47 protein-coding genes and 1 tRNA gene (1 of these 48 running past the window's edge) are annotated in these 57,671 nt (G+C 60.1%); 40 read left to right on the plus strand and 8 right to left on the minus strand.

Going from position 1 to position 57,671, the window contains the following annotated elements:
* Positions 1-349: 349 nt before the first annotated feature.
* From ACRX4W_RS06125 to ACRX4W_RS06135, 3 genes are all read right to left on the minus strand, one after another.
* Complete coding sequence (locus ACRX4W_RS06125; RefSeq protein WP_147324165.1) at positions 350-529, minus strand: hypothetical protein; 180 nt, start codon at positions 527-529, stop codon at positions 350-352.
* 30 nt (positions 530-559) lie between these two features.
* Positions 560-763 carry a hypothetical protein gene (locus ACRX4W_RS06130; RefSeq protein WP_124785779.1) on the minus strand — a complete coding sequence of 68 codons (204 nt, stop codon included), beginning with the start codon at positions 761-763 and terminating at the stop codon, positions 560-562.
* A 169-nt stretch (positions 764-932) separates the two neighbouring features.
* Positions 933-2,291, minus strand: coding sequence for a radical SAM/SPASM domain-containing protein (locus ACRX4W_RS06135; protein WP_117564922.1), 1,359 nt, complete (start codon positions 2,289-2,291; stop codon positions 933-935).
* Positions 2,292-2,807: 516 nt separating this feature from the next.
* Between ACRX4W_RS06135 and ACRX4W_RS06140 the strand changes: the two genes are divergently transcribed.
* From ACRX4W_RS06140 to arcC, 3 genes are all read left to right on the plus strand, one after another.
* Positions 2,808-3,281, plus strand: a complete 474-nt coding sequence (locus ACRX4W_RS06140) for an FHA domain-containing protein (RefSeq protein WP_432299625.1) — start codon at positions 2,808-2,810, stop codon at positions 3,279-3,281.
* A 479-nt stretch (positions 3,282-3,760) separates the two neighbouring features.
* A complete protein-coding gene (nifJ, locus tag ACRX4W_RS06145; protein WP_432299627.1) occupies positions 3,761-7,300 on the plus strand; it encodes a pyruvate:ferredoxin (flavodoxin) oxidoreductase in 3,540 nt (1,179 codons plus the stop codon).
* 686 nt (positions 7,301-7,986) lie between these two features.
* Positions 7,987-8,949, plus strand: a complete 963-nt coding sequence (arcC, locus tag ACRX4W_RS06150; protein WP_006235166.1) for a carbamate kinase — start codon at positions 7,987-7,989, stop codon at positions 8,947-8,949.
* Between the two features lie 373 nt (positions 8,950-9,322).
* Here the strand turns inward: arcC and ACRX4W_RS06155 are convergent, their stop codons facing one another.
* Positions 9,323-10,153 (minus strand): C39 family peptidase, encoded by an 831-nt coding sequence (locus ACRX4W_RS06155; RefSeq protein WP_241154624.1) that lies wholly within the window; start codon positions 10,151-10,153, stop codon positions 9,323-9,325.
* Between the two features lie 565 nt (positions 10,154-10,718).
* Here ACRX4W_RS06155 and ACRX4W_RS06160 point away from each other — a divergent pair.
* The 23 genes from ACRX4W_RS06160 (at position 10,719) to ACRX4W_RS06270 (ending at position 37,837) form a co-directional block, all read left to right on the plus strand.
* Positions 10,719-12,170, plus strand: a complete 1,452-nt coding sequence (locus ACRX4W_RS06160) for an APC family permease (RefSeq protein WP_124785783.1) — start codon at positions 10,719-10,721, stop codon at positions 12,168-12,170.
* A 131-nt stretch (positions 12,171-12,301) separates the two neighbouring features.
* Positions 12,302-13,579 carry a metal-dependent hydrolase family protein gene (locus tag ACRX4W_RS06165; RefSeq protein WP_124785785.1) on the plus strand — a complete coding sequence of 426 codons (1,278 nt, stop codon included), beginning with the start codon at positions 12,302-12,304 and terminating at the stop codon, positions 13,577-13,579.
* 117 nt (positions 13,580-13,696) lie between these two features.
* A complete protein-coding gene (locus ACRX4W_RS06170; RefSeq protein ID WP_432299631.1) occupies positions 13,697-15,082 on the plus strand; it encodes a histidine kinase in 1,386 nt (461 codons plus the stop codon).
* Positions 15,083-15,122: 40 nt separating this feature from the next.
* A complete protein-coding gene (locus ACRX4W_RS06175; protein ID WP_432299633.1) occupies positions 15,123-15,857 on the plus strand; it encodes a LytR/AlgR family response regulator transcription factor in 735 nt (244 codons plus the stop codon).
* A 92-nt stretch (positions 15,858-15,949) separates the two neighbouring features.
* On the plus strand, positions 15,950-16,894 hold the full coding sequence (locus tag ACRX4W_RS06180; RefSeq protein WP_124785791.1) for a zinc dependent phospholipase C family protein: 945 nt from the start codon (positions 15,950-15,952) through the stop codon (positions 16,892-16,894).
* A 101-nt stretch (positions 16,895-16,995) separates the two neighbouring features.
* Complete coding sequence (locus ACRX4W_RS06185) at positions 16,996-18,255, plus strand: MFS transporter (protein ID WP_124785793.1); 1,260 nt, start codon at positions 16,996-16,998, stop codon at positions 18,253-18,255.
* A 171-nt stretch (positions 18,256-18,426) separates the two neighbouring features.
* Complete coding sequence (locus ACRX4W_RS06190; protein WP_124785795.1) at positions 18,427-19,614, plus strand: glycosyltransferase; 1,188 nt, start codon at positions 18,427-18,429, stop codon at positions 19,612-19,614.
* Positions 19,611-20,954, plus strand: coding sequence for a histidine kinase (locus ACRX4W_RS06195; protein ID WP_006235157.1), 1,344 nt, complete (start codon positions 19,611-19,613; stop codon positions 20,952-20,954). The genes ACRX4W_RS06190 and ACRX4W_RS06195 overlap by 4 nt, the downstream gene beginning before the upstream one ends.
* Before the next feature lie 72 nt (positions 20,955-21,026).
* Complete coding sequence (locus tag ACRX4W_RS06200) at positions 21,027-21,743, plus strand: LytR/AlgR family response regulator transcription factor (protein WP_006235156.1); 717 nt, start codon at positions 21,027-21,029, stop codon at positions 21,741-21,743.
* Positions 21,744-21,839: 96 nt separating this feature from the next.
* Positions 21,840-22,307 (plus strand): YfcE family phosphodiesterase, encoded by a 468-nt coding sequence (locus tag ACRX4W_RS06205; RefSeq protein ID WP_117584170.1) that lies wholly within the window; start codon positions 21,840-21,842, stop codon positions 22,305-22,307.
* A 409-nt stretch (positions 22,308-22,716) separates the two neighbouring features.
* A tRNA-Asp gene (locus ACRX4W_RS06210) sits at positions 22,717-22,794 on the plus strand.
* 359 nt (positions 22,795-23,153) lie between these two features.
* Complete coding sequence (locus ACRX4W_RS06215) at positions 23,154-23,639, plus strand: RrF2 family transcriptional regulator (protein ID WP_432299637.1); 486 nt, start codon at positions 23,154-23,156, stop codon at positions 23,637-23,639.
* Positions 23,640-23,660: 21 nt separating this feature from the next.
* Positions 23,661-24,566: an HhH-GPD family protein gene (locus tag ACRX4W_RS06220; protein ID WP_432299639.1), complete on the plus strand. Its 906-nt coding sequence runs from the start codon at positions 23,661-23,663 to the stop codon at positions 24,564-24,566.
* A 115-nt stretch (positions 24,567-24,681) separates the two neighbouring features.
* On the plus strand, positions 24,682-25,221 hold the full coding sequence (gene rbr / locus ACRX4W_RS06225; RefSeq protein WP_055252097.1) for a rubrerythrin: 540 nt from the start codon (positions 24,682-24,684) through the stop codon (positions 25,219-25,221).
* A gap of 280 nt (positions 25,222-25,501) precedes the next feature.
* A complete protein-coding gene (locus ACRX4W_RS06230) occupies positions 25,502-26,134 on the plus strand; it encodes a hypothetical protein (protein ID WP_432299641.1) in 633 nt (210 codons plus the stop codon).
* Positions 26,135-26,827: 693 nt separating this feature from the next.
* Positions 26,828-27,262: a hypothetical protein gene (locus tag ACRX4W_RS06235; RefSeq protein ID WP_432299643.1), complete on the plus strand. Its 435-nt coding sequence runs from the start codon at positions 26,828-26,830 to the stop codon at positions 27,260-27,262.
* Between the two features lie 123 nt (positions 27,263-27,385).
* On the plus strand, positions 27,386-28,741 hold the full coding sequence (locus ACRX4W_RS06240; RefSeq protein WP_432299645.1) for a DNA recombination protein RmuC: 1,356 nt from the start codon (positions 27,386-27,388) through the stop codon (positions 28,739-28,741).
* 123 nt (positions 28,742-28,864) lie between these two features.
* Entirely contained in the window at positions 28,865-30,667 is a 1,803-nt protein-coding gene (locus tag ACRX4W_RS06245) for an ABC transporter ATP-binding protein (RefSeq protein ID WP_432299647.1), read from the plus strand.
* Between the two features lie 63 nt (positions 30,668-30,730).
* Positions 30,731-31,396 (plus strand): endonuclease III, encoded by a 666-nt coding sequence (nth, locus tag ACRX4W_RS06250; protein ID WP_035136768.1) that lies wholly within the window; start codon positions 30,731-30,733, stop codon positions 31,394-31,396.
* Between the two features lie 158 nt (positions 31,397-31,554).
* Positions 31,555-35,187: a transcription-repair coupling factor gene (gene mfd / locus ACRX4W_RS06255; protein ID WP_432299650.1), complete on the plus strand. Its 3,633-nt coding sequence runs from the start codon at positions 31,555-31,557 to the stop codon at positions 35,185-35,187.
* A gap of 56 nt (positions 35,188-35,243) precedes the next feature.
* A complete protein-coding gene (locus ACRX4W_RS06260; protein WP_432299652.1) occupies positions 35,244-36,107 on the plus strand; it encodes a phosphatase PAP2 family protein in 864 nt (287 codons plus the stop codon).
* Positions 36,108-36,152: 45 nt separating this feature from the next.
* The gene (locus ACRX4W_RS06265) at positions 36,153-37,178 is read left to right on the plus strand and encodes a threonine aldolase family protein (RefSeq protein WP_089573229.1); all 1,026 of its coding nucleotides are present in this window, start codon (positions 36,153-36,155) and stop codon (positions 37,176-37,178) included.
* A 77-nt stretch (positions 37,179-37,255) separates the two neighbouring features.
* Entirely contained in the window at positions 37,256-37,837 is a 582-nt protein-coding gene (locus tag ACRX4W_RS06270; protein WP_118066179.1) for a GNAT family N-acetyltransferase, read from the plus strand.
* A gap of 47 nt (positions 37,838-37,884) precedes the next feature.
* Here ACRX4W_RS06270 and ACRX4W_RS06275 read toward each other — a convergent pair whose 3' ends face one another.
* Entirely contained in the window at positions 37,885-38,607 is a 723-nt protein-coding gene (locus ACRX4W_RS06275; protein ID WP_118066177.1) for a GntR family transcriptional regulator, read from the minus strand.
* A gap of 205 nt (positions 38,608-38,812) precedes the next feature.
* On the opposite strand from ACRX4W_RS06275, the gene ACRX4W_RS06280 reads away from it, so the two are divergent.
* The 12 genes from ACRX4W_RS06280 to ACRX4W_RS06335 all read left to right on the plus strand — a co-directional run bounded on the left by ACRX4W_RS06280 (position 38,813) and on the right by ACRX4W_RS06335 (position 52,430).
* On the plus strand, positions 38,813-39,805 hold the full coding sequence (locus tag ACRX4W_RS06280; RefSeq protein WP_118066175.1) for an SIS domain-containing protein: 993 nt from the start codon (positions 38,813-38,815) through the stop codon (positions 39,803-39,805).
* A gap of 260 nt (positions 39,806-40,065) precedes the next feature.
* Positions 40,066-41,148, plus strand: a complete 1,083-nt coding sequence (locus ACRX4W_RS06285) for a DMT family transporter (protein ID WP_118066174.1) — start codon at positions 40,066-40,068, stop codon at positions 41,146-41,148.
* A 204-nt stretch (positions 41,149-41,352) separates the two neighbouring features.
* On the plus strand, positions 41,353-42,276 hold the full coding sequence (locus tag ACRX4W_RS06290; RefSeq protein WP_117640938.1) for a PTS sugar transporter subunit IIAB: 924 nt from the start codon (positions 41,353-41,355) through the stop codon (positions 42,274-42,276).
* A 36-nt stretch (positions 42,277-42,312) separates the two neighbouring features.
* Positions 42,313-43,107 carry a PTS mannose/fructose/sorbose/N-acetylgalactosamine transporter subunit IIC gene (locus ACRX4W_RS06295; protein ID WP_006235136.1) on the plus strand — a complete coding sequence of 265 codons (795 nt, stop codon included), beginning with the start codon at positions 42,313-42,315 and terminating at the stop codon, positions 43,105-43,107.
* Between the two features lie 13 nt (positions 43,108-43,120).
* Positions 43,121-43,954 carry a PTS system mannose/fructose/sorbose family transporter subunit IID gene (locus tag ACRX4W_RS06300; RefSeq protein ID WP_161115155.1) on the plus strand — a complete coding sequence of 278 codons (834 nt, stop codon included), beginning with the start codon at positions 43,121-43,123 and terminating at the stop codon, positions 43,952-43,954.
* A 199-nt stretch (positions 43,955-44,153) separates the two neighbouring features.
* Positions 44,154-45,137 (plus strand): SIS domain-containing protein, encoded by a 984-nt coding sequence (locus ACRX4W_RS06305; RefSeq protein WP_233504042.1) that lies wholly within the window; start codon positions 44,154-44,156, stop codon positions 45,135-45,137.
* 158 nt (positions 45,138-45,295) lie between these two features.
* Positions 45,296-45,925 (plus strand): HAD family hydrolase, encoded by a 630-nt coding sequence (locus tag ACRX4W_RS06310; protein WP_432299655.1) that lies wholly within the window; start codon positions 45,296-45,298, stop codon positions 45,923-45,925.
* A 352-nt stretch (positions 45,926-46,277) separates the two neighbouring features.
* Positions 46,278-47,285, plus strand: coding sequence for a YitT family protein (locus ACRX4W_RS06315; RefSeq protein WP_432299657.1), 1,008 nt, complete (start codon positions 46,278-46,280; stop codon positions 47,283-47,285).
* A gap of 104 nt (positions 47,286-47,389) precedes the next feature.
* On the plus strand, positions 47,390-48,109 hold the full coding sequence (locus tag ACRX4W_RS06320) for a GntR family transcriptional regulator (RefSeq protein WP_055252132.1): 720 nt from the start codon (positions 47,390-47,392) through the stop codon (positions 48,107-48,109).
* A gap of 476 nt (positions 48,110-48,585) precedes the next feature.
* The gene (locus tag ACRX4W_RS06325; RefSeq protein WP_432299659.1) at positions 48,586-50,559 is read left to right on the plus strand and encodes a RecQ family ATP-dependent DNA helicase; all 1,974 of its coding nucleotides are present in this window, start codon (positions 48,586-48,588) and stop codon (positions 50,557-50,559) included.
* A gap of 2 nt (positions 50,560-50,561) precedes the next feature.
* Positions 50,562-51,317 (plus strand): GntR family transcriptional regulator, encoded by a 756-nt coding sequence (locus tag ACRX4W_RS06330; RefSeq protein WP_432299661.1) that lies wholly within the window; start codon positions 50,562-50,564, stop codon positions 51,315-51,317.
* Positions 51,318-51,461: 144 nt separating this feature from the next.
* Positions 51,462-52,430: an SIS domain-containing protein gene (locus tag ACRX4W_RS06335; RefSeq protein WP_432299663.1), complete on the plus strand. Its 969-nt coding sequence runs from the start codon at positions 51,462-51,464 to the stop codon at positions 52,428-52,430.
* A 366-nt stretch (positions 52,431-52,796) separates the two neighbouring features.
* Here the strand turns inward: ACRX4W_RS06335 and ACRX4W_RS06340 are convergent, their stop codons facing one another.
* On the minus strand, positions 52,797-53,774 hold the full coding sequence (locus ACRX4W_RS06340; RefSeq protein WP_432299664.1) for an L-lactate dehydrogenase: 978 nt from the start codon (positions 53,772-53,774) through the stop codon (positions 52,797-52,799).
* 211 nt (positions 53,775-53,985) lie between these two features.
* On the opposite strand from ACRX4W_RS06340, the gene metA reads away from it, so the two are divergent.
* Positions 53,986-54,912 carry a homoserine O-acetyltransferase MetA gene (gene metA, locus ACRX4W_RS06345; protein ID WP_432299666.1) on the plus strand — a complete coding sequence of 309 codons (927 nt, stop codon included), beginning with the start codon at positions 53,986-53,988 and terminating at the stop codon, positions 54,910-54,912.
* A gap of 438 nt (positions 54,913-55,350) precedes the next feature.
* A complete protein-coding gene (locus ACRX4W_RS06350) occupies positions 55,351-56,313 on the plus strand; it encodes a hypothetical protein (RefSeq protein ID WP_432299668.1) in 963 nt (320 codons plus the stop codon).
* 218 nt (positions 56,314-56,531) lie between these two features.
* On the opposite strand, the gene ACRX4W_RS06355 is transcribed toward ACRX4W_RS06350, so the two are convergent.
* Both ACRX4W_RS06355 and ACRX4W_RS06360 read right to left on the minus strand, forming a co-directional pair.
* Positions 56,532-57,128: a 5-formyltetrahydrofolate cyclo-ligase gene (locus ACRX4W_RS06355; protein ID WP_432299669.1), complete on the minus strand. Its 597-nt coding sequence runs from the start codon at positions 57,126-57,128 to the stop codon at positions 56,532-56,534.
* 123 nt (positions 57,129-57,251) lie between these two features.
* A protein-coding gene (locus ACRX4W_RS06360; protein WP_432299671.1) for an insulinase family protein crosses the window boundary here: on the minus strand, positions 57,252-57,671 show its final stretch. 2,619 nt of this gene lie beyond the right edge of the window; 420 of the gene's 3,039 nt are visible here — the last part of the coding sequence; the start codon falls outside the window, past its right edge; it ends in the stop codon at positions 57,252-57,254.

Below are 57,671 nucleotides of genomic sequence, written 5' to 3' on the forward strand. Positions count from 1 at the left end.
CCCCGGAGGAGTTCCGGAATCAGGCCCTCGCGGCCTAGTCGCTATTTAGGGCGTCCAAGATTTGGGACGCAGTTCAATGTGGCGAACGGTCGGGCTTCTTATTCCACTTGCCAATGCTCGGCTCATATTGGAAGAAAGCTACGCTAATGTTTGCGTGACACTCCTATTTTCTCCGAAGAAAGAGTCGGATAATGAAGAATAGAATTAAAAAAGGTGCCAGATATAACGCAAGTATAAAGGCTAATCCAACGAGACCTTGCAATAATGGCATAACTCCTCCCAGACACGAGATTTTGGTATTTGTTCCCATCTTATTCTGAATTGGACCAAATAGTTCCTAGCCACAAAACTACTCGTCAACTGGATCGCACCAATCTGCTGGCAAAACACAGCTTGATTCTTTATCGACATAGCACCAATCCGCAACAGGGCACTCGGCGATGTCGTAAAAATTGCATATATCAACTCCAAGACAACAAGGCTCAACGGGAGGATGTTCATTTGAACCAACAGGATGGATATGCTTCATAACAGCTCCTCACCTTAATCCAATTAGAGACTACGTTTGATCAATGCCACAGTGATCTACAACGCAGATGCTGCCGCCATCCATGTCATAGTCGCAGTAATCGTATGCACCACAGCCATCTGCTTTATCATAAACAGTACAGATGTCAGTAATGCCCAAGAGGCAGTCAAAAGACATCGGCTTCACGCCTGCCTCGTCGCCACTTCCTGGATTAATCGGATGAATATGCTTCACGACTACCTCCCTTTGAGTGCAGAAAAACCTCAATATTGTGTATAACAAACCAAGATGTCTAGTTCACCATATTTCTAGAATGGTTTCGGCGAACGTAGCAATAAGCTTCGCAGACGGTAATCAGAAGAACGAACACCTCCACAATGGTGACAGCAATGCGCTGAACCGCTTATTCCGATACAGTAGCTTCTCGTTGATTTTTCTCCTGCGAAGATGAGTGGCGGGAAATAAGGTCAAAAGCCATCTCGTAGCACATTTTTCTATATTCACATGATGCAGGGTGTAGACTCTTGGGCAAGTAGCCGTGCTCGCCTGCAGCCTCCCAGCTACAGCCCCCACCACAGAAAGACCGAGCCCAACAGTCCGTACAGTCAATTCTTTTTTCGACACCCTGACTCCAGTTTTCAATATACCTAGTTTCGTCAATTCCGGTGACGATGTTGCCCATTTTGAATCGCATCATCCCGACAAACCTGTGACAGGGGTATACGTCCCCTTCGGGAGTCACGGAAATAAAACGCCTGCCAGCCCCGCATCCGACAAAGGCGATCCTGTTGCTCATAATCAAATCAACTGCAGTTTTCAATGTTCTAAACAAGGGCTTTTCCCCTTGATCAATCTGTTTGAGATATTGATCCGCCAAATCTATTAGGCCCGCCCTGATTTTGTTTAATGAGTGTTCGTCGAGTTTGATATTCTCATCGAATGAGCTCACGGGCGAGAAGTAAATCCTTCTGAAGCCCATCTCTTTAAACTGAAGATAGTCTTCAACAAGGTTACAGTTATTATTTGTTAAGGTCGCTCTTGCGCCGAAGGGGAACGACTCGGAAAAACGACGAACGTTTTTGTCGATATCGGAGAAAGAGCCGCCTCCCGTCTTGTACGGGCGCGATGCATCGTGCTTGCATCCTGTACCATCGAGACTAATCAGAACAGAAAACCCGTGCTCCTTGAAAGAATTCACAGCAGTGTCATTCAAAAGCGTTCCGTTGGTCGTAATAGAATAGGTAAAGTTTCTATTGGGGTATATTCTTTTTGAATAGTCGACCGTTTTCCATATCAGCGGCTCGTTAATCATGGGTTCCCCACCAAAAAAGACGATCGCAAGCGTTTCGTTTTCCGATGAACTTGCGACGAGGTAGTCGACCGCCTTGAAGGCTATCTCGTCTGTCATCAGCAGAGGAGACGTTCCATAATCTCCTTTACCGGCAAAACAGTAACTACAACCAAGGTTGCATGCATGTGAAACGTGGAGTTCGATGGATCTAAGTTTTCGAGGCGTGTCTTTTGTTAAGAAAGTCCGCTCAGACAATCGTTGATACTCATCAATGTCGTCTTCAAGTTCTGCTATGGTCGTTTGGTCGTAGCCTTTCGCAGCAAGTGACTTTGTTAGCAACTTCGAGTTGACCGTTCTTCCCGATGCTTCAAATATGCGAAGCGCATCTTCTGATGCTTGGTCAACCTGAAAGCAATTGCGAGTGACCTCATCGAAGCAGTAACGACGATCACTTACTGAGAAAAAATGCATACGTTCCTCAATTTCATGCTGGACTGGCACTAACCTTGTTTATTGTTGCGCAGCTATAAAAAACCACCAGCGGGGATTCGGTGTGCGGCCCAATCGGACTCCCAAAAGGTTCTATTTGAGACTGGCAAGCTTTGTGTTGTTGGCACTTCGACAGCGCTCTTTATTCCAACATGGAGCCTCGCAGTTTGAGTCGACTTGCCTCTGGAAGGTCCGATCTTAACTTGATTTAGGATGAAAACAGATTACAGGCGCGCTCCTCTAGAAAGAAAGGAAACCAATCGCCGCCTTTCACCAGGAAAGTTTTTATAGCCCACCTCGAGCAAAATGAAAGATGCGAGAGCGATTGGGGAACAACGCGAATCTCCCCTTTTGGGTGGGAGCGAGCCTTCAGCCACCGGCGAACGACTCGCCCTGGTCAGAATCTGGAAGTGGTGCCGGGCCGCTTGGGCCTCCCCGGTGACTTCGTGGGGCTTACCTGCCTGACGTCGAGGAGTACATCCGCAAGATTCGTTCCCTATGCCGTTTGCTCTCACGCCCGCCTTAGTTCCAAGTCGGGCGAGCCGCCGCGCTCATGCGACCCGTGGCGGCGACACGTCGACGCCGCGCTCGCTGAGCACATCTTCGGTCGCGGGCGAGCACGAGGTCGCGCCGGCGCATCCGCTGGGACTGCTGTGCGTGCAAAACGGCTACGTGGTGAGCGTCCCGCGCTGGATTCAGCCGAGTGAGGAAGGCGTTGAGATCGGCGCGCTGGCAACGGGGGAGGGCGGCATCACCGACGACGTCTCGGCCCGCCATGCCCATATCTGGTGCGACGATTCTGGCACATGGTTTGTCGAGGACCTGTCATCCACGAACGGCACCGTGGTGGTAAACGGGGCCACGAGCGTGTGTATTCAAGTAGAGCCCGGTCGCTCCGCCCAGCTCAACCCCGGTGACGAGCTCAGGCTCGGCGAATCCACCACCTACGCCATCCTCCTCGGCGCCCTCTAACTCATCTCCTAAATAGGTTGCGGTGAAATGGGGACTGTTTAAGGCCACGACCGGCAAAAACAGTCCCCATTTCACCGCAACTGCTGCGTGGTCCCCGGGGATTGCGTTCGTTGGCAGCGGCCGTGTGATAGTCACCCGAGGTAAACCTTTACCTCCCACCTATATTTGCCGAAATATGGCTTGGCGGCGGGGTACAATGAACCCGCATGCGGATTTCCGTTGCGGGCGCTTCCCATCGCCGGGGCGTGCCCGGGAGCATCCGGCATGCGGCCTTTGCGGCGCTCGGTCATGTGCAAGACGGGTAGCTGGGCCTGTGGAGCGCGTGCAGCCCTCCTCGCCTCGGCATGCCTTCTCTCCACGCCATGTACCTGCTGCTGAGTCCGCCTGCCAGATGATTGGAAGCAACAACGAAAATCCCATCACGCCAACATCCCGGCGATCGCCGGGGCCTGTATACCTATATGAGAGGAGAGGGGTATATGGCGCGTAAGTTTAAGTCTATGGACGGCAACGAGGCGGCCGCATATGTTTCGTATGCGTACACCGAGGTAGCGGGGATTTATCCCATTACGCCGTCCAGCCCGATGGCCGACCATGTCGACCAGTGGGCGGCCCAGGGTCGCAAGAACATCTTCGGCACCCCGGTCAAGGTCGTCGAGATGGAGTCCGAGGCAGGTGCAGCCGGTACCGTTCACGGTTCGCTGGGCGCCGGTGCTCTGACCACCACCTACACGGCTTCTCAGGGTCTGCTCCTGATGATCCCGAACATGTACAAAATCGCGGGCGAGCAGCTCCCGGGCGTTTTCCACGTCTCCGCGCGTTGCGTCGCTTCCCACGCCCTGAACATCTTCGGTGATCACTCCGACGTCATGGCCTGCCGCCAGACCGGTTTCGCCATGCTCGCCGAGGGCAACGTCCAGGAGGTCATGGACCTCTCGCCGGTGGCTCACCTTGCCGCCATCGAGGGCAAGACCCCGTTCCTTAACTTCTTCGACGGCTTCCGCACCAGCCACGAGATCCAGAAGGTCGCCATGTGGGACTACAAGGATCTTGCCGAGATGTGCGACATGGACGCCGTCCAGGCTTTCCGCGACCACGCGCTCAACCCCGAGCACCCGCACACCCGCGGCAGCCACGAGAACGGCGACATCTTCTTCCAGAACCGCGAGGCCTGCAACAAGGTCTACGACGAGCTCCCTGCCGTCGTCGAGGGCTACATGAAGAAGATCAACGAGAAGCTCGGCACCGATTACGGCCTGTTCAACTACTACGGCGCTCCCGATGCTGATCGCGTCGTCGTGTGCATGGGCTCTTTCTGCGACGTGCTCGAGGAAGTCATCGACTACCTCAACGCTCACGGCGAGAAGGTCGGCCTGGTCAAGGTTCGCCTGTTCCGTCCGTTCTCCATCAAGCACTTCGTCGACGTTCTCCCCGAGACCGTCAAGAAGATTGCCGTCATGGACCGCACCAAGGAGCCGGGTTCCATCGGCGAGCCGCTCTACCAGGACGTCGTCTCCGCTCTCTACGAGGCCGGCAAGACGGGCATCAAGGTCGTCGGCGGCCGTTACGGCCTGGGCAGCAAGGACACGCCTCCCGCGTCCGCGTTCGCTGTCTTCGAGGAGCTTAAGAAGGACGAGCCCAAGCGCGAGTTCACCATCGGCATCGTTGATGACGTGACCAACCTGAGCCTGCCCGAGGCCGAGGATGCGCCCAACACCGCAGCCCCTGGCACCATCGAGTGCAAGTTCTGGGGTCTGGGTGGCGACGGTACCGTCGGCGCCAACAAGAACTCGATCAAGATCATCGGCGACCACACCGACAAGTACGTTCAGGCCTACTTCCAGTACGACTCCAAGAAGACCGGCGGCGTCACCGTCTCGCACCTGCGCTTTGGTGATTCTCCGATTCGCTCGCCGTACTACGTGACCAAGGCCGACTTTGTCGCTTGCCACAACCCCAGCTACATCGTCAAGGGCTTCAAGATGGTCCGCGACGTCAAACCGGGCGGCACCTTCCTGGTCAACTGCCAGTGGAGCGACGAGGAGTTCGCCGAGCACATGCCCGCTGTGGCCAAGCGCTACATCGCGAACAACAACGTCAACGTCTACCTGATCGACGCTATCGATCTAGCTGCCAAGGTCGGCATGGGCAAGCGCACCAACACGGTGCTCCAGTCCGCCTTCTTCACGCTGGCCAAGGTCCTGCCCGCCGAGGATGCCCTGCAGTACATGAAGGACGCGGCTACCAAGTCCTACATGAAGAAGGGCCAGGCCATCGTCGACGCCAACCACAAGGCCATCGATGCCGGCGCTACCGCCTTCCGTAAGTTCGAGGTTCCGGCCGACTGGGCAACTGCCGAGGATGCCGCTCCCGTCGAGCTCTCCGAGGAGACCAAGTCCGCTATCGCCCAGCAGGTCAAGAACCTGCTCGAGCCCATCGATCGCATGGATGGCGACAGCCTGCCCGTTTCCGCCTTCGTCGGTTGCGCTGACGGCCAGTTTGAGCTGGGCGCCTCCGCATACGAGAAGCGCGGCGTCGCCGTGGTCGTTCCTCACTGGGACGAGACCAAGTGCATCCAGTGCAACCAGTGCGCCTATGTGTGCCCGCATGCCACCATCCGTCCGTTCGCGATGACCGAGGACGAGGCTGCCGCCGCGCCCGAGGCTACCCGCACGCTCGACGCCATGGGCCCCAAGGCCAAGGGTATGAAGTTCACCATGGCCGTGTCCCCGCTCGACTGCATGGGCTGCACCAACTGCGTCAAGGTCTGCCCCAAGGGCGCCCTCGAGATGGTTCCCACCGAGCAGGAGATGGATCAGCAGCCCGTTTGGGACTACATGGTCGAGAACGTCTCCGAGAAGAAGGAGCTCATCGCGGCCAACGTCAAGGGCAGCCAGTTCAAGCAGCCCTACCTGGAGTTCTCTGGCTCCTGCGCCGGCTGCGCCGAGACCGCCTATGCACGTCTGGTGACCCAGGTCGCCGGCGACCGCATGTTCATTTCCAACGCCACCGGCTGCTCCTCCATTTGGGGCAACCCCGCTGCCACCGCTCCTTACTGCAAGGACAAGGACGGTCACGGCCCGGCGTGGAACAACTCCCTGTTCGAGGACAATGCCGAGCACGGTCTGGGCATGGCCGTCGGCTACGAGGCCGTTCAGCACAAGCTGATTGCCGCTACCCAGGATATCATCGCTGCCGATGGCCCGTCCGATGAGCTCAAGGCCGCCGGCCAGGCTTGGATCGACTCCGTCAACGACGCCGAGGCCTCCAAGACCGCTGCCGCTGCCTACGTTGCCGAGCTCGAGAAGTGCGGCTGCGACGCTTCCAAGGCGATCCTCGCCGACAAGGCTTACCTCACCAAGAAGTCCTTCTGGATCTTCGGCGGCGACGGTTGGGCCTACGACATCGGCTTCGGTGGCCTGGACCACGTCCTGGCTTCTGGCCACAATGTCAACGTCTTCGTCTTCGACACCGAGGTTTACTCCAACACCGGCGGTCAGGCCTCCAAGGCCTCGAACCTGGGCCAGGTCGCTCAGTTCGCCGCTGCCGGTAAGGTGACCAAGAAGAAGTCCCTGGCCGAGATTGCCATGAGCTACGGCTACGTCTACGTGGCGCAGGTCGCCATGGGCGCCAACCCGGCTCAGACCCTCAAGGCCATCCACGAGGCCGAGGCCTACGACGGCCCGTCCCTCATCATCGGCTACAGCCCCTGCGAGATGCACTCCATCAAGAAGGGCGGCATGCAGAACTGCCAGGCCGAGATGAAGAAGGCTGTCGAGTGCGGTTATTGGAACCTCTTCCGCTTCAACCCCGAGGCTGCTGCCGGCAAGAAGTTCTCGCTCGATTCCAAGGAGCCCGCGGGCGGTTATCAGGAGTTCCTGATGAACGAGGCCCGTTACGCTTCGCTGACGCGTTCCTTCCCCGAGCGCGCCGAGGAGCTCTTCAAGGAGAACGAGCAGGCCGCTATGGATCGCTACGCTCACCTGCTGAAGCTCAAGACGGTGTACAACGAGGCCTAAGTCTCCCACCGCAGGATCTGAGGGCTGACCTTCGCGGACGTCCTCGGACATGACAGAACCCCCGCTGCGCACTTTGTGCGGCGGGGGTTCTGTCGTCCTGCGGAATGTCCGCGAAGGTCAGCCCTCAGATCCTGCTACGACTACGTCCTCGGATTGTGTGGGCGGATGAAAGACGTAGTTGGTCGGGTATTCTGTCCCCTTCGCTGTTTCGCGGCTTTGCCGCGAAACCTCGCGTTACTTTGGGGATGGAATGGGGGATTTTTCTGTTGTCGCCTTCTGTTCCCGTGCTTTGGGGCTGGGTGCCCTTTCGGAGCTCCTCTTTATTCCTATTGCTGGATGAAAAGCCCCTTGTTTTTGCAGGGATGCATACTCGTCCTATAAGTGCATAGAATCTCGTATAGTGCGAGTAAGATATTATGCTGTCCGTTTTGTGTTTAGCAGAGATATAGTTTGTATAATCCGACATAATCCTTGCTGTATTTAAATAAAGTTGCACGTAAATGGCGTAGATATGTCTGAGCTGGGGTTCTGTACGCTGAGCGGATAAAAACGACCGTTCACCGTTCCGCTATTTTCAAAATGAATAAAATGAGCGATAAAGAGAATATAAACCTTAATAAACTCGCGTATCGCACGGACGCGGGTTATTAATGGGTTGTAGGCCTTTTACAGAAGGGATTCCAGCAATGTCTAAGCCTCTTGGCAAGCCCGATCGTATTGTCGTCGCCCTCGGCGGCAACGCCCTCGGCAACAACCCCGTCGAGCAGATCGAGGCCGTGAGCAACACCGCCCACGCTCTCCTCGGCCTCATCGAGCAGGGCAACGAGATCATCATCACCCACGGCAACGGCCCGCAGGTCGGCATGATCCAGAACGCCTTCGCCGCCGCCCACGACGCCATCGGCACCCCCGAGATGCCGCTGCCCGAGTGCGGCGCCATGTCCCAGGGCTACATCGGCTACCACCTGCAGCAGGGCATCGGCCGCGAGATGCACAAGCGCTACAAGCGTTGGCACGCCGCCACCGTCGTCACCCAGATCGAGTGCGACCCCGACGACCCCGCGTTCAAGAACCCGACCAAGCCGATCGGCCCCTTCTACACCGAGGAGCAGGCCAAGGAGTTCATGGCCGAGGACCCCTCCAAGGTCTTCGTCGAGGACTCCGGCCGCGGCTGGCGTCGCGTCGTCGCCTCCCCCGATCCCAAGAAGATCGTCGAGGCCGACTCCATCCTCAACCTGCTCGACAACGAGTTCATCGTCATCGCCTGCGGCGGCGGCGGCATCCCCGTCGTCCGCGACTACGAGAACAAGGGCTGCTACAAGGGCGTTCCCGCCGTCATCGACAAGGACCTGGGCGGCGAGCTGCTGGCCGAGGACTGCGACGCCGACGTCCTGTTCCTGCTGACCGCCGTCGAGCATGTCGCCATCAACTTCGGCAAGCCCAACCAGGAGGAGCTCGAGGACCTCACCGCCGACGAGGCCGAGCGCCTGGCCGACGAGGGCCAGTTCGGCAAGGGTTCCATGGAGCCCAAGGTCCGCGCCGCCATCAAGTTCGCCCGCTCCCGCAAGGGCCGCACCTGCATCATCGGCGCCCTGGACAAGGCCGCCGAGACCATGGCCGGCCTCTCCGGTACCCGCATCCACGAGTAGTCCCTACTCCGTTGCATCTCTCGTGGGCGCCAGGCAAAGCGCCCACAGACTAGCCTCTCTTCATGAGCCCCGCAGTCCGCTCCGACTGCGGGGCTTTTGCTATCGGTAGTCATTGGGGACAGACTTAAATGAGTAGCACCAATCAACTGCGGAAAGTGCATCTCACAATGAGCGTCCAAAATGGGGCACAGTTTCCCCGGGGCCCTCAACCGGAAAATACATCCCGGAATTTGCCCGAAAAATGGCCCCCAGTTTCCCAAACAGGCCGCTAACGGAAAGCGCATCCCGCTATCGAACTTCAAAGCGGGGTGCGCTTTCCGTGCCAGCAGTTCCGGGCATCCAGAGACCACTCATTTAAGTCTGTCCCCAGTGACTAGTAGTAGGCCCACATGGCTTCGACTTCGTTGAGGACCTCTACGACGCCCCAGCGTCGGGCGCTGCGGCTGGCCGAGTTGGGATCGAAGACTTCAATCTGGTCGGCGTCGTCAATACCGTAAAGCACAATGTAGTGGCCCACGTTGGTAAAGGTGCCCGGCCGAACGGCGGCGATGACGGGCGCTCCCGAACGCAGCACCTGAGTCATCGAGTCGCGATCGTTATGAAGCTCCGTTCCGTTAAGGCCCAGCTGCCATGCGCCGCGCGTCATAAATGACCATTCGGTGGCGCCGGTGGGGGCATAGTTGCCCGCCTCGGAAAGGGCGCACATGTCGACCGGTGTCATATCGGTGCGGCCGGTCTTAAAGATATAGACCATGGTGAGGCAAGTGGGACCGCAAGCGTTTTCGCGAATAGTGCCACCGGCATAGGGCAGCTCCGACCACGCAGGGTCGATCTGATAGATATGGGGCATCGTGCCGGCTTGCCATTGCGAGCGCGGAGTCGAAAAGGCGAAAGAATAACCGGGCGCGACGGGGGCCTTGAGCAGCTTGTCCTCGGCGGTGGGCTCGAGACCGGCCGAGCCGTGGGACATACAGGAGCTCATAAGCACAAAGACCAGACAGATGAGGATAGAGCACAGTGCGAGGCAAAGCCGACGAGCCGGCAGGGCGGGGGCATTCACGTACGATGTCGAGCGGTAGGGCTTGCCGTCGCGTCCGCCTTGGGGATGCGAAAAGAAGCGGTTGATATGGATGCCGGGCTGACGTGCGCCGTTGCGGCGCAGTTGCGGAACCTCGGCTTGGCGCTGTCGAGTGCGCGCGCCCAAGCGGCTATCTTGCTGTGCGCTTGTGCCCGTGCTCGGACGGCCGCTCTGCCGTGTTCTGTTTGTCTGCTGCCGAGACGAAGGCCCGGGTTGCTCTTGAGGGCGTTGCGGATTGCTGCTCGTGGCACTTCTGGGCATCGGCGTGGTGCGGCCAGCAAGGCGAACGCTTTGTCGCCGTTGATCACCGTCGTTGTATCCGTATGCCATTCGTACCGCCTTGTCTCATGTATAACCTGTCTATCCTACAAAAAGGATGTGCAACAAATGGGTCCGAGCGTCAAAAGCTCGGTAAACGGTACGAAAGGCGCAAAACACACGGCCTCAAAAACATTTCTATATGCGTCCAATGAGCGTACGCCCGTCGGACGGGCGACAACAATGAGCGGCAAACCGTGCCGTTCGTCCCAAAAACGGCGCCACTCATATGCGAGTTCTGCCTTCGGTCGAGCCATAAGCGGTAGCGCGACGCCGAGGCCGTATCTTAAAGCCACGAAATAAAAGTGCGCGGCAAAACAGACCGCGCAAGGGGTGACGCCAAAGAGGCGTCAATAAGGAAAGGAGGGGAACAATGGCGGACAAGAACGCAGAAGTTGCAGTCGAAGGTAACGGTGGCATGAAGAAAACGCTTTCGCTCTGGAACTTCTTCACCATCGGTTTCGGTGCCATCATCGGTACCGGCTGGGTTCTGCAGGTCGGCGACTGGATGGTCGTGGGCGGCGGTCCCGTTCCCGCTATGATCGCATTCCTCTTGGGCGCGATCTTCCTCGTGCCCGTCGGAGCTGTTTTCGGTGAGCTCACGGCTGCTATCCCCATTTCGGGCGGCATCGTCGAGTATGTCGATCGTAGCTTTGGCCGTACGATGAGCTACATCACTGGCTGGCTCCTGGCCCTGGGCAACGGCATCCTGTGCCCGTGGGAGGCCATCGCCATCTCGACCCTCGTGTCCGAGATGTTCGGCAGCCTGCCCGGCCTTGAGTGGCTGCGCGCCGTCAAGCTCTACACCATCCTGGGCGCCGACGTTTACCTGTTCCCGACGTTGATCGCGCTCGGCTTTGCAGCCTACGTCATCTTCCTCAACTTCCGCGGTGCCAGCTCGGCCGCCAAGCTCCAGGCCTTCCTGACCAAGGCCCTGCTCTGCGGCATGCTGCTTGCCATGGGCGTCTCGCTGTTCACCGGTTCGCCGGAACACGCCATGCCCGTGTTCTCCCAGGTCACCGGTGCTGGCGGCGGCAAGCCCGCTACCGAGGGCACCAGCCTGTTCGCCGGCATCGTGTCGGTCTTGGTTTTGACCCCGTTCTTCTACGCCGGCTTCGATACCATTCCTCAGCAGGCTGAGGAAGCAGCCGAGGGCCTCAACTGGAACAAGTTCGGCAAGATCATCTCCCTGGCCCTGCTGGCCGCCGGCGGCTTCTACATGGTCTGCATCTACTCGTTCGGCACCATCCTCGACTGGCATGAGTTTGTTAAGAGCCCGGTTCCCGCGCTTGCCTGCCTCAAGGGCATCAACATGCTCCTGTACCTGGCCATGCTCGTCATCGCCACGCTTGGACCCATGGGCCCGATGAACTCCTTCTACGGCGCTACGAGCCGCATCATGCTCGCCATGGGCCGCAAGGGCCAGCTGCCCGAGAAGTTCGCCGAGGTCGATCCCAAGTCCGGCGCTCCCAAGCTCGCCTGCGCCGTTCTGGGCGTCATCACCGTCATCGGTCCGTTCCTGGGCAAGAACATGCTCATCCCTCTGACCAACGTGTCGGCTCTCGCCTTCATCTTCTCCTGCGGCATGGTCGCCCTCGCTTGCCTGCGCATGCGCTTCACCGAGCCCGACCTGCCTCGTCCCTACGAGGTGCCCGGCGGCAAGTTTGGCATCAGCCTCGCTGTCGCTGCCTGCGCCGTCATCATTGGCCTGCTCGTGGTCCCGTTCTCTCCCGCCTCCCTCAACATGGTGGAGTGGAGCATCGTGATCGGCTGGCTGGCCGTTGGCCTGGCCCTCATGGCCTTCACCAATTCCCGCAAAAAATAACGCCTAGCCGGGGCGGATCGGGTGCGCGGACCCCTCTCTTCCGCGCACCGAACCCGGCACCACTTGGGTAGCTTTGTGAGGCCATAACCCAACATGGCCTCGCCCACTATATGGATCCATAAGGAGGAACCATGTCCACTAAGTACGCAATCGTTGGCGGTAAGCTCATCGACGGTACCGGTGCCGAGCCGGTCGAGAACTCCCTCGTTCTCGTCGACGACAACGGCAAGATCGAGTATGCCGGTGCTATGCAGGACCTTCCCGAGGGCGTTGAGGTTATCGACGCCACCGGCAAGACCGTCCTTCCCGGCCTGATCGACACCCACCTGCACTTCTCGGGCAACCTGACCGACGATGACACCGACTGGGTCATGCAGCCGCTCCTCGAGAAGCAGGCCGTCGCCGTCAAGCAGGCCTACGACTGCCTCACCCACGGCCTCACCACCGTCTGCGAGATCGGCCGCTTTGGTATCCAGATTCGCGACTGCATCGACAAGGGCGTCTTCAAGGGCCCGCGCGTTCTGGCCACCGGACTCGGCTTCTGCCGTGTTGCCGGCCACGGTGACTCCCACCACTGCACCCAGGAGCTCAACAAGGAATCCCATCCCTGGGGCGACCAGGTCGATGGTCCTTGGGATCTGCGCAAGGCCGTCCGTCGTCGCCTGCGCGAGAACCCCGATGCCATAAAGATCTGGGCTACCGGTGGCGGCATCTGGCGTTGGGATTCCGGTCGCGACCAGCACTATTGCTCCGAGGAGATCCAGGCCGTGGTCGAAGAGGCAAAGATGGTCGGCATCCCCGTGTGGAGTCACTGCTACAACAACCACGCCGCCGCCTACGACTCCGTTCGCTTTGGCTGCGAGCAGCTGATTCACGGCTTCGATATCGATGAGCGCACCATGGACCTCATGGCCGAGCAGGGCACCTTCTTCACCCCGACGATCGCCTTCCTGCCCACCTGGTACGCCACCTATCCGCCCGTCTACGTCCCCGAGCTGCACGACAAGTACGAGGGCACCCTGGTCGAGAAGGAGCTGCAGCGCAACTACGACTGCCTGCGCGAGGCCAAGAAGCGCGGCGTCGTCATGACGATCGGCTCCGACTCCTTCTCCTTCGTCACCCCGTACGGCACCTGCTCCATCGAGGAGATGTACGAGTTCGTCGACAAGATCGGCTTCACTCCGGTCGAGACCATCACCTGCGCCACCCTCAACGGTGCCAAGATGTGCCACATCGAGGACGAGACCGGTTCCATCGAGGCCGGCAAGTGCGCCGACCTGCTGGTTGTCAACGGTGACGTCGCCGCCGACATCCACGTGCTCAACACCGACAACATGGACGTCATCATGAAGGACGGCTGGATCGTCGAGGCTGGCACCTTTGGCGAGGCCAACAAATACAGCGCCTAAGATACCGTTTGTCGATGGCTGGATGTAAAACACAGTTTTTGATTGCATAATGCAATGGAGAGGGTCGCTTGCGGCCCTCTTCATTGCTATGGGTGCTAAGGACAAGAGGGGATGACGGTGGATTTAAACAGGCTGATTCTGGGCAAGAGCTACAACTCTACCAAGGTCTTTCGTACGGCCCAGCATGTGGTTCAGGCCATCCTGCTCGGTATTGTCGTTCCGGCGCTTATCCTGCTGCTTATCTGGGATTTAACCGATAATCCCAATCCCGTTCCGGGCGTTGTCGTTATTGCCGGCCTGGTCATGCTGTGCTTCTTTTTCTCGTATGTCTTTGTGGTCCCCGACGACCTCACATCGAGCGCAACCGACCGTACGCTCGCCATCGCATCAAAAATATTCGCCTACACGTCGCGCGGCCTTACGCCCGAAGCGGCCCTGGGCGCCTCTAAAATTATCCTGTCCGAGACCATCGCCTCTGCCATCTGCTTTACCGATGGCAAACAGGTGTTGGCAAGCTGGGGCGAGGACTCGGCAAAGTGCCCTGCCGGCACCCCGGTTGTGCTCAAGACCACGCTCAACGTGATCGAGTCCGGCGAGCAGAGTGTATTTTCGCGCGACGCCTCCAATGAGACGGGCGGCTATTTTCCCCGCCTGCGCGCCGGCATTGTCGCGCCGCTTACCGTGCGCGGGCATTGCGTGGGTACGCTCGAGCTGTACTATCCCCGCCTGAGCAGCATCGATATGCGCCAGACGGCGTTGGCCTCGGGTTTTGCCGATCTCATCTCCACGCAGCTCGCCAGCTTTGAGCTCGAGCGCCAGGACGAGCTCACAGCCCGCGTGGAGCTTCGGGCCCTGCAGTCGCAGGTCGACCCGCATTTTCTGTTCAACACCATTAGCACGATCGTGTCGCTCGTTCGAACCGAGCCCGACAAGGCGCGATCGCTGCTCATCGATTTTTCCAATTACTATCGTCAGACGCTTTCTGACTCCGATACGCTCACCACGCTCGAGCATGAGGTGGAACAGGGCACCCGTTATATCAATCTTATGCAGGCCCGGTATGGCGACGGCCGTCTGCGCGTCTCGGTCGATATCGACTTTGAGGTGCGCGATTGCATGGTGCCGCCGTTTATCTTGCAGCCGTTGCTCGAAAACTGCATCAAGCATGCGCAGCGCGAGACCGAGCCGCTTTCTATTCGTGTTAGGGCTTTTGAGACCGATGACGGCTTGGAGATCATCGTCGAAGATGACGGCATCGGTATGAGCGAAGAAGTCTGCGCGCATCTGTTTGAGCAGCATCGCCGAGAGGAGCCCGAGAGCATTACCGCCGACGGATCCATCAAGCGAGGTTGCGGCCTGGCGCTCTTCAACGTGCTTCAGCGCATCCATTTCTTTTACGGAGAAGATTCTGGCATGCGCGTGAAGTCCCAGGAAGGCGTGGGAACACAGGTCATCGTCGAGCTGAACGGCGAGCCGCATGAGCCGGCGCCGATGAAGGTGTAGCGCGCGGTTGGATTGAGAGAAAAAAAGAGGGGAAGCGCATATGTCCGAGAGATGGAACATCTTGGTGGTTGATGACGAGCCCCCTATTAGGGCTGAGCTACGTTATCTGTTGGAAAAGGATGCGCGTGTGGGCCAGATTGCCGAGGCGGGCAATGTCACCGAGGCTGTGGAATCGATCCTGTCGAACAAGCCCGACGTCTTGTTTTTGGATATCACGATGCCCGGTCGCTCGGGAATCGAGCTTGCCGAGACGCTGCAGAACCTAAAGACGCCGCCGGTCGTGGTGTTTGTGACGGCATTTGCCGAGTATGCGGCCGATGCCTATAACCTCGATGCCGTCGATTACATCGTCAAGCCGGTCGAGGACGCGCGCCTGTCGAAGGCGCTCGACAAGATCGAAACCGCCCTGGGTGTTCGCCGCGCTGTCCATACCCCGCGCCAGCCCCTTCGCCTGACGGTGGATCGTGGGGGTAAAAAGGTGTTCATTCCCGTGGCGGATGTCTGCTACTTTGAGGCACGCGCCGATTTTTGCAACGCCGTCTGCGCCGAGGGAACATACCTGATCAATGAGTCGATTTCCTCGCTCGAGCGGCGCCTGGCCTCCGAGGGCTTTATCCGTGTCCACCGCAGTTATCTGGTCAATTTGGAAGACGTGCACAATGTCGAGATCGGCTCCACGGGCCTGATGGAGCTCAGGCTCGATCGCGTGACCTCGACGGTGCCCGTGTCCCGCCGTCGCGCCGCCGAGGTTAAGACGCACCTGGGGCTTGCGTAAGCGGTCCGCACGCCACCGTTTACCGCCGCAGGTTTGGCACGGGCGCGCGGTGGGCATAATGGGTGGCATCGAATGAAATCGAAAGGATCATTATGCCTGCGCTCATTACGCATCATCTGTTTGGCGAGGAAAGCATCGACCGTCTTCCGCAGGGCGTTATCACGTCCGACGAGGAGCGTATTGCCTTTATCCTGGGCAACCAGGGCCCCGACCCGTTTTTCTTCCACATTCTGACACCGCGTGTTTCCGACTGTACGCTGCTGGCGCAGGTCATGCATCGCTCGCGCATGTCTCGCCAGTTCGCGTGCCTGCGCGACGGCGTGTCGCATCTGCTGCCGCGCGACGCCAGCTTGGGTCGCGCCTTTGCGCTGGGTCTGCTGTCTCATTACGTGCTCGACCGCAACGCCCACCCCTTTGTCTATGAGCAGCAGTTTGGCATCGTGGAGTCCGATTCAGAGCTTGAGGATTCGAGCAGTCAGGTCCATGCCGTGATCGAGAGCGACCTGGATGTACTGATGCTGCAGCTTAAGCGCGATGGCGCTACGGTCGACGATTACCCGCCGGCGGGCGAGATCGTCACCACCGATCGCATCAGTCGCGTGGCCGGCGTGCTGATGAGCTATGTTGCCGGACGCGTGTACGGCATTGACATTCCGGCGGGGGAGTACGGTGCTGCCGTTGCCAATATGCAGCGACTTTACCGTGCGATTGAGCCGGCCGACTCCGTAAAGACGCGCGCGATCTCGCTGGTTGAGGGGTTGGTGCACGACTACTCGCTGCTCGACGGCCTTGCCCATCGCGTGACGACGGAGCTGCCCGAGCGCACCGGTAACCTGGGCCATCTGACATGGAAGAATCCCTTTACCGATGAGGTCTCGAACGAGAGTTTCCCCGAGGTCTTTGATCGCGCGCTGGTCGATTACGAGTGCACGGTCGCGCGTTTTATCGAGACCGGTGACATGGAGGCCGTGACCGGTCACGTCAACTACAGCGGCCGCGTGCTCGGCACCGACGAGGAGTTCGACCGCGAGGAGTAGGGTCCGCTCCTGTCTCTTTGCCGAATCCTTACCGGCGCCTCCGTGCAATTGGGGTACGATGAACTAGCTGCATATCGGGCGAATACGAAGGGTCCCTGTCCATGAAATACACCAAGCTCGAGCGTAACTGGGTCATGTACGATGTGGGAAACTCGGCCCTCGTGCTGCTCAATACCTCGGTGGTGCCCATCTACTTTAACGCCATCAATACCGGCGCTTCCTCGGCAGACCTGGTGGTCGCTTGGGGCAACGCGCAGACGATTGCCTCGCTGGTCATTGCCATGCTCATGCCCATTCTGGGCGCGCTTGCCGATTACGCCGGCAACAAGATCAAGTTCTTCTTGGGCTTCTTCCTCACGGGCCTGGTTCTTTGCCTGGCGCAGGCTATCCCAATGTCCGCCATGGCATTTTTGACTGTGTACGTGCTGTGCACCATCGGCCTCAACTCTTCTATGACGTTCTACGACGCCATGCTGCCCGACATTACCACCGACGAGCGCATGGACGTCGTGTCCAGCTCGGGCTATGCCTGGGGCTACATCGGTTCCACCGTGCCGTTCATCATCTGCCTGGCGCTTATCATGGGTGGTCCCGCTCTTGGTGTCCCCACCATGCTGGCAACGCGTCTGTCGTTTGTCATCACTGGTGCCTGGTGGCTCATCTTTACCCTGCCGCTCATTCGCACCTATAAGCAAAAGTACGGTCGCGAGCGTGGTCCCGAGGACACCATCGGCCACATCGTGGGCGGCGTGTTCTCCGAGGTCGGACACACCATGCGCGAGATTGCCCACAACAAGACCGTGCTGGTCTACATGATCGCGTTCTTCTTCTACATCGACGGTGTGCACACGGTCATTTCCATGGCAACCAGCTATGGATCGGCTTTGGGCATCGACTCGACCCAACTGGTGCTGGCTCTGCTCGTTACGCAGTTTGTGGCCTTTCCGTCCGCCATCATCTACGGCAAGCTTGCCGGTCGCGTGGGCACACTCAATATGATCTTGGTGGCCGTCGCCGCCTATATGGGCATCGTGCTCTTTGCCGCGTTCTTCCTCAAGACCGCCTTTGAATTCTGGGTGCTTGCCATTATGGTCGGCCTGTTCCAGGGCGGTGTGCAGGCGCTCAGCCGTAGCTACTTCGGCCGCATTATTCCCAAGGAAAAGTCCAACGAGTACTACGGCTTCTTTGATATCTTTGGCCGCTATGCAAGTGTCATGGGCACCTTCTTGGTGTCGGTCGTCACCTCGCTGACCGGCAACCCCTCGCTGGGCGTCCTGTCTATCGGCGTGCTGCTGGTGGTGGGCTTTGTGCTGCTGGTCCGTCTGTCCTGCATGTCTCAGACGGCAGAGCAGGCCGCATAGGAACTTGCCGGTAATTGCGTCCGCCGCGATACTCTTTTGGGGTTATCCGCAATAAACATTCTGACTTTCGAACAATGATTAGCCCAAGTGGGTATGATGGAGTCAGCTAGGTCGCGGGGCGTCGCCTGTGTTTGGCGGCGTCCCGTTTTTGTGTTGCAGGGAGGGTAAGGCATGAACGCCACGGTCGTGATTCCAACGTATTGGGCGGGCGATGACGCTCGCGCAAACGCCCCTGGCACCTATGACCATTCGACACGACTCAACGCCGACAATCCCGAACTCGACCGCTGCCTGGTCTCGCTTGAGCAGGTACGTGACATCCCGCGCATCATCCTTTTGGTGGTCTGTCCCGTTTCTGCCACAGCCGATGTGTCGCTGCGCGTGCACGAGATTGTCGACGCGCATCCCACGCTCAAGGTCACCGTTGTTACCAACACCCAGGCCTCGCGCATCGCAGACCGGGTTGCTCAGATCGCACCCAAGGGTTCGGGCGAGTGCGTGAGTCTGCGAGGCTACGGCGCCATCCGCAACATGGGGCTAGCCTGTGCCGCTGTGCTGGGGCATGACGCGGTTATCTTTTTGGATGACGATGAGACTGTCATCGACGCCGACTTTATGAAGCGCGCGACCTATGCGCTGGGCCAGCAGACGCGTCAGGGCCTGCCGATTTTGGTCAAGAGCGGTTACTTTTACGATCGCGACGGATCCCCGCTGGCGCCCACGGACAAGGTGGGCATCTGCCATCGTTGGTGGACCAAGCGCATCGAGTTCAACCGTTGGATGAAAAAGGCGCTCTCGGGCACCCGCATCTCGCGCTCCAACTACGTGTGCGGCGGCCTGATGGCCCTGCACGCCCGCGCCTTTACGCGTGTGGCCTTTGATCCGTTTATCACCCGTGGCGAGGATCTGGATTACCTCTTTAACATGCGCATGTTTGGCTATGACGTGTGGTTTGACAACGAGTGGGCCGTTCGTCACCTGCCGCCCGAGTCCGAGAAGCGCTCACCGCGCTTTATGCAGGATGTATACCGTTGGTACTACGAACGGGCCAAGTTGACGTTCGCCGCGCATCAAAAGGAGCTCATCCCCGTTACGGCGGCATCGCTCATGCCCTACCCGGGCCCGTGGATTTCGCGCGAGCTCGACGACCGCGTGCGCAAGACCGCTATGGTCCGCAGCGTGTTTACCCGCGAGCATGAGGGCTACCTGCGCATCTGGCGCCATGGTATCGACGAGGCAAAGGCCTATGCGCGCCAAAACGCTGCAAGCTATCTGCGTTTCCAGAGCTTTTGGCCCAAGATCATGGACGGGCTTTGGCGTGACGCACAACTGATCAGTATCCTGGAGGGGGCCGAATGATCGACCGCCGCGCCCAGCGCGATAGTTCAATATCAATCTTTCGCATCATTGCCGTTGCCTGCGCCATTTGCGTGCTGGTGTACTTTATTTTTGCCTTGGTGACCGGTATCGAGCCGATCGCCACGGTGATTGCCTGCGCGCTGCTGTGCATCTTTCTGTGCATCTTTATCTTTTTGACGCTCAATCCCGATTCGGTGCGCTCCCAGTACACCGAGGAGACGCTCTCGGTGGCCTCGGCCATGCTCGAGGACATTAAGGGCGGTCTGACGCAGGAATCGGCGCGTTTGGTGTGCCGGCGCATTTTGCCCGAGACGCGCGCCATGACGGTGGCCATCACCGACGAGGACAACGTGCTTGCCTGCGCGGGCGAGTTTGAGGAAAAACTGCTGCCCGATACTCCCATCCACACGCTTGCCACGCGCTACGTTATCGAACATGGCATCGTGCAGTCGTTCAACCGTATGGTGGATGTCGTGGGTTCGGACGGCTCGCACAACCAAGTCCCCGCCGGCATTATCGCTCCCATCAAGGTGGGCGATCGTACCGTCGGCACGCTCAAGTTCTACTACAAGACCCCGCGCGCCGTCGACCGTACCCAGTACGCGCTTGCCTCGGGCTTTGCCGAGATCTTGTCCACGCAGCTCGCCATCCACGAGCTCGAGGTGCAAAAGGAACTCACGGCGCGCGCTGAGGTGCGTGCGCTGCAGGCGCAGATTAACCCGCACTTCCTGTTCAACACGCTGAACACCATTGCATCGTTTACGCGCACCGACCCGTTGCGGGCCCGCGAACTGCTTCGTGAGTTCTCATCGTTCTATCGTGCCACGCTCGACAACTCGGGATCGCTTATTCCGGTCTCGCGCGAGGTCGCACAGACCAAGCGCTACCTTACCTTTGAGAAGGCCCGCTTTGGCGAGGACCGCGTGCTTGCGACGTTCGATGTGTCCGAGGACGTGGAAGATACGCTGGTGCCGGCGTTCGTGATCCAGCCGATTGTCGAGAACGCCGTACGTCATGGTATGGGCGATGACGACGCCCTGAGGATCGACGTGACCGTTCACCAAGACGGCGAGGATGCAATCTTGATTGCCGTGGCCGATAATGGCGTGGGCATGGATGAGGGTACCGCCGCCAGACTGTTTGACGAGCGCTCTGCCCGTCCCGACGCCAGCTCTCCCCAGGGTGGCGGCGCCGGTGTGGCCATGCACAATATTTCGGAGCGCATCCATCGCTTTTATGGGCCGCACTCCTATACGCGTGTCGAATCGGCGCCGGGCAAGGGCACCAAAGTGCTCCTTCATCTTGATTTGTCAGAGAGCATCTTTGACATTCAAGAGTAAAATAAAAGGCTACGGGCTCAACGTCATGCGACGGATGCCCGGCGTAGTTAGTTGACGAAAGGTTTTATCCCTATGCTGCGTGCGATGATTGTGGATGATGAGGCGCCGGCTCGCTCGGAGCTTCGCTTCCTGCTCGAGCAAACGGGCAAGATCGGCACGATCACGGAGGCGTCGAGCGTCCGCTCCGCCATCGAGATGCTTATGGAAAGTCGCGTGGATGTCGTGTTTCTCGATATTTCGATGCCCGGTGCCTCGGGCCTGCAACTTGCCGAGGCGCTGCATAAGCTCAAAAATCCGCCGGCGATCGTGTTTGTGACTGCGTATAGTGACCATGCGGTCGAGGCATTCGACGTGGATGCCGTCGATTATCTGATGAAGCCGGTCGAGGAAGCTCGCTTGGATCGCGCGATCGAGAAGGTCATGCAACGCGCCAAGCCGGTTACGGACAGCAAGGTGACCATCGAGCGTATCCCGGTGGAAAAGGGCGGCCGCAAGGTGCTCATTCCCGTGGACGACATTCGCTTTATCATGGCCAAGGACGATTACTCCTGCATCTATACCGTCGATGATCGCTTTTTGTCGACGACCTCGCTGGCGCAGTTCGAGGCCAAGCTCTGCGACTTTGGCTTCTTCCGTGTTCACCGCCGCTATATCGTCAACTTGGCGTGCGTCACGGACGTCGAGACGGTGCCCTCGGGTGCCATTCAGCTGGGTATTACGGGCGTCGACGAACGCGTGCCGGTTTCGCGCCGCCGCGTCGTGCCGCTCAAGAAGGCCCTGAGTCTCTAGCACACTGGCCCCGCAGCCCTGTAGACCCATCGTCTGCGGAGCCGTGGGGCCTTTTTTGTATGTATCTGCCGAATCGTTTTTTGCGGAAGGGATCCCATGAACAGCGCAAGCGCCAAGCGTATCGACATCATCTCGGACACCCACGGCTATCTTTCGCCTGCGCTCCTGGATGAGCTTGAAGGCGCAGACCTGATTATCCACGCCGGCGACCTCACGTCAGAGATGGACTACGAGCACCTATGCACCATCGCCCCCGTGCGGGCCGTACTGGGCAACAACGATTACTACCGCGACTACGGCCCCGATGTAGACCGTCTTGCGCTCTTTACCTACGAAGGCCTCAAATTCGCCGTAGCCCACTACCGCGAAGACCTTCCGGTGGGATCCGTAGACGTAGCCATCAACGGCCACACCCACGTAACCAAAGAAGCCCAAGTGGGCCGTTGCTTAGTCCTCAACCCGGGCAGCGCCAGCTACCCCAGAGGCACCCGAGGCCCCACCATGGCCAGAATGCTAGTAAAAGACGGCAAGATACTGAGCACTAAGTTTATTGACCTAGACTAACCGCAACAAAAACGGGGGATGCAGATGCGTTCTCCGTTTCCATTTGAGCCAATGGCCGAGCTTCAACAAAAACCTTAGACAACCCCGCCGCGGAGAACGGGGCCGCCGAGCCGCGAAGCGGCGAGCAACAACAACGGCTCGAACAATGTGACGGCAGGGAGGGTCTCCGGGGCCGGCGGGCGCGGGTTAAGTTTGTCGCGAGTTCCGCACGCAAAGGAAAGCACTTAATGTGCTTTCCGTCTTGCGCAGGACTGTAGAGCAGCAAACTTAACCCGCGCCCGCCGGCCCCGGAGACCCTCCCGGAGGGATCGAAAAATTTTTTCAAAAAAGTTGTTGCGCGCCGGACAGACTTCTGTGTATACTAATCCCCGCAGCGCACGCGAGCGGAAACAAACGCGAACGCCTGCCTGGGGAGTTAGCTCAGTTTGGTTAGAGCGCCGGCCTGTCACGTCGGAGGTCGCGGGTTCGAGCCCCGTACTTCCCGCCAACGCAATTAAAGCCACGTCTTCGGATGTGGCTTTTTGCGTTTGATACACTTTGTTTCGATAGAACGATCGCCCTGAGGCATCTTTGCCCAGAATCCCCGCGCCTTCGGGAACGCAAGTAAAATCCAATAAGCATATCTGTCTAAACAGCAGCTTTGTTGCGCAACACCTGTTCAACGAGACAGGGGGTTAGGTTATACTAAATTGCACTGTAGGCCGCATCTGATGCATTTCGCTCCAAGCGCGGCACTCAGTGGATATCCTATTTATCATTTGGATGTCCTAGCGGGCATTTAGCGTCTCGACACAAGCTCGGCCCCGGAGCTCGTTCGAGCTGTTCGTATTCCTTGAAAGGGGAAAAATGGACATATCGAGGAAGACTGATTACGCCCTTCGTATGCTGGCGATGCTTGCCGAGGATCCGGAGCGTTTGCTTTCTGTTCGCACCGCTGCCGAAGAGGTCAATGTCCCGTATTCGTTTGCCCGTTCGATTCAGCACGGTTTGGTCCAGGCCGGTATTGTGGAGAGCCTGCGTGGCGTCCACGGTGGCATGCGCCTTAAGGTGAGCCCCGACGATGTCACGATCCGTCAGGTCGTAGAGGCCGTTCAGGGCCCCATGGTTATGAACGACTGCACCGCGCCCGACGGCGACTGTGCGCGCATGGGCACGTGCTGCTATCATCCCCTGTGGGCCGGAGCTCAAGCGTTGATGCGCGACTACCTCGATTCCGTTTCGCTGGGCGATATCGTCGCTCACCGCCAGTTCCCGGCCGTCGATTCCAAGTTCGCCGACCGCGATGCGTTTCCCGAGTACGCCACCTGTGCGTGTGCTTGCCAGGAGGAATAGCGCCGCATAAGGAGCATAGATATGATGCAGGACCCCTTTCGTTCGATGATTCGATCGGAAGGGGTCCTGCGCTATCGCGACCTTCCGTGGCGACGTACGCGTGATCCGTACATTATTTGGCTCTCCGAGGTCATGCTGCAGCAGACGCAGGTGCCGCGCGTGGAGACACGCATGCCGGCGTGGCTCGAGCACTTTCCGACTGTGCAGGCACTTGCGCAGGCCGCCCCCTCCGATGTCTTGGATGCGTGGCAGGGGATGGGCTACAATCGCCGCGCTCTGGCGCTCCATAGGGCCGCGCAGTGCGTTGTGGAGGACTGGGACGGGGAGTTTCCGCGCGAGACGCGCGATCTGGTCGCCCTGCCCGGTATTGGGCCGGCGACGGCGCAGGGCATTCGGTCGTTCGCATTCGATCTTCCGGGTGTGTATCTGGAGACCAACGTGCGCACGGTCTTTCTGCATCATTTCTTTCCCGATGTGCCGGCCGTTCCCGATCGCGAGCTGGTGCCGCTGATTCAGGCCGCCTGTCCGGCGGCTCCCGGTGCGACGGCGGATGAGATCGCTCCCTTTGCTGCGCCTCAAGACGATGCCGACACGCCGCGTGCGTGGTATTACGCGCTGCTGGATTATGGCGCGTATCTTAAGAAGACGTTGCCCAATCCGTCTAGGCGATCGGCGGGCTATAGTCGCCAGTCCAAGTTTGAGGGTTCGCGCCGTCAAAAGCGCGCCCACATCGTGCGCATGCTGCTGGCAGCGCGCGATGGGCAGCCGGCGGGTGTTACGCTCGATGAAGCCGTTGCAGGCGTTAACGAGATGGAGGCGGCAGCCGGCCGAGAGCCGGTCGAGCGCGAGCCGGTCGCGAGCATTCTGACCGATCTGGAGCGCGAGGGCTTCTGCCGCTCCGAGGGCGATCGTTGGCTGAGCGTATAGCTCGCCCGAATTTGAAAAACGGGATTGTAAGGTTTAGATTCTCGGCATGAGGGCATCCTAAAGACAAGGGCCGCTCAAAGCCTATGGGCGGCATGTGTTGAAGGGAAGTACACCTATGGATTTTGAGAACTCCCAAACCAAGAAGAACCTCGAGACCGCTTTTGCCGGTGAGTCCCAGGCGCACACCAAGTATCGCTACTACGCATCTAAGGCCAAAAAGGACGGCTACGTGCAGATCTCGAATATCTTTGCCGAGACCGCAGGCAACGAGTCCGAGCACGCCAAGCTGTGGTTTAAGTATCTGCACGACGGCGCCGTTCCCGACACCCTGGACAACTTGCGTGATGCCGCTGCGGGCGAGAACTACGAGTGGACCACGATGTACGACGAGTTTGCCAAGACCGCCGAGGAGGAGGGCTTTGCCGAGATCGCCGCGAAGTTCCGCGGCGTCGCTGCTGTCGAGAAGGCTCACGAGGAGCGCTACAACAAACTCGTCGAGCGCATTGAGTCGGGCGAGGTGTTTGAGCGCGAGGGCGTAAAGGTGTGGAAGTGCCTGAACTGCGGGCACCTGCATGTTGGTGCCGAGGCGCCCGAGGTGTGCCCGGTTTGTAACCACCCCAAGGCGTACTTCGAGGAGCAGGTGGTGAACTACTAGCGCGTGGCGCTGGCTGCTGCGGAGCGCAGGGCGGGGAAATACCTTTCCCTCTCGCTCACGGCTCCGCAGGGTCGCGCGAGGCAAAGGTATTTCCCCGCCCTGCGCTCCGGCTTCGGGTCGTCGCTTGCTCGTTACTGAAAAGCTGATATTAAAGTTTGTGTGCCGCCCCTTATGGGGCGGCACGTTTTTGTATGGGGACTGGTTGGGATGGCACCGTTCATGGGTGGGGTACACTGGGTAGTGGCGTTTTAGTTTATTTCCTGTTGTGGGGTGTTTTTGTATGGGTAAGAAGTCTCGGGCTCGGGTGGCTGCGGCGGGGACTCGTCTTGATCCTGAGCGTCGAGTTGTTGAGAGCAGCAAGGCTGAGCGTGCCGATAAGGACAAGAAGGTTGGGGCGCATGCTCATCCTGAGTGGGCGCCTCATTTGAATACGGCGAGCGAGGATCTGACTGCTAAGTTGTTTACTCTGATCGAGGTTATCTTGGGCGTGGTGCCCGTGGCGGTCATTGGCTTGTTCTTGGCTTCGAAAGATGCCACGAGTGTCGATAAACTCACCGAGGTCTTTTCGCAGGAGCCCTCGATGGTGGTCACGTTTATTTCTGCGTGCCTGCAGCCGTTTGTGGCGTACATGCTGTACATGATCTTTCGCAAATACTGCGAGGGCGATGCGGGCTTTGCCGCCGGCAACCTAATCGGCCTCTTGTGCTCCGAGATTTTGCTGCTCAATATTCCCGGCGTCATCGGCATGGGCATCTTGTTGTGGCGCGTGTGGCGCAATGTTGCCCCGCATTTCGAGAGCTGGCTGTTTGAGCGCCGTGCAATGGGCGTGCTGGTCGACATCGCGGGCTCACTCGTGATCCTAGTCCTGGCGTTTATGTGTGCCACCGCAGCTCGAGGTCTTGCGGGCATGTAATCTGCTTTTACCGACTGCGGAGCGCGGGGCAACTGCTGGCTTTACCGCTCTGGGTGTCAGACCCGCGGCGTATCCCTTTCCCTCTCGCTCACGGCTGCGCAGGGTCGCGCGAGGCAAAGGCATACGCCGCGGGCCTGACGGCGCGGGCTTGCCAACGAGTTTTGGCTCATAGATTGGTTTGTGTGCCGCCCCTTTGGGACGGCACTTTTTGTGTGGGTGGACAGTTAGTTCAGATACGTATAAATCGAGCTGCTTAATAGCTGGGCTTGGAGCCTTCGGACGCCTTTAGATGACCTGAAGCGCTTGATTTTGGGCTTTAAATGCCCGTTTTGAGGACCAAATAACGCTTAACTAAGCGTCTGAACGCTTCGTTAGGGGGTCTGATTTATACATATCTGAACTAACTGTCCAGGCTGCTTCGCTTGGGGCTGTCACGTTTTACTTGAGGTCCCGGTCTCCACAATTTTCGTCAAGCTTTTGGTTAGATTTTGGTCAGCTGGCGTAAGGGTGGAAGGCCAAAAGATTGCTGGCGAAAAAAGCTCAGAGAAAGTGCTGGTAGGGGAGTTGTTGAGCTTTTCGACAGCTTTTGAGCAAAAGAAACTTTGTGGCTATTGCCAGCGATTACGTTGTCGCGGTCATGGCGGTGCGGGATGCTGGTCGTAAGCGTCGAATGCCCCGATTTTGGAGGCCAACATGGATCTGTTTCTTGAGACCCCGCAGCAACAAGCTGAGCGCATGCTGCGTCAGCAGCAACGACTCATGGAGATGCAAATGCAAGGGGTTGCCAACCAGGCACCCGTGCAAAACGTCGTGCCCGCTGCTGTACCTGCAGCTGTGCCCGGGTGTGAATCGGCGCCAGAGGCCTATTCCGTACAGCAAGATTCATATGCGCAGGAGCTCGCGTTCGACAAACGCCGCGCGCGCCGCCGCCGTTTGGGCCAGCGCCTGCGCACATTGGCGATGATCGTGCTCATCCCGCTGGGGCTTGCGGCCATCTTTCTGGTGTCGTATGCCCTCACGTGCATCCTCAACGGCGCATCGCCCAACGAGGTGCTCCAGCATCTAGCGGCCCTGGGCCAGCGCCTGGGCGACGTCATAACAACCATCCGCGCCGGCTGGGAGAGTTAGCGTTTTGATGCCTGTGGCCCAAAATCCATTTGCCCGATTGCCGCGGAGCGCTCGGTGCGTGTGGCGGGGTAAGATTGATCGCGGTTTTGATTGATAATCGATTGGGTTTGTTGGGCGGAATGTATGTCTGCTATTGATGTTGTGCTTGTTGTAATCGCCTTAGTGGCGGTGGGGGTTGCTGTGGCTTGCGCCCTGCAGCTTAAGGGTCTTCGTGCCGAGCTGCGGGAACGTGGCGACAAGGGCGCGGAGACGCTGGCGGCACTTGAACAGGCCAACAATGCACTCGACGCCCTTAATGTGGCGTTGGCAGAAACCCGCCGCACGGCAAACGCCATCGCGCAGCAGCAGACGACCGACGCCGCCGTAGAGCAGCAGCGCTACCTGACCATTGCGCGCGAGTTCTCGCAGGCTGGCGACCGTATGGACGACCTGCGCCGTGAGACGGCCCAACAGCTGGGCGCCAACCGCGAGGGCATCGAGCACCGCCTGGACAAGGTGCGCGAGACGGTCGATGTCCAGCTGGGCGCCATCCGCAAGGATAACAACGTGCAGCTCGATCAGATGCGCGCGACGGTGGACGAGAAGCTCTCCCGCACGCTCAACGATCGCCTGTCGGCATCGTTTAAGCAGGTGAGCGACCAGCTCGAGGCTGTGTACAAGGGTTTGGGCGATATGCAGTCCATTGCCACCGGCGTAGGCGATCTTAAGCGCGTGCTGGGCAATGTGAAGGCGCGCGGCATTTTGGGCGAGGTGCAGCTGGGCGCGATTCTGGCGGATATTCTCACGCCCGATCAGTATCTGGAAAACGTCGCCACCAAGCCTGGTGCCTCGGAGCGGGTTGAGTTTGCCGTCAAGCTGCCGGTGGACGAGGGCGACCCCGTGCTGCTGCCGATCGACTCTAAGTTTCCCGGCGATGCGTACGAGCACCTGCTTGACGCGCAAGAGTCGGGCGACGCGGAGGCCGTCGCCGCCGCGCGCAAGACGCTCGACACCATGGTGAAGCGCGAGGCAAAGGACATCTGCGAAAAGTACCTGAGCGTACCCGCGACCACCAACTTTGGCATTATGTTCGTGCCGTTTGAGGGCCTGTATGCCGAGGTCGTCAGTCGCCCCGGGCTTATCGAGACCCTGGGCCGCGACTATCACGTCAACGTTGCCGGCCCCAGCACCATGGCCGCCATTCTCAACAGCCTGCAGATGAGCTACCAGACGTTTAGGCTGCAAAAACGTACCGACGACGTACTGCGCGTGCTCTCCGCCGTCAAGGCCGAGCTGCCGCGTTATCAGGCGGCGCTGCGCCGCGCCCAGCAGCAGATCGAGACCGCGGGCAAAACGGTCGAGGGCATCATTACCACGCGCACCAACGTCATGGAGCGCAAACTCAAGGACATCGACGCGCTGGAAGACGCGCGGGAGGCCGACGCGATTTTGGGCTTGGAGTCCGCAGACCTGCCCGCAGACCAAAAAGACGAGGACTAGCTGCATCTGACGGCGGGGCGCCTGCGCAAGCACGGCGCGGGCGCTTTTCGCATCGCGCTTGCCTGAAGTGCGCTTCAATGTGCAACAATGGCGTTTCGCCCTATCAGATGCGAAAGGAAGCCCATGTCTCAGAGAAGCACCAGCCCGCTCAGCCGCTCCACCGTGCGCCGCACGTTGCAGCGGTTTTGGGGTGTCACGCGCACGCAGCCGCTGATTGTCTTTCTCTCGGTGCTCTCGTCGTCGGGCTACATCTTTTTGCTGACGTTTGCCAATACCTATGTGATGGCCCTCATTGTCGACCGCATTCAAGTCGGTCCCGTGGCGGGTGGCCAGGTGTTTGAGGTCTTCGGCCCCTATATCCTGGCGCTCGTACTCGTTAACCTGGTGGGTCAGATCCTCTCCAAGCTACAGGACTACACCGTCTACAAGCTCGAGATTGCGGGCAACTATCACCTGGCGCGTCTGTGCTTCGACACGCTCTCCAACCAATCCATGACATTCCATACCAGCCGCTTTGGCGGATCGCTTGTGAGCCAGGCAAGCCGTTTTATGAGCGGCTATACGGGTCTGGTGGACGTAACGGTGTATTCGCTCATCCCCACCATCACCTCGGTCATCTGCACCGTGGCCGCACTCGCCCCGGTGGTGCCGACGTTTACCGTGATCCTGGTGGGCATCATGGTCGTCTACATTGCGTTTGTCTGGCTTATGTACAAGCGCATCATGCCGCTTTCGGCCGCGACGTCCGCCGCGCAGAACAAGCTCTCGGGCGTGCTCTCCGACGCGGTCACGAACATCTTGGCCGTCAAGACTTGCGGGCGCGAGGACTTTGAACGTGATCTGTTCGATACCGCCGACCGCGCCGCGCGCGACGCCGAGACGGTCTCGATGCACGCCATGATGCAACGCAACTTTACGACCTCGGGCCTTATCGTCATCACCATGGCTGTGGTGAGCGTGTTCGTCGCGGGCGGCAACGCGTGGTTTGGCATCTCGGCCGGCACGCTCGTCATGATCTTTACCTATACGTACAACCTCACCATGCGCCTGAACTACGTGAGCTCCATGATGCAGCGCATCAACCGCGCGCTGGGCGATGCGGCCGAGATGACGCGCGTGCTGGACGAGCCGCGTCTGGTGGCAGACGACGAGAACGCCTCCGAGCTCAAGGTGCGCGAGGGCGCGATTGATTTTGAGCACCTGAGCTTTGCATACCGTGATGCCGCGGCGGACGAGAGCGTGTTCGACGACCTGACGCTCCATGTGGCGGCGGGCCAGCGCGTGGGCCTGGTGGGCAAATCGGGCTCGGGCAAGACGACGCTTACCAAGCTGTTGCTGCGCTTGGACGATGTGCAGGGCGGCCGCGTGCTCGTGGACGGCCAGGACGTCTCGCGCTGTACGCAGCAGAGCCTGCGCCGTCAGGTGGCCTACGTGCCACAGGAGGCGCTGCTGTTCCACCGCTCCATTCGCGAGAATATCGCCTACGGCCGCCCCGACGCCACCGACGAGCAAATTCGTGAGGCGGCGCGCCTGGCCAATGCCCTGGAGTTTATCGACCGCCTGCCCCATGGCTTTGACACCATGGTGGGCGAGCGCGGCGTTAAGCTTTCGGGCGGCCAGCGCCAGCGCGTGGCCATTGCCCGTGCCATCCTCACCGACGCGCCGATTCTGGTACTCGACGAGGCGACGTCTGCCCTCGATAGCGAGTCCGAGGCGTTGGTGCAGGAAGCTCTCGAGAACCTGATGCGCGGCCGCACCTCCATTGTGGTGGCGCATCGCCTGTCCACCGTGGCGGCGCTCGACCGCATCGTGGTGCTGGCGGATAGCGAGATCGTCGAGGACGGCACGCATGTGCAGCTCGTCGAGGCGGGTGGCGAGTACGCGAGTCTGTGGAGCCGTCAGACCGGCGCATTCTTGGAGGCGTAAGCGTCTAGGACGTGGGACAATTGTGCCCATAAGTTTATTGTGCCGTTGAGCCGAGGAGTCGTTATGCCACGCGAGACCAATGCCGCCAAGCGCGAGCGCGCCATCGAGGTGTGTGAGCGCCTCAACCGTCGCTATGGCCCGGTCGAGTGCTTTTTGGACCACGAGAATCCCTTCCGCCTGCTGATCGCGGTGCTACTCTCGGCGCAAACGACCGACGCGCAGGTCAACAAGGTGACGCCGCGGCTGTTTGCCCAGTGGCCCACGCCCGAGGCCATGGCCGGGGCGAGCGTGGCTGACGTGGCGGACACCATTAAGTCACTCGGCTTTTATAAGAGTAAGGCCAAGCATGCCGTGGAGGCCGCCCAGATGATCGTTGCTGACTACGGCGGCGAGGTACCGGCCGACATGAAGGAGCTTGTAAAGCTGCCGGGCGTGGGGCGCAAGACGGCGAACATCGTACTCAACGTGGGGTACGGCATCGTGGAAGGCATCGCAGTGGATACGCACGTCAACCGCATTGCGCACCGCCTGATGCTGAGTCCCAAGACGCATGCCAAGGAGCCGCTCAAGACCGAGCAGGATCTGCTCAAGATTTTGCCGCACGAGTATTGGGAGTCGGTCAACCATCAGTGGATCACCTTCGGTCGCGAAATCTGCGATGCCCGCAAACCCAAGTGCGACGAGTGTCCGCTGGCAGATTTGTGCCCCAGCGTGCGCGTAGCGGGGTAGGGCGGAATGCATCTTCGTCTGGCGTTTTTTGCAGGGCCGGGTTTGCCCTTGAGCAGGAGTCCTCTCCATACGCTACCATGACAAACAATGATCTTTGACGTACGACCCGCCGAGCTTGCCCCGGCGGGCTTTTGGCGTTGCGATGCCGGAGGAACAGCATGCTCATTCACCGTATAGCCGCGCAGCTCTACACTGCCGAGGCACTGCAGACCGTCGAGGCCGGACTCGATGCCGGCGAGGACGTGACGTTGGCCGTGTCGCAGTCGGGTCGCACGCTTATGGCGGCCGCCCAGTTTGCGCGCCGTCCGCGTCCCACGGTCTATATCGTGAGCGGCGAGGACGCTGCCGATCGCGCCGCGCGCAGCCTGGCCGCCTATGTGGGCCTGGCGCACGTGTGCCGCTTTCCCGAGCGCAAGGACTACCCGTGGCGCGAGCAGGCGCCCGACGATGCCGTGGTGGCGCAGCGCTGCGAGGCCCTGGGACGCATCGTGCGCGGTGACAACTGCATTATGGTTGCCTCGGCCCGCGCGTTGCTGCGTTGCGTGCCGCCAGTCGAGAGCCGCTACTGGGAGTCCACGACCTTTGCGGTGGGCGAGGAGATCCCTTTTGACGAGGTGCCGCAGCGCCTGGTGGGCATGGGCTATACCAATGCCGGTGCCGCCGACGCGCCCGGCCTGTTCCGCGTGCACGGTGATACCGTCGAGGTGTTCCCCGCGCAGGAGAAGGCACCCGTGCGCATTGAGTTCTTTGGCGACGAGATTGATCGCATCCGCCGCATGGTGAGTTCCACGGGGCAGACCATCGGCAACGAGGACAGCATCGAAATCTTCCCCTGCCGCGAGCTGGCGCTCACCGACGAGGCCGTTCACAACATGCACGTGGCGCTCTACCGCGCCAGCCAGGACGACAGTAAGCTGGCGGCGCTGCTCGAGATGGTGGATGCACGCATCGTCACGCCCGAGCTCGACCGCTTTTTGCCGGTGATGTACGGCCAGACCGTGAGCCCGCTGTCGCATGTGAGCGGCCAGGCGCTCGTGGTGCTGTCCGAGCCGCGCTCGCTGTTCGACGACTGCCTGCGCGCCTACGAGGATATCGAGGCACGCGCCGGCGAGGCGGGGATTGACCGCTTGGACGGTCTGTACGTGCGCGCCCAGCAGCTCGACTTTGGTGCCCAGCAGCGCTTGAACTACGTGAGCTTGATTCGTGCCGGTGGTGCGGTGACGGCAGAGCTCAAGATTGAGCAGCCGGCCATCGCGGGCTCGGACAATCGCTTTATGACGCGCATCCAGGAGGTCGTGGGCAAGCGCTATGCCTGCGTGTTTGCCATCCCCGACCGCGGTGCACGCGAGTCGATGGAGCTCACCTTTGGCGATGAGGGTATTACCTTTGAGGAGTCGCTGACGGCCGCGCCCGAAAACGCGGGCGCTATTGGCGACCGTGTGCGCGTGGCGGCGGCGGATTCTGCCGATCGTGCTGTCCGCCAGGATGCTCATGCTGCAATTCGCGAACGCAAGGCCGACGCGCTCAACGCCCGCTCGCTCGAGGCGGGCGCGGCCCAGGCTGCCGCCGGTGCCGCCGTGCCCACCATCTCGCGCGGACGCGTGACCTTTGTGGATGCCGCTCTGCCGCAGGGTGTGGTGGTGCCCGATGCCAACCTGGCCGTGTTCTCGATCGCCGACCTTAACGCCCGCATGGACGCCAACCGCGCGCGCAGCCGCCGCAAGGTGGACATTACGCAGATCACGTTCCCGTTTAAGCCGGGCGACTACGTGGTGCACGCCACTCACGGCATCGCGCTCTTTAGCGAGATCGCGCGCCAGGAAGTGGGCGGCAAGGAGCGCGACTACTTTTTGCTGGAATATGCCGACGGCGACAAGCTCTACGTGCCGCTGGAGCAGGTTGACCGCATTACGCGCTACGTTGGTCCCGACGGCGACAAGCCGCGCCTGACCAGGCTCAACACCGCCGACTGGACGCGTGCCACCAACAAGGCGCGCAAGAACGCCAAAAAGCTGGCGTTTGACCTGGTCGATCTGTATACGCGCCGCTCTTCGATTACCGGTATCGCTTGCCCGCCCGACACGCCCGAGCAGATCGAGATGGAGCAGAGCTTCCCCTACGACGAGACGCGCGATCAGCTGGAGGCCATCGCCGATATTAAGGCCGATATGGAGGCGCCCAAGCCCATGGACCGCCTGCTGTGCGGAGACGTGGGCTTTGGCAAGACCGAGGTCGCCCTGCGCGCGGCGTTTAAGTGCGTGGACTCCGGTCGCCAGGTCATGGTGCTCTGCCCCACGACCATTCTGGCCCAGCAGCACTACGAGACGTTCTTTGAACGCTTTGCCCCGTTTGGCCTTGAGGTCGAGGTGCTCAGCCGCTTTCGCACGCCGGCGCAGCAAAAGCGCGCACTCAAGGCGTTTGCCGAGGGCACGATTGATGTGCTCATCGGCACGCATCGCCTGCTTTCGGCCGATGTGAACCCCAAGAACCTGGGCCTGGTGATCATTGACGAGGAGCAGCGCTTTGGCGTGCAGCACAAGGAGCAGCTCAAGAACCTGCGCGAGCAGATTGACGTGCTCACGCTTTCGGCCACGCCCATCCCGCGTACCATGCAGATGGCCACGAGCGGCGTGCGCGATATGAGCCTGATTACCACGCCGCCGACTGGGCGCCGCCCCGTGATCGTGCACGTGGGGGAGTACGACCCCGACGTGGTGAGCGCGGCGATTCGCCTGGAGGTGGGTCGCGGCGGACAGGTGTACTACGTGTCCAACCGCGTCAAGACCATCGATGACGCTGTGGCACGCGTGCACGAGGCCGCGCCCGAGGCGCGCGTGGGCGTGGCGCACGGCAAGATGAGCCCGCGCGAGGTCGAGGACGTGATGATCGAGTTCGCGACCAAAAAGATCGATGTGCTCATCGCCACGACCATCGTGGAGAGTGGCATCGACAACGCGACCGCCAACACGCTCATCATCGAGGACTCGCAGCGCCTGGGTCTGGCACAGCTTTACCAGCTCAAGGGCCGTGTGGGCCGTTCTGTCACGCAGGCCTACGCGTACTTTATGTTCCCGGGCGAGCTGCCGCTCACCGAGGAGGCCACGGCGCGCCTGACTGCACTTTCCGAGTTCCAGGACCTGGGCAGCGGCATGCGTATCGCCATGCGCGACCTGGAGATTCGCGGCGCCGGTTCGCTGATGGGCGCTGAGCAGCACGGCAACCTGTCGAGCGTGGGCTTTGACCTGTTTACGCAGATGTTGGGCCAGGCCGTGGCCGAGGCGCGCGGCGATGACGATGCCGGCGTGGAGGCGGCGAGCGTGGGCATTAATCTGCCTGCCGATTACTTCTTGTCCGAGGAGTACCTGCCGGCGGTGGACCAGCGCGTGCTCGTGTACCGCAAGCTCGCGGCGGCCGAGGACCTGGAGAGCATCGACGAGGTGCAGGAAGAGACCGAGGCCGCGCACGGTGAGCTGTCGTTGGCGGGGCTCAACCTGTTCAACCGCGCGCGCATCCGTATCCGCGGCGAGCGCCTGGGGCTCGAGAGCGTCACGCTCAGCGGTGGGCGCATTACCTTCCTGGGGGTTGACGTTCCCAAGAAGGTAGCCTTTGAGTTTAAGAATCGGTACGGCGCGGTGAACTTCCCCAAGAGCCGCAAGCTGTCGGTGCCCTACAAGGCGGGCGCCGGTGCGGGCAGCGGCCTGGGTCGCGGTCTCGATGCCAACGACGGCACCGGCCCCGTGGCAGCCGCCCTCATGCTGCTGCAGCAGCTGGGTGCGAGCGACGACGACTAACGGGTCGACGTTGCAAACGCCCCATTTGGGCACTCTGGTTCCATCGAAAGGAAAGCATGTTCGGATACATCTACAAGAAAGACGTCGCCATTATCGCGGTTGTTTTGTGCCTTTGTCTGGGCGTGGGCAGTTTCTTCGATTATCAGATCTCGAGCGCGCTGTTCAACATCGGCAGCATGTACGGCCGCTTTATCGAGGCCGCCGGCGAGCTGCCGTTTGAGCTGACGGCGAGCGTCGCGGGCGTTATGCTCGTGCGCGCGGTGCGTCCCGACTCCAGGGGGAGCAAATGGCTCGCCGTGCTCGGCATCCTCGTCAACGTTGGCCTGGCCGGCTACGAGATCGTCTCGTCCCTGAAGGTTGGCGGCAAACTCATCGCTGTCCAGTTGGTGCTGACGTTTGTGCTGGTCATCGCTGCTAACCTTGTCGTCTATCGCCTCACGCGCGACACCGACTCCGACGAGCTCACGCGCTGGGCGCTGATGGCGCTTGCCGTGTGGGTCGCTCAGGCCATCATCCTCAACGTGGTTGTCAAGCCGCTGTGGTCGCGCCCGCGCATGCGCGTGATCGAGGTCACGCCGGGGCTCAATTATCAGCCGTGGTGGGTGATTGGCAACCCCGACAAGTGGAGCTATATTGCGGCCGGCGTAATCAAGGACGGCTTTAAGTCGTTTGCGAGCGGACACACGGCGCACGCGGCGATCGGTCTTATGCTTGCCGGGCTTCCTGCGGCGTCCTTTAAGGAAAAGCCGTCGCGCCGTCGCGTGGTCTTTTGGACGGCGGCTGCGGTTGCGGCGCTCGTCGCCTTTGGCCGCATTGTGATCGGTGCGCACTTTTTGACTGACGTGAGCTGCGGCTTTGCCCTGGTGCTGGCACTTGAGTGCCTTGCCGCGCGCATTGCCTATCCGGGCGGCGTACAATAGCGGCGTTTAAATCATCGGGCCCATGCCCGGCTAGAGAGGATTGCCATGCTCGCGTTCAACAACGACTATTCCCACGGTGCTCATCCGGCAGTGCTGCAGGCGCTCGTCGATACCAACATGGAGCCACAGCCCGGCTACGGTACCGATGCGCACACCGAGCGTGCCAAGCAGCTGATTCGCGAGGCCTGTCAGGCCCCCGATGCCGACGTGTTCTTGCTGGTGGGCGGCACGCAGGCCAACGCGACGGTGATTGACATGCTGCTCGCGCCCTACGAGGGCGTCGTTGCCGCCGAGACCGGCCATGTCGCTTGCCACGAGGCGGGCGCCATCGAGTTTGGCGGCCACAAGGTGCTCACCATCCCCGGCTACGAGGGCAAGATGCACGCCGAGGATCTCGAGAACTATATCCAGGTGTTCTACGAAAACGAGAGCTACGAGCACACGGTGTTCCCGGGCGCCGTGTACGTGAGTCTATCGACCGAGTACGGCACGCTGTACTCCAAGGCCGAGCTCGCGGCGATTCACGCGGTGTGCCAGAAGCGCGAGATTCCGCTGTTTGTGGACGGTGCTCGTCTGGCCTATGCACTGGCGGCCGATGAGTGCGACATTACCCTGCCCGAGCTGGCGCAGCTGTGCGACGTGTTCTACATCGGCGGCACCAAGTGCGGCGCGCTTTGCGGCGAGGCTGTGGTGTTCTGCGGCATGCACGCTCCGGCGCATCCCATTCCGCGTATTAAGCAGCACGGCGCGCTGTTGGCCAAGGGCCGCCTGACGGGCGTGCAGTTTGAGGCGCTCTTTACCGATGGCCTGTATTTTGAGATTGGTCGACAGGCGATTCAGACGGCCCAGGCGCTGCGTCGTGTGCTGCACGAGCGCGGCTACCAGTTCTTTTTGGAGACGCCCACAAACCAGCAGTTCGTGATTTTGCCCAACGAGGACATGGCCCGCATTCGCGAGCATGCGGCGATCGAGTACTGGGAAAAGTACGACGATACCCACACGGTGGTGCGCTTTTGCACCAGCTGGGCCACGACGCAGGAGGACATCGACGCGCTGGCGGCTGTCCTGTAGCCTGATGTAATGACGAGGGGCCGCCTTGCGCTGGGTTTGGCGCAAGGCGGCCTTTGTTTTTGAGAGAGAAGGGTTGTATGACCGAGATGTCCGAGCCGGCGATTTGCCTGGCGACGCCCAAAGACGCGCCGGCGTTGCTTGCCATCTATGAGCCGTATGTGCGCCAGACGGCGATTACCTGCGAATACGAGGTGCCGAGCGTTGAGGAGTTCGCCGGGCGCATCGAGCGTACGCTCAAGCGCTATCCGTATCTGGTGATGGAGCTGGACGGGCGTCCGGTAGGCTATGCCTATGCGAGTCCGCTCAACAGCCGCGAGGCATACGACTGGTCGGTCGAGACGTCGATTTACCTGGCACGCGACGTGCGCCACGGCGGGCTGGGCCGCAAGCTGCACGATGCGCTCAAGCAGTGCCTGATCGCGATGGGCATCACCAACATGTGCGCGCTCATCGCCGTGCCGCACGACAAGGACGACGAGTACCTGACGCACAACAGCCAGGATTTCCATGCCCATATGGGATATCGCCTGGTGGGCGCCTTCGACCGCTGCGCCCAAAAGTTCGGCCGCTGGTACGACATGTGCTGGATGGAGCTGGTCCTGGCCGAGCGCGTCCCTAACCAACCTAAGCCAACCTGGTTCCCCGACCTCCTCGCCTAAAACCACCACAAAGGTGCCTGTCCCCTTTGTGGTGGTTTTGGTGTTGGTTAGCCGATGGGTTCGGTGTATTTGGCGCGGTCGGTGCGCTGGATACGCTTGGAGATATGGAGCGGGCGGCCGTCGGTGTCGTAGACGTAGTCGGTGATCAAGATCAGCGCCTGCCCACGCTCAACGTTGAGCAAAAACGCCTCGTTTTGCGAGGCATAGCACACCTCAAAGGTCTTATGTCCCTGTGCCGGCGCGCGATGGAATTCTTGGCGCAGCATGGCGTAGAGCGAACCGTTGATATCGCGATCGATGAGTGCCTCAAAGCTCGGTGGTAGATAGGTGGTTTCCAGGCACAGTGGCGCGTCGTCCAGGTAGCGCAGGCGGACAAGTTTGACGAGCTTGCTGCCCATGGCGGCGTCAAAGAACTTAGCTATGCTGCCGGCCGCCTTGGCAAAGCCCGAGTCCACGGTGCGCGTGGTGGGCTTCATGCCCTGACCCTGGACTTGTGCCGTATAGCTCGAAAACACCAGGTTGTTCTCGTGGAGCGCGGGCGTGTCGGCCACAAAGGCGCCGCGCCCGCGCTCGGTTCGAATCAGGCCCTCGTCAACAAGCACCTTAAGGGCATGGCGCACGGTGCTGCGCGACAGGCCCGATTCGTCCATGAGTTCCATCTCAGACGGCAGTTTATCTCCGCGGGCGTAGGTGCCGGCGGCAATGCGGTCGCGAAGCGTTGCCGCCAGACGCTCGTATTGGGTCAAGTTCTTTTTCGACGAAGTGCTCATGCGAACAACCTGTATCTAACTTGTATGCTTACAGAACCAAGCATGTATCCAACATGACAACAAAACCGCTGGTAATGGCTTGCCGAAAACTTTACCAGCAATATTTCTAAGACAAATATAGCATACAACTAGTCGACATAACCAAAACATGTATGTAACTTGTATGCCATCGAGAGCATCAAACGAGAAGAAAGGCTGATGCACGATGACTACTCAGGAACAGGTTAAGGACGTCGTCTCCCAGGTTTTGGCTGACAAGGCAGACAAGGGCGGCATCAAGCGCGTCGTGTGGATTGGCGCCGGTGGATCCAACGGCGGCAACTATCCTGCCCAGTACTTTATGGAGCACGAGGCCACGCAGGTCGTGAGCTCCAGCTACACCAGCAACGAGTTCGTGCACGCCACGCCTGCCTACGTCAACGAGAACACCCTGGCCGTCGTCGTGTCCATGCGCGGCACCAAGGAGACCATCGTCGCCGCCCAGGTCGCCAAGAACCACGGCGCCAGCACCATCGCCATCTATGTTGACGAGTCCGGCCTCACCGAGGTCTGCGACTACAAGATCCAGTACGACAGCCTGGCCATCGACGAGTCCTGCATGGGCCGCACCAACTCCGCCGTCGTGACCATGATTGCTATGGAGCTTACGCAGCAGACCGAGGGCTATGCCGAGTACGAGACCGCTATGGCCGCCTTCGACTTGGTCGACCCCATCTATCGCAAGGCCGTCGAGTACACCCGTCCGCTCGCAGCCAAGTGGGCCGAGCAGAACGCCGACAAGCCCTGCATCAACGTGATGGCTCAGGGTCCGCTCTTTGGTGCCGCCTACGTCTTTAGCATCTGCAACGTGCAGGAGATGCTGCAGATCGACTCCTGCACCATCAACACCTGCGACTTCTTCCACGGTCCCTTCGAGATCCTGGACAAGCGTACCTCGCTGTTCCAGCTCATCAGCGTCGGCCGCAGCCGCTGCAACGACGAGCGCGGCATTCGCTTTGTCAACCAGTACGGTGGTGAGCGCGTCTACCAGCTCGACGCCAAGGAGCTCGGCCTCAACGACATCAAGGACAGCGTGAGCGAGTACTTCAACCACCTGATCTTTGCCCCGATCCTCAACAACGTCTACATGCGTGCGCTCTCCGCCGTCACCCACAAGGACTACATGACGCGCCGCTACATGTGGAAGCTGGATTACTAAGGGATAGAGCGGCCTAACAGCCCAATACCCCTCATGAGTTGCGGTGGAATAGTTCCTGTTTGGGGGCGTGAAGCCTCTGTTTGAGAACTATTTCACTGCAACTGCTAGAGCGGCACTTGGGGACGTTCCCTTTCTGCCGGCAGTTGGGGACACTCCTTGTGTCGAGAGATTTCCCGTTCGCCGATTTGTGCCTTGAAAAATGTATATAACGACTATAACGTAGTGTGAAACATATTGGAAACAATACCGAGGAGGCTGCGTTGAAGAAAAGCAATCTGGGCTATGTGCTGGTGCTGATCGCCGCGCTTATGTGGGGCAGCATCGGAATCTTTGTAAACGGCATCTCGGCCATGGGCGTTACGTCCCAGAGTATGGCTGCCTTTCGCTTGTTGTCGGGTGCCGTCTTAATGGCTCCGGTCTTGGCATTCATGGGTTGCCAGGGAGGTGCTCGTGAGGGAAAGGCATCGGGTCCCCTGGCACTGTTCAAGGCAAGTCCTAAAGAGCTTGTTCCTTGTGCGCTTCTTGGCATTATCGGCCTCGCCACCGCTAACACGCTTTATTACGAGTGCATGGGCGAGGTGGGCATGTCCACGGCCTCGGTGCTGCTTTACACCTCGCCGGTGTTTGGCGTCATGCTCGGTCGCGTACTTTATCGCGAGGATGTGACTCCCAACAAGCTCGTTGCCATCGCTTTTAACATCGGTGGCTGTGTACTTGCAGTGACCGATGGCGACCTTTCCGGTTTTCATTTTTCGGTTTGGGGCGTCACGTCGGGCGTGATTGCGGGCTTTTGTGGCGCGTCGCTCGCGGTGTTTAGCCGGATAGCAACCAAGACGGTCCACCCGCTGGCTGTCACGTTTTGGGGCCTTGTTTTTGGCGGTGCGGTTATGGCGGCTATCGCGGCTCCGTGGCCAGATGTCGCCGCGGCAATGTCGCCACAGCTGCTGCTGCTGTTCCTTGGCTTTGGACTCATCCCCACAGCCGTGGCCTATGTCTTATATATGCAGGGTCTGTCCATGGGGCTCGAGACGTCGAAAGTTCCCGTCGTAATGTCATTCGAGACGGTCGTCACCGTGCTGCTGGGCATTGGTGTCTACGCCGAGCCCGCCGGTGCGATCAAGGTTCTGGGCATCGTTTTGGTGCTCGCGTCCATCGTGATCATGAACACCGACTTTTCCAAGCTGCGCAACAGTGTGTTTGTCGGCCATGTCATTGAGAGCATGACCTTTAAGCCCAACGCGTGGTGGACGGAGAAATCGCAGGACATGGATCTGTTCCGCGAGCGCACGGGCATTACGCTGGAGCCCACCGTGCAGGAAAGCCCCTGGTACTTCGTGCGATAGGGGATTGGCGGAGTGTTTGAGCAGGTAGCGCCCGGCGTTTGGCCGGGCGGTGCCTAGCCAGCGCCGACCTACCCAAGACCATCGTTTCGATTGCGTTAAACCCGCCAACGGTCGTTTTTCACCCGCGAACGGTTTATATACTAATTAGCAAAATAAGCAACGTATAAGACGTTATAATGACCATAACGAAAAGGAGGAGGCAAGATGAATCAGATCATTCTCGCATCTCATGGCGGCCTGGCCGCAGGCGCCAAAGACACGCTCGAGATGGTTCTCGGCGACGTGTCGAACGTCCACGTCGTGTCGCTTGCTCGTGACGACAAGGAGCCCATCACCAATAAGGTGGACGCCATGATCGCCACGTTCAACGCGGACGACACCGTCTATGTGCTGACCGATATGCTCGGCAGCTCGGTCAACAACAGCATGGTCGAGCTTTCCAAGAACGGCACGAAGTTCACGGTTGTCAGCGGTTTCAACATTCCGCTGGCACTGACGCTCGCTATGAGCCCCGCCCCCGTCAAGGGTGCCGAGCTCGCGGCCCTCATCAACGAGGCCCGCACCGGTCTGACCAACCCCAACGCACCGGTCGAGGTCGCCGCGGCTCCCGCCAAGAAGGCCAAGGCGTCCCGTCACAGCTCCGGTCCCGCCAAGATCGTCCTCGCACGTCTTGACTACCGTCTGCTGCACGGCCAGGTCGTCTTTACCTGGACCACCAAGGTTCAGGCCGAGCGCATCATCGTCGTCGACAACGCTGCCGCCAACGATGACATCAAGAAGGGCGCTCTTAAGCTGGCCAAGCCCCAGGGCGTGCGCCTGAACGTCTTCACCGTCGAGCGTGCCCTCGCCAAGATGGACAAGCTCAACACCCTCGGCGAGCGCGTCATGTTCGTCTTTGGCAACACTGCCGAGATGCTGCAGTTCTGCCAGGGCTACAAGCTCGACGCCATCAACCTGGGCGCCACCGCCAACCACGACGGTGCCGAACAGGTCGGCGGCAAGGACAGCTCCGTCTTCTTCGACGCCACCCAGAAGGCCGACGTCAACCAGCTGCTCGACATGGGCATTAAGCTCTATGTCCAGCAGACCCCTACGTATCAGAGCGTCGACATCGACGCCAAGCTGTAATCAACCAGGCTTTTGCCTGACTGAAAGGAGAAGGGTATGAATACGTTCATCAGTGCGGTGCTCGTCGGCCTCGTCGGCGTGTTCTGCATGTGGGACTCCCGCCTGCTCGGCCGTCTTAACTTCGAGCAGCCCCTCGTTGGCGCTACGCTCGTCGGTCTGCTGCTGGGCGATGTGCCCACCGGCCTTGCCGTCGGTGCCGCCGTCGAGCTCGTGTCCATGGGCCTGGTGCAGGTCGGCGCCGCCGTTCCGCCCGATATGGTCCTGGGCGGCATCGTGGCCGCTGCCTTTGCGTGCCTGACCGATGCTTCCGCCGAGACCGCCATGACGATCGCCATCCCGGTCGCCGTCCTGGGTCAGCTCCTCGGCATCGTGTTCCGTTCCATCATCGCCGCCCTCACCCATGTGGCAGATAGCGCGATCGATAACGGAAAGTTCAAGACCGCCTATCGCATGCACATCTGCGCCGGCTCCGGTCTGTACGCCGTCATGTACTTCCTGCCGATCTTCCTCGCCGTCTTTGTCGGTACCGACCTGGTTCAGGCCATCGTCAACATGGTTCCCGAGTGGCTGTCCACTGGTCTTAACGTTTCGACCAAGATCATGACCGCCTACGGCTTGGCCCTGCTGCTCACCATGATGATCAAGAAGGGTATGACTCCGTTCCTGTTCATCGGTTTCCTGCTCGCCGCTTACCTCAACCTGTCCGTCATCGCGGTCGCTCTGATCGGTGTGTGCCTGGCTGTCGTCTTCATGGGCTTCAAGTTCAACGGTTCCCATGCAGCCGCCGGTGTCGATTCCGACTACGATCCGCTCGAAGACGACGAAGACTAAGGAGGAACACACTATGGCAACCGCAACCAAGGACGTGTCCCTGAACAAGAAGGTCAGCCAGTTCTTCTGGCGCTCCTGGGCCATCCAGGCCTCTTGGAACTACGAGCGTCAGATGAACATGGGCTTCCTCTACGGTATGGTTCCCACGCTCGATCGCCTCTATCCGGACGAGTCCGACCCCAAGCAGCTTGCTGCTAAGAAAGAGGCTTACCACCGTCACATGGCGTTCTACAACTGCACCCCGCAGACGAGCGCTTTCATCCTGGGCCTCGCCGCCTCCATGGAGGAGGAGTACGCCAAGGATCCCGAGAATTTCAACCCCGATTCGATTAACGCGGTCAAGACCTCCCTTATGGGCCCGCTTTCCGGCATCGGTGACTCCTTCTTCCAGGGCACCATCCGCGTTATCGCCTTTGGCTTGGGCGTTCAGCTGGCTCAGCAGGGCTCCATCATGGGCCCGATCCTGGCCCTTCTCATCTCCATCGTCCCCTCCGTGCTGATTACTTGGTTCGCAGCCAAGATGGGCTATCAGGGCGGCCACGAGTACCTGAGCAAGCTTCAGGGCGGCGACCTCATGGAGAAGCTCATGTATGTCTGCGGCATCGTGGGTCTTATGTCCGTGGGCGGCATGATCGCCACGCTGATCGGCGCCACCACCCCGCTGCAGTTCGCTGACGGCACCGTCGTTATCCAGGACATCCTGGACAGCATGATGCCCCAGATGATCTCCCTTGGCCTCACCGGCCTTATGTACTGGCTCATCAAGAAGAACGTCAACACCGGTTGGCTTCTCGTGATCGCCATTGTGGGCGGCATCGCCCTCTCCGCGGTCGGCATCCTGGCTTAGTCGCGACTAAGCGCCTAACCGCTTTCCCCGGGGGGCCTGCCTGGCATCCCATACCCCAGGCAGGCTTCCATCCCCAAAATGCGACAATGGGACAGTCCCTTTGTCGCATCCTCAACGGGCCGGCGACTCGGTCCAAACCACGGTAACCCTGCGAGCGCCCGGCAATGTGGCGCCGCAAAAATTGAAAGGAATGTGTCAGATGTACGAGATCGACCTTAACCTCCCTAAGCAGATCGTCGCTGACGTCCTGTCCAACCACGAGATCCACAGCGTCGCCTTCGTCGGCTGCGGTGCTTCCATGTCCGACCTTTACCCCGCCAAGTACTTCCTGGCCAACAACACGGACAAGCTGAACGTTCAGATCTTCACCGCTAACGAGTTCAACTACGACACGCCTTCCTGGGTCAACGAGCACACCTTCGTGATCACCTGCTCCCTCGGTGGTTCCACGCCCGAGACCGTCGAGGCCAACAAGACTGCCAAGAAGCACAACTGCCCGGTCGTCTCCCTCACCAACAAGGCTGGCTCCGCTCTGACCGTCGACGCCGACCATGTCATCGTTCACGGCTTCCACGCCAACTATGCTGCCAAGTGCGAGAAGCCCGGCTACGCCATCGCTCTTGCTCTCGAGATTCTTCAGCAGACCGAGGGCTATGACCACTACGAGGACATGATCACCGGCCTCACCAACGTCTTCGAGCTCTGCGAGAACGCCGCTCAGCACTGCAAGAAGCTCGCCAAGAAGTTCGCCGAGGACTTCAAGGACGACAAGATGATCTACTTCATGGCTTCCGGTGCCTCCGAGAAGATGGCTTATTCTCACGCCGCCTTCCTGTTCACCGAGATGCAGTGGATCGACGCCGCCGCCTACAACACCGGCGAGTACTTCCACGGCCCGTTTGAGGTTTCCACCGAGGGTAAGCCCTACGTCTTCTTCATGTCCGATGGCGCCACCCGTCCGATGGACGCCCGCGCCCTCACCTTCCTTGAGCGCATGGGCGCCAAGGTCGCTCTGATCGACTCCAAGGACTACGGCCTGGCCGACGCCGTGCCCGCGAGCGTCGTCACCTACTTCAACCCGCTGCTGCACCTCGCCGTTATGCGCGAGTACGGCAATCAGATCGCCGAGGCCCGTCAGCACCCGCTGACCATGCGTCGCTACATGTGGAAGCTTTCCTACTAATCACAAGTAAGTAGACCTTACGGGTTGATTGAAAGGGGATGGGGTTTGCGCCCCGTCCCCTTTTCTGTTTTGGGAGGGCGTGTTCGTTGCGCCGCAAAACCCCAGATAAAACCTACCAAAATAAACCTGTCCCTTTTTGGCAGGTGGGAGGAGAGCGTATGATCAAGGCAGTGCTGTTTGATATGGACGGCGTGCTGGTCGATACCGAGTGGTTCTACAACCGTCGCCGCGTGGCGTTTATGGAGGAGAAGGGCTTCCACTTTGACGAGATTCCCGATCTTTCGGGGTCTAACGAGCCTGCCATTTGGGAGGCGCTGGTGCCCGACGATGTCGAGCTGCGCGAGCGCCTGCGCGTGGAGTACAGGCAGGTCTACAGCCCGGACCACCCCGTTCCGTATGCCGAGCTGCTCAACGAGCAGACGGAGCCGGTGATGCGCAAGCTGCACGAGCGCGGCGTGAAGTGTGCCATCGCGAGCTCGTCCTATCGCGAGCTCATCGACGAGCTGGTGGAGATTGCCGGTATCGCCGACGTTCTGGACTACACCATCAGCGGTCACGAGTGCAGTGCGTTTAAGCCCGACCCCGAGATCTATTTGCGCGCCATGGAGGCGCTGGGTGTTGAGCCGGCCGAGTGCCTGGTTATCGAGGACTCGCCTATGGGCATCGAGGCCGGCAAGCGCTCCGGCGCCCGAGTCCTGGCGCTGCGTCCGCACGAGGGCGTCAACCTGGACCAGTCCGCCGCCGACGTCGTCATCGACAACCTCGCCGACATTTTGACTGCTCTGTAGCGTCAGTTCGCCACGAGAAGTGCCAATTCACACGTCTTTTGCGGTGGATTGGCTCATTTTGGCTTCGATTGGGTCCATTCGGCTTCGACTCGAACTAAGTGAGTAGACTTTTTGGCGCAGGCCGAGCACAAAGCGCATCTGTCTTGGCAAAACCGCAGGTCGCAGAGGTGGCCGTTTTGGGTGTGCTCGGTGGGTCGCTAAAAGTCTACTCACTTAGAATTTGGCTCTTTGGTTGGGGAGCTGCTGGCTCGTTTTGGTTGTCGAGAGCGGGTGAATTGAGGCGCCTTATCGCGCTCCATGCTACAATCGCCGGCATGCCCCACAACTACATCTGCCTTCGAAAGGAGCCTACGTGGCGAACGCCATCGATCAGCTCACGGACCGAGTGCTCGTGCTCGGCCGCCTCACCATCGTCCGCCGCGCCATTACTGCCGTGGCGGTCACCATATCCGCCGTGCTGCAGACGTTTCTAATCCAGGCGTTCATTCAACCCGCCGACCTGCTTCCGAGCGGTCTTACCGGCGTCGCGGTCCTGCTCGATCGCGTTACCTCGCTGGGCGGCGTTCACATCGACATCTCGCTCGGTATGCTCGCGCTCAATATCCCCGTGGCGCTCCTATGCTGGAACGGCATCAGCAAGCGCTTCGTCATCTTCTCGATGATGCAGGTCGTTCTTTCGTCGCTGTTCCTCAATATCTTTCACTTCGCCCCGTTTTTGGGCGACAAGATCATGCTCATCATTTTTGGCGGCGTGGTCTCGGGTCTGGGCGCTGCCATCGCGCTAAAGTCCGGCGCATCTACCGGCGGCACCGACTTTATCGCGCTGTGGGTTTCCAACCACACGGGCAAGACCATCTGGGGCGTCATCTTTGGTTTTAACTGCTTTATCCTGGCAATCTTCGGTTTCATGTTTGGCTGGGACAACGCGGCGTACTCCATCGTGTTCCAGTTTATTTCGACCAAGACCATCGACAGCTTCTACCGCCGTTACGACCGCGTGACGCTGCAGATCACGACGCGCAAGGCAGATGAGGTCATGACTGCCTATGTCAATCACTTTCAGCACGGCATTAGCTGCGCCGAGGTTGTTGGCGGGTATAGCCGCGAAAGGATGTACCTGCTGCACACCGTTGTTTCGACCTACGAGAGCCAGGACATTATCAAGCTGGTGTGCGACGTTGATCCCGGCGCCGTGATCAACGTGTTCCACACGCTCAACTTTGTGGGCGGCTGGTGGGGTGGTCATGTCGACGAGCCCATGCCCACGGCCGTTCCCGATCCCGACAAGCCCGCACGCATGGCCAGCAGGCAGGCGCGCCTCAGCGAGCAGGACAGTCTGCAGCAGGACGACGGCAAGTAAGGATTTGCTGTATGTGGTGTATCGTTTTATCCAACTGAGGTAACATAAAACTAGACGTTATATACGTATTAGTTATTTCGATATTTTGATAAGAGTGATCAGATATGCCAGCACCCAAAAATGCACCGCTTTACCAGCAGATTTATGACGAAATCAAGGATGCGATCGAGAAAGGTGTTTATGCACCCAAGGAGCGTATCCCGTCCGAGCTCGAGCTTGCCGAGCAGTACGAGGTGAGCCGTATTACGGTGCGCCGAGCCGTCGAGGAGCTGTGCTCCGATGGCTACCTGGTTAAGCAGCAGGGCCGTGGCACCTTTGTCTCCACGCCGCACATCAATCGTCAGTTCCACGCCTCGACGCTGCAGACGTTTACTGCACTGTGTGCCGACAATGGCATGAAGGCCGGTGCGCATGTGGTCGATCGCCAGATTGTTCCGGCGCGTCAAAACGAGATGGAGTTCTTTGGCCTGCAGAAGGATGCGCTGCTGCTGCATATCAAGCGCGTGCGTACGGCCGACGGCGAGCCCATCTTTGAGGAGAACATCTTTGTGCCGTTTGACGCCTACCGTGAGCTGTTGACGGCCGATCTTGAGGACAAGTCGATTTTTGCCGAGGTCGAGCGTGTTGGCGGAACGCCGATCGTCTCGGTTGGCTACCGCACGGTCGAGGCCGTTCGAGCCAATGCCGAGCAGGCAGCCGAGCTGGGCATCGCTCCGCACGATCCGCTGCTCAACCTGCGTGCCGGCTTTACCGGTCCCAATGGCGAGCCGGTCCTGATGGGTAAGCAGTACTACGTGGGCAGCCGCTACGTCATGGTCATGTAGGGTTGGTTCCGCCGTTCTGACGAACGGCGGACCTGTCGACGCTGCAAACGCCCCTAAGCGGCAATCTGACGTTCAATCGTCGGTCGCGTACCAAAGTACGCTTCCCTCCTCTTTCACGTCACCTTGCTCGCTTAGGGGCGTTTTCGCTGACGTATGCTCAACCGGCGGGGTTTCCAAGAATGGTGCAAAGTAGGTAGTCATTGGGGACGTTCTTAAACGACTAGTCAAACAAGAACGTCCCCAATGACTACCTAAAGAAGGTTCCCAACGACTACCCACAGAATGAGCGTGGATAATCTCCCGTTTTTGGCTCAATGGCGGGTTCAAAGTGGGAGATTATCCACGCCCATCCGGAAAGTGTCCGAAAATCCACGCTCGTCCGCCTTGGATTGTGTTGCCCATCGTCGGCGGCCGTGCGGCACCGGTCCGCGTGGCGGCGTATAATCGGCGGCAGATGATTCTGACGTTAGGAAACCATGACCGATAGCATGCAGCAGATGGCGCTCGACACGCTCGGCGCCTATTTTGGCTACACCTCGTTTCGCCCGGGCCAGGACCGCATGGTCGATGCGATTCTTGCCGGTCGCGATGCGTTGGGCGTTATGCCCACAGGCGCCGGCAAGTCCATTTGCTACCAGGTGCCAGCGCTTATGCTGCCTGGCATCACCTTTGTGGTGAGCCCGCTGCTGTCGCTTATGGAGGACCAGACCCGTGCGTTGCTCGCGGCGGGTGCGCGACCCAGCTATCTCAACTCCAGCCTTACGCCGGCTCAGCAAAATACCGTGCTCAAGCGCGCTCGTGAGGGGCGCTACCAGCTTATGTACGTGGCGCCCGAGCGCCTGCTCGAGCCGCGCTTTTTAGCCTTTGCGCAGGAAGTCGCGGCCGAAGGCGGCATTGGCGTGCCGCTTGTGGCAATTGACGAGGCCCACTGCGTGAGCCAGTGGGGCCAGGATTTCCGCCCCGCCTACCTGCAGATTCGCGAGTTCATCGATTCCCTACCGCACCGCCCCATCGTGGCGGCCTTTACCGCCACGGCGACCGAGCGCGTGCGTACGGACATTCAGCAGATGCTCGGCCTGCAAAATCCCGCGACGGTGGTGATGGGCTTCGATCGCAAGAACCTCTACTTTGGCTGCGAGGAGATGGGCGACAAGGCCAAGACTGCCTGGGTGCGCGACTACGTGATTGCGCATTCGAGCGAGAGCGGCATCGTGTATTGCTCGACTCGCAAGACGGTTGATGCGCTGGCGGGCGACCTTGCCGAGGCGCTGGGCCCCAGCGGCATTCGCGTGGGCCGATACCATGCCGGCATGGGCAACGACGCCCGCCGCCAAAGCCAGCGCGCCTTTATCGACGACGACATTCAGGTGATGGTTGCCACCAACGCCTTTGGCATGGGCATCGACAAGCCCAACGTGCGCTACGTCATCCATAACAACGTGCCCGAGAGTATCGAGGCCTACTATCAGGAGGCGGGTCGCGCCGGCCGCGATGGCGATCCGGCCAGCTGCCACTTGCTGTGGAACGGCAACGATTTTCGCATGCGCCGCTTTTTGATCGACCGCGGCGATGCGGCCGATGAGGCGCTCGACGATGAGCAGCGCGCGTGGGCGCTCCAGAACCGTTACCGCCTGCTCAGCCAGATGGAGGGCTACTGCAATACCACCGGCTGCCTGCGCGAATACATGCTGCGCTACTTTGGCGACGAGGCCGCGGCCGAGCATGCGGCCGTAGGCGGTACCGTCACGGACAACGCCGAGGGCTGCGGCAACTGCAGCAACTGCCTCACGCAGTTCGAGGTCGAGGACGTCACCGATATGGCCCGCGCCGCCGTGCGCTATGTGGCCACGCGTCCCATGCGCTTTGGCAAATCGCTGGTCGCCGATGTGCTCCACGGCGGCAACACCGAGCGCATTCGCCAGATGCGTCTGGACGAGGACCGCGGCTACGGTGAGCTGTCGAGCGAATCGGTCGGGCGCATCAAGGATATCATCGGCCAGCTGTGCGGCCGCGGTTATTTGGCCACCTCGCAGGGGCAGTACCCAGTCGTGGGGCTGGGCCCGCGTGCCGGCGAGGTCGAGGACGAGGCGTTCGCCTTTACCGTTAAGCGTCGCGCGTCCAAGCGCAAGGTCTCGGCCCGCGCCCGCCGTGCGGTGGATCTGCTGCGCGAGGAGGCCGAGCTGGATCAGCGCCCGCGCGTGGGCGACGACGCCGAGCTGTTCGAGCGCCTGCGCGCCCTGCGCAAGGAGATCTCGACCGAGCTGGAGATGGCACCGTACATGGTCTTCTCCGACAAGGCCCTGCGCGGCCTGTGCCGCCTACGCCCACAGACGCGCGATGAGCTTATCCAGGTCAACGGCATCGGCGAGAAAAAGGCCGATGCCTTTGGCGGGCAGTTTATGGCGGCGATTGAAGAGTTTGAGTCCGAGCATGCGCGGGATGGAGCGTAAGGGTGGCAACTGACGATAAAACCGAGTGCGCGGACGTCTCCGCCGTGCCGCTGTACCAGCAGGTTATGGACGACCTGAAGGGCGAGATCGCGCGCGGCGTGTACGCAGCCGGCTCGCGCATTCCTTCCGAGATGGAGCTCGCGAAGTCCTATGGCGTGGGACGCGTCACCGTGCGCCGTGCCATCGAGGAGCTGTCGCGCGCGGGGTATCTCAACCGCCAGCAGGGGAGGGGCACCTTTGTGTGCGCGCCCAAACTCAAACGCAAGATTCGCCAGAAAGGCGACGTCCAGGGCTTTACCGAGGGCTGCGCCGCCAACGACATGGTGGCCGGAGCGCGCCTGGTGTCGCGCACGGTGGTCGCGGCGACGCGCGAGGATGCGGCGTTTTTTGGCGTGGAGCCCGGCTGCGAGCTTATCGTGGTCGAGCGCGTGCGCACGGCCGACGGCGTGCCAGTCATGCTCGAGAACAACGCCTTTGTGCTCGCTGACCATCCCTACCTGCAGACGCTGGCCGACGAGGACCTCACCGATAACTCAATCTTTGCGCTCGTTGCGGAGCATTCGGGCCGCGCGCCGCTCAAGTCCGACCCCTGCACCGTGGAGATTGCGCTTGCCGATGCCCAGGCTGCCCCGCTGCTGGAGGTTCCGGTCGGCGAGCCGCTTTTCTATATGGAGGCATACTTTACCGACGCCGGCGGGTGCCCTCTACTGCTCGGTCGCCAAAAGATCGTGGGCTCGCGCTACGTGTTCGACATCTAACGTCCACAGATAGAACAACATAGAACAAATTTGCCGAGATGACTTCACGGGCGTTGTTACACGTGCTATAAATAGAACAACATAGAACGACCGCAGGTACGAGCTGTCGTCGTCCAAAGCCGCCACACAAGGAGGAGCGTCATCGTGAACGCACACGATCTGATTCAGGAAATTATCGAGCGCAAGGGCAAGCTCGAGAATGTCTTTTGGATCGCCTGCGGTGGTTCGATGATCGACCTGATGCCGGCCAACGAGCTGCTCAAGCGCGAGGCCACCACGTTTGCCTCGACGGTCTACACTGCGCGCGAGTTTTGCCTGATGGCCCCCAAGAGCCTGGGATCGAAGTCGCTCGTTATTGCCTGCAGCCACAGCGGCAACACGCAGGAGGTCGTCGACGGTTGCGAGATGGCGCTGGCCGCCGGCGCCGAGGTCGTGGCCATGACCGACTGCGAGGGCTCCAAGATCGACAACGGCAAGTGGACCACCTGGGTCTACCCCTGGGGCGAGGGCGTGTTACAGGCCGAGGTCCCGCAGGGCATCGGCGTTCTGATGGCTGCCGAGCTGCTCGACCAGCAGGAAGGCTACGAGGCACTCGCCGACATGTACGAGGGCCTCAAGCAGATGGATGCGTTGCTGCCCGCCGCCCGCGAGAAGGTCAACGCCGAGCTGGGCGCCCGCTTTGCCGAGCTCTGCCAACAGCACAAGTTCTTCTATATCCTGGGCTCCGGCCCCAACTTTAGCCAGACCTACGCCATGGCAATTTGCTCGCTCATGGAGATGCAGTGGCAGCACTGCTGCTACATCCACTCCGGCGAGTACTTCCACGGCCCGTTCGAGGCCACCGAGCCCGGCGTGTTCTACTTTGTGCAGCTCGGATCGGGCGAGTGTCGCCCCATGGAGGAGCGTGCGCTTGCGTTCCTTAACACGCATACCGATACGGTCATGGTGCTCGATGCGCTCGAGTACGGCGTGGGCGAGGTGCCCGCCAGCGTGCGTTCGTACCTGGAGCCGATTTTCTTCTACGCGATGAGCTGTGAGCTGCGCGCCGCCCGCGGCAAGGTGTTCGACCACAGCCCCGAGGTTCGTCGCTACATGGGCATCGAGCAGTACTAAGTACCGGGAATTATCTTTTTTGACGGGGCCTGCGCCACGCGCGGGCCCCGTTTTGCGTTGTGGCGGCTGGATCCGTGTTTGCGCGAAAACGAAGGTGAATACTTTTCCGCGAAGTGAACGACCTATTTTGGACCCCCGAAGCATCGACACTTTTTGACCCCAAAACTGCAGGAAAAACTCGGCGAAACCGCAGGAAACGGCGTCTGAAAAGTGTCGATGCTTCGGGGGCTCGTTTTTGCTCGTTCACTTCGCGGAAAAGTATTCACCTTCGATTCGCAAACGTGTTGCATGAGCAAAAAAGCGGGCCGCGCCGGTAGTATTCCGGCGCGGCCCGCTTAGATTCGCAAGGTTGCGGTAGCCAGCGGTCTACTTGGCGTCGTAGGCCTCGGCATCCCACCAGTCGAGCTGGGCGATGTTGTCGCGAATGTGCTGGCAGCTCTTGTGGAAGCCCTCGAGCTCGTGCTCGGACAGGTCGAGTGTGTAGACCTCCTCGACGCCCTCGGCGCCGATCACGCACGGCAGGGAGGTGAAGATGCCTTCCTCGCCATACTGGCCGGTCATAAGCGTAGATGCCGAAAGCACGGCGTGCTCGTTGTGCAGCACGGCGGCGCAGACGCGCGCGGCGGAGTTGGCGACGGCGTACTCGGTGCATTGCTTGCCGGCGTAGGTCACATAGCCGCCCTTGCGCGCGAGCTCTTCGACCTCCATGTGGTCGAAGGCGTACTTGTCGGGGTTCTCGGCCTGAAGCTCGGTGAGGCTCTTGCCGGCGATAGTCGCGGCCTTAAAGGCGGCCAGTTGGCTAAAGCCGTGCTCGCCGATCATGTAGGCGTCAATGGACTTGGGGCTCACACCGATCTTCTTGGAGATCTCGGTGCGCAGACGGGCGGAGTCCAGGCCGCAGCCCGAGCCGATGATCTTCTTGGGATCGTAGCCGGTCAGGTGCCACAGCTCGGTGCACACGACGTCGCAGGGGTTGGAGATACTCACGAAGATGCCGTCAAAGCCGGCGTCGACGATGCGCTTGGCAAAGGAGCGGGCGGCGTCGGTGGTAAAGAACAGCTCGCCGTCGCGGCTACCGGCGGCCAGCGCGACCTTGCCGGCGGCGTTGACGATGACGTCGCAGCAGGCCAGCTCCTCGTAGTGGTCGTAGCAATTGACGATCTTGGTGTTATACGGGACAAACGAAAGGGAGTCGCGCAGGTCCTGGACCTCGGACGTCACCTTGGCCTCGTTGATATCGCACAGGTACAGCTCGTCGGCAATGCCCTGCATAAGCAGGCTGTTAGCGACATGTGCTCCTACGTGGCCCTGGCCGACCACACCGATCTTACGCGTCTGGTACATATATGTATCCTTTCGGCCGAGTTTTTCGCGTCGAACCATTGTAGCGTCCTGGCGTCACTTTGCTAGACTAAAGTGCCGTAGATTTTTGGGACATGCCTTAATCTTTACTTTTGGAGTGTTTTGGGCCGCTGACGGCATCGCTGGGCGATGTGCTCGCGCGGATGGGGTCGCTCGTTGTACCATAGCTGCAACTGACTCGTTAGGAGCTTCCATGCCCATTCGCATTCCCGACGCCCTCCCTGCCGCCGCGCAGCTCGAGAGCGAGAACATCTTTGTCATGACCGAGTACCGCGCGCTGCATCAGGACATCCGTCCGCTGCGCGTGCTCATCCTCAACCTCATGCCCACCAAGATCGCCACCGAGACGCAGATCATGCGCAAGCTCTCCAACACGCCGCTGCAGGTGGAGGTGGACCTGCTGCGCACCAAAACGCACGAGGCCACGCACGTGAGCGCCGGCCACCTGGAGACGTTCTACCGCACGTTCGACGACATCCGCGACATCCACTACGACGGCCTGATTATCACGGGCGCGCCCGTGGAGCAGATGCCGTTCGAGGAGGTCGACTACTGGCCCGAGCTCTGCCAGATCATGGATTGGTCCACCACGCACGTGCACTCTACGCTGCACATTTGTTGGGGCGCGCAGGCCGGTCTGTACCATCATTACGGTATCCAGAAGTACGATCTGCCGGCAAAGGCAAGCGGCGTGTTCGAGCATTATCTGGTGAAGCCGCAAAGCCCGCTGGTCCGCGGCTTCGACGACCGTTTCTATGCCGTGCATTCGCGCAACACCGACGTGCGCCGCGAGGACGTGGAGGCCGAGCCGCAGCTCGAGGTCGTGGCCGTGTCCGACGAGGTGGGCCTGTACATTGTCAAGTCGACCGACAGCCGTCGCTTCTTTGTTTTTGGCCATCCCGAGTACGATACCGACACACTGCGCCTGGAGTACGAGCGCGACGTGAAGCGCGGTCTCAACCCCCAGGTGCCGGCGCATTACTTCCCGAACGACGACCCCACCGCCGAGCCGCGCAACGTCTGGCGCAGCCAGGCTCAGCTGCTCTACACCAACTGGCTCAACTACTACGTCTACCAGACCACGCCCTACGACCTAGCCCGCGCCGGCGAGGACCACTAGGCCGCTGTCGTGGCTGTGGCTGCGGCGGTTACCGTGGCCGCTACGCGACGAGCGTGGATAATCGGACGCATGTTGAATGAGCGTGGATAATCTCCCACTTTTGGTCGAGGAACAGGCCCAAAGTGGGAGATTTTCCACGCTCGATTTTTCTGCGGCTGTCGTAGGCGGCAGCACCACGCGTCGAGTGTTTACGGACAGCATCGCAAACTAGGTGGTTTCGAGCCACAGCATATTTTCTTTTAAGGAAATCGACGGCTTTTGAGGCATAAAGATGTGGAGACAGGGACCTCTGGACAACCGCTCTACCTGCAGATATAGAGCATTGGCCTAAAACGTCCAAAACCGTCAAGCATTTGGTCAGCTGCTGGACAGCATTTGGTCAGACTTCGCATGAAACCGTCTGGTACGTTGGCGCCGTTCCAAGAGTTTGGAGGCGACATGGCAAACATGACGGCGAATCAAAGACTTGCAGGTCACATTAAGGCATGCGAACAGCAGATGAGCTGCGTGTACGCGCGAACTGCGGCGGAGGCAAAGCAGATTGAGCGACGGGTGGCGGCGGGAAGTCTAGAGGCGGTCATGCCAGGGCTGTATGCGCGTCCGGAATATTGGTCCGAACTCAAGTTTCGACAGCGTTATCTGCATCGGGTGCGGGCCCTTGCGCAAAAGCATCCCGACTGGACGTTTTGCTCCTATACGGCGGCTGTTATCTATGGCCTTTCGGTTTCGCATGCCGATTTGACGCACATCCATATCGCCGTGGCACCGGCACAATCAACGACGCCGGGCTCTCAGGTCGTTCGCCATCGTTATGTTCGTCAAACACGGGCCACCCAGATGGACATTGCCGTGACCGATATCGATCAAACGATTACGGATTGCCTGGTCGATGCATCGTTTGTCGAGGGACTGATCATTGCGGACTCGGCGCTTCATGAGCAGCTGTTGTCGAAGGAGCATCTCGTTGAGGCAGTCAACAAGCTTGGCTTAAGTCGTCGCGGTGTTGTGACGGCGCGCAGGGTTGCAAGGTATGCCGATGGCCTGTCGGAAAGCGGTGGCGAGTCCAAGGCGCGCGCCCTGATGATCGAGCGCGGCTGGCAGACGCCGGAGCTGCAAATTGAGCTGTTCGACCCGGTTGAGCCGGGACGGTCGTATCGCGTCGACTACTTGTGGCGCGTGGAAGATCGGCTGATCATCGGGGAATTTGACGGATTCGTTAAAAGCGAGAAGGCAGCGGAGGAGGGCAAGCTCGCAAAGGCGCAGTTTGATGAGCGCCAGCGCGAGTCGAGGCTTTCGCTGCTTGATAACTGCAGGATCGTGCGCTTGTGCTGGGATGATCTGAGGGATCCGGCAAAGCTCGATCGCAAGCTCAAAGTTGCCGGCGTGCCGCGTGCATGTTGAGGCGGTTGCGGGGCGTTAAGCTGCACGAGCGCGGATAATCGGACACACGAGCGCGGAAATCTGGACGCGCGTTGATTGAGCGTGGATTTTCAGACATACGAGCGTGGATTATCGGACGTTTGAATAATGAGCGTGGATAATCTCCCGTTTTTTGCCCCCGAACAGTCCCAAAGTGGGAGTTTTTCCACGCTTATCTTGCGGGTGCGATACAACGACATTTAGGCGCTGACGATGTTGGGCAGCGGCAGGTCGTGGACGTCGGTGGGGACGTGGTCGATGCGCTGTTCGTCAAAGGCGATGCCGACGATTTGACATGCGGGCGAGAGCATGGACAGGTAACGGTCGTAGCAGCCGCCGCCGTAGCCCAGGCGCGCGCCGGTTTGGTCGAAGGCCACGAGCGGCACAACAATCATGTCGAGTGCTTCGGCAGGCACGATGGGGAAGCGGTTGCTGGCGATGTCCGCGGCAGCGAAGGCTCGCGTGGGATGAGTGATAAACGGAGCCGCGGACGCATCGTCGGCGGCAACTGCCCGCATGCACATACGCTGGCCACAAGCTGCGGCTTCGGCTGCCGAGAGCATGCACGGATAGGCTGCGCGCCAGCCGCGCGCGGCGGCCGCAGCGGCAAACGCGGCAGGGTCTGCCTCGGAACCCATCGCGGCATAGACGGCAACGGTGCGCGGCGCCGCGGCATCCAAGCGGCCCAGCAGCTCAACCAGCCGTGCACAGATATCAGCAGACTTCGCTGCCCGCAAGTCCAAATCAAGAGCATCGCGCCGAGCAATCACCGCCCGCCGCAACTCAGCCTTATCCATTCCAGCCCCCTCTCCCAAACCTACCAAAAAGGGACAGGTTTATTTTGGCAGGTTTTATCTGGGCAAATGTCGAAACCACCACAAAGGTGCCTGTCCCCTTTGTGGTGGTTTTGCTTGCTGTGGCTAGCCCAGCAGGTCGACTACGTTGAAGTTGGCGTTGCTCTTGGCGATGACGTCGCGGCCGCCAAAGACGCAGGTGGGCGACTCGGCTGCGATGCGCGTCACGTCGGCGCCGAGCGAGCGCAGCTCACCGGGCGTGGCGGCGAGCATCTGGGCGCGACGCTCCTCGCGCGCATGCGGATCGAGCCCGGCCAGGTAGGTCGTGTTGCGGCGCTTGGTGAGCGCGTACGGCTTCACCGGCGCGTCCATGCCGCTCACGCAGCTCACGATAAAGCCCTCAAAGGCGGCTTCGTCGGGCTCAAAGCTGCCAAGCCATGCACCCGCGCGCTCCACGCGCTCAATCGAAGGATCGATCGCCGGGTCGCGGTAGGTGTAGAACGCCGCCTGACGCTCACCTGCCGCGCGGAATCCGCAGCCGTACGC

This window comes from Collinsella aerofaciens (genome assembly GCF_964283865.1).
Taxonomy (GTDB): domain Bacteria; phylum Actinomycetota; class Coriobacteriia; order Coriobacteriales; family Coriobacteriaceae; genus Collinsella.

What these genes read in the sequence shown, in the direction of transcription:
- ACRX4W_RS06180 (WP_124785791.1), top strand. Translation starts at nt 15,950, where the DNA reads ATGCCTGCGCTCATTACGCATCATCTGTTTGGCGAGGAAAGCATCGAC.
- ACRX4W_RS06265 (WP_089573229.1), top strand. Translation starts at nt 36,153, where the DNA reads ATGCTCGCGTTCAACAACGACTATTCCCACGGTGCTCATCCGGCAGTG.
- rbr (WP_055252097.1), top strand. Translation starts at nt 24,682, where the DNA reads ATGGATTTTGAGAACTCCCAAACCAAGAAGAACCTCGAGACCGCTTTT.
- ACRX4W_RS06355 (WP_432299669.1), bottom strand. Translation starts at nt 57,128, where the DNA reads ATGGATAAGGCTGAGTTGCGGCGGGCGGTGATTGCTCGGCGCGATGCT.
- ACRX4W_RS06205 (WP_117584170.1), top strand. Translation starts at nt 21,840, where the DNA reads ATGAACAGCGCAAGCGCCAAGCGTATCGACATCATCTCGGACACCCAC.
- ACRX4W_RS06140 (WP_432299625.1), top strand. Translation starts at nt 2,808, where the DNA reads ATGCCGTTTGCTCTCACGCCCGCCTTAGTTCCAAGTCGGGCGAGCCGC.
- ACRX4W_RS06310 (WP_432299655.1), top strand. Translation starts at nt 45,296, where the DNA reads ATGATCAAGGCAGTGCTGTTTGATATGGACGGCGTGCTGGTCGATACC.
- ACRX4W_RS06175 (WP_432299633.1), top strand. Translation starts at nt 15,123, where the DNA reads ATGTCCGAGAGATGGAACATCTTGGTGGTTGATGACGAGCCCCCTATT.
- metA (WP_432299666.1), top strand. Translation starts at nt 53,986, where the DNA reads ATGCCCATTCGCATTCCCGACGCCCTCCCTGCCGCCGCGCAGCTCGAG.
- ACRX4W_RS06240 (WP_432299645.1), top strand. Translation starts at nt 27,386, where the DNA reads ATGTCTGCTATTGATGTTGTGCTTGTTGTAATCGCCTTAGTGGCGGTG.
- ACRX4W_RS06295 (WP_006235136.1), top strand. Translation starts at nt 42,313, where the DNA reads ATGAATACGTTCATCAGTGCGGTGCTCGTCGGCCTCGTCGGCGTGTTC.
- ACRX4W_RS06125 (WP_147324165.1), bottom strand. Translation starts at nt 529, where the DNA reads ATGAAGCATATCCATCCTGTTGGTTCAAATGAACATCCTCCCGTTGAG.
- ACRX4W_RS06135 (WP_117564922.1), bottom strand. Translation starts at nt 2,291, where the DNA reads ATGCATTTTTTCTCAGTAAGTGATCGTCGTTACTGCTTCGATGAGGTC.
- ACRX4W_RS06320 (WP_055252132.1), top strand. Translation starts at nt 47,390, where the DNA reads ATGCCAGCACCCAAAAATGCACCGCTTTACCAGCAGATTTATGACGAA.
- ACRX4W_RS06195 (WP_006235157.1), top strand. Translation starts at nt 19,611, where the DNA reads ATGATCGACCGCCGCGCCCAGCGCGATAGTTCAATATCAATCTTTCGC.
- ACRX4W_RS06300 (WP_161115155.1), top strand. Translation starts at nt 43,121, where the DNA reads ATGGCAACCGCAACCAAGGACGTGTCCCTGAACAAGAAGGTCAGCCAG.
- ACRX4W_RS06220 (WP_432299639.1), top strand. Translation starts at nt 23,661, where the DNA reads ATGATGCAGGACCCCTTTCGTTCGATGATTCGATCGGAAGGGGTCCTG.
- ACRX4W_RS06230 (WP_432299641.1), top strand. Translation starts at nt 25,502, where the DNA reads ATGGGTAAGAAGTCTCGGGCTCGGGTGGCTGCGGCGGGGACTCGTCTT.
- ACRX4W_RS06350 (WP_432299668.1), top strand. Translation starts at nt 55,351, where the DNA reads ATGGCAAACATGACGGCGAATCAAAGACTTGCAGGTCACATTAAGGCA.
- arcC (WP_006235166.1), top strand. Translation starts at nt 7,987, where the DNA reads ATGTCTAAGCCTCTTGGCAAGCCCGATCGTATTGTCGTCGCCCTCGGC.
- ACRX4W_RS06165 (WP_124785785.1), top strand. Translation starts at nt 12,302, where the DNA reads ATGTCCACTAAGTACGCAATCGTTGGCGGTAAGCTCATCGACGGTACC.
- ACRX4W_RS06160 (WP_124785783.1), top strand. Translation starts at nt 10,719, where the DNA reads ATGGCGGACAAGAACGCAGAAGTTGCAGTCGAAGGTAACGGTGGCATG.
- ACRX4W_RS06260 (WP_432299652.1), top strand. Translation starts at nt 35,244, where the DNA reads ATGTTCGGATACATCTACAAGAAAGACGTCGCCATTATCGCGGTTGTT.
- ACRX4W_RS06185 (WP_124785793.1), top strand. Translation starts at nt 16,996, where the DNA reads ATGAAATACACCAAGCTCGAGCGTAACTGGGTCATGTACGATGTGGGA.
- ACRX4W_RS06270 (WP_118066179.1), top strand. Translation starts at nt 37,256, where the DNA reads ATGACCGAGATGTCCGAGCCGGCGATTTGCCTGGCGACGCCCAAAGAC.
- nth (WP_035136768.1), top strand. Translation starts at nt 30,731, where the DNA reads ATGCCACGCGAGACCAATGCCGCCAAGCGCGAGCGCGCCATCGAGGTG.
- ACRX4W_RS06245 (WP_432299647.1), top strand. Translation starts at nt 28,865, where the DNA reads ATGTCTCAGAGAAGCACCAGCCCGCTCAGCCGCTCCACCGTGCGCCGC.
- mfd (WP_432299650.1), top strand. Translation starts at nt 31,555, where the DNA reads ATGCTCATTCACCGTATAGCCGCGCAGCTCTACACTGCCGAGGCACTG.
- ACRX4W_RS06200 (WP_006235156.1), top strand. Translation starts at nt 21,027, where the DNA reads ATGCTGCGTGCGATGATTGTGGATGATGAGGCGCCGGCTCGCTCGGAG.
- ACRX4W_RS06325 (WP_432299659.1), top strand. Translation starts at nt 48,586, where the DNA reads ATGACCGATAGCATGCAGCAGATGGCGCTCGACACGCTCGGCGCCTAT.
- nifJ (WP_432299627.1), top strand. Translation starts at nt 3,761, where the DNA reads ATGGCGCGTAAGTTTAAGTCTATGGACGGCAACGAGGCGGCCGCATAT.
- ACRX4W_RS06305 (WP_233504042.1), top strand. Translation starts at nt 44,154, where the DNA reads ATGTACGAGATCGACCTTAACCTCCCTAAGCAGATCGTCGCTGACGTC.
- ACRX4W_RS06290 (WP_117640938.1), top strand. Translation starts at nt 41,353, where the DNA reads ATGAATCAGATCATTCTCGCATCTCATGGCGGCCTGGCCGCAGGCGCC.
- ACRX4W_RS06280 (WP_118066175.1), top strand. Translation starts at nt 38,813, where the DNA reads ATGACTACTCAGGAACAGGTTAAGGACGTCGTCTCCCAGGTTTTGGCT.
- ACRX4W_RS06275 (WP_118066177.1), bottom strand. Translation starts at nt 38,607, where the DNA reads ATGAGCACTTCGTCGAAAAAGAACTTGACCCAATACGAGCGTCTGGCG.
- ACRX4W_RS06235 (WP_432299643.1), top strand. Translation starts at nt 26,828, where the DNA reads ATGGATCTGTTTCTTGAGACCCCGCAGCAACAAGCTGAGCGCATGCTG.
- ACRX4W_RS06190 (WP_124785795.1), top strand. Translation starts at nt 18,427, where the DNA reads ATGAACGCCACGGTCGTGATTCCAACGTATTGGGCGGGCGATGACGCT.
- ACRX4W_RS06340 (WP_432299664.1), bottom strand. Translation starts at nt 53,774, where the DNA reads ATGTACCAGACGCGTAAGATCGGTGTGGTCGGCCAGGGCCACGTAGGA.
- ACRX4W_RS06215 (WP_432299637.1), top strand. Translation starts at nt 23,154, where the DNA reads ATGGACATATCGAGGAAGACTGATTACGCCCTTCGTATGCTGGCGATG.